The organism is Flavobacterium humi (assembly GCF_004745595.1).
Taxonomy (GTDB): domain Bacteria; phylum Bacteroidota; class Bacteroidia; order Flavobacteriales; family Flavobacteriaceae; genus Flavobacterium; species Flavobacterium humi.
Map to the genome: position 1 here is coordinate 622,695 of NZ_SRLH01000001.1, position 55,348 is coordinate 678,042.

53 protein-coding genes and 1 pseudogene are annotated in these 55,348 nt (G+C 38.6%); 29 read left to right on the forward strand and 25 right to left on the reverse strand.

The genetic code is table 11. The features are described 5' to 3' along the window. The 9 genes from E4635_RS02665 to E4635_RS02705 form a co-directional block, all read right to left on the reverse strand. Window positions 1-2,454 (reverse strand): DUF7619 domain-containing protein (locus E4635_RS02665; RefSeq protein ID WP_135525057.1); only part of this gene is annotated, 2,454 nt, incomplete at its 3' end. A 110-nt stretch (window positions 2,455-2,564) separates the two neighbouring features. Then, the gene (gene rpsA / locus E4635_RS02670) at window positions 2,565-4,337 is read right to left on the reverse strand and encodes a 30S ribosomal protein S1 (RefSeq protein WP_135525058.1); all 1,773 of its coding nucleotides are present in this window, start codon (window positions 4,335-4,337) and stop codon (window positions 2,565-2,567) included. A gap of 390 nt (window positions 4,338-4,727) precedes the next feature. Then, window positions 4,728-5,981: a nucleoside permease gene (locus tag E4635_RS02675; protein ID WP_135525059.1), complete on the reverse strand. Its 1,254-nt coding sequence runs from the start codon at window positions 5,979-5,981 to the stop codon at window positions 4,728-4,730. A 77-nt stretch (window positions 5,982-6,058) separates the two neighbouring features. Then, window positions 6,059-6,742 carry a (d)CMP kinase gene (cmk, locus tag E4635_RS02680; RefSeq protein ID WP_135525060.1) on the reverse strand — a complete coding sequence of 228 codons (684 nt, stop codon included), beginning with the start codon at window positions 6,740-6,742 and terminating at the stop codon, window positions 6,059-6,061. Between the two features lie 9 nt (window positions 6,743-6,751). Then, complete coding sequence (gene porQ, locus E4635_RS02685; RefSeq protein WP_135525061.1) at window positions 6,752-7,768, reverse strand: type IX secretion system protein PorQ; 1,017 nt, start codon at window positions 7,766-7,768, stop codon at window positions 6,752-6,754. Between the two features lie 90 nt (window positions 7,769-7,858). Further along, window positions 7,859-10,309 carry an endopeptidase La gene (gene lon, locus E4635_RS02690; RefSeq protein ID WP_135525062.1) on the reverse strand — a complete coding sequence of 817 codons (2,451 nt, stop codon included), beginning with the start codon at window positions 10,307-10,309 and terminating at the stop codon, window positions 7,859-7,861. Between the two features lie 202 nt (window positions 10,310-10,511). Beyond that, window positions 10,512-11,483 carry a DUF6252 family protein gene (locus tag E4635_RS02695; protein ID WP_135525063.1) on the reverse strand — a complete coding sequence of 324 codons (972 nt, stop codon included), beginning with the start codon at window positions 11,481-11,483 and terminating at the stop codon, window positions 10,512-10,514. Between the two features lie 47 nt (window positions 11,484-11,530). Beyond that, a complete protein-coding gene (locus E4635_RS02700) occupies window positions 11,531-12,835 on the reverse strand; it encodes an MFS transporter (protein ID WP_135525064.1) in 1,305 nt (434 codons plus the stop codon). A gap of 64 nt (window positions 12,836-12,899) precedes the next feature. Beyond that, window positions 12,900-13,715: a M48 family metallopeptidase gene (locus E4635_RS02705; protein ID WP_135525065.1), complete on the reverse strand. Its 816-nt coding sequence runs from the start codon at window positions 13,713-13,715 to the stop codon at window positions 12,900-12,902. A 151-nt stretch (window positions 13,716-13,866) separates the two neighbouring features. Here E4635_RS02705 and E4635_RS02710 point away from each other — a divergent pair, with 151 nt between their 5' ends. From E4635_RS02710 to E4635_RS02750, 9 genes are all read left to right on the forward strand, one after another. After that, complete coding sequence (locus E4635_RS02710; RefSeq protein WP_169630186.1) at window positions 13,867-14,721, forward strand: alpha/beta fold hydrolase; 855 nt, start codon at window positions 13,867-13,869, stop codon at window positions 14,719-14,721. Window positions 14,722-14,732: 11 nt separating this feature from the next. Next, the gene (gene msrB, locus E4635_RS02715) at window positions 14,733-15,119 is read left to right on the forward strand and encodes a peptide-methionine (R)-S-oxide reductase MsrB (protein ID WP_135525066.1); all 387 of its coding nucleotides are present in this window, start codon (window positions 14,733-14,735) and stop codon (window positions 15,117-15,119) included. A 65-nt stretch (window positions 15,120-15,184) separates the two neighbouring features. Continuing rightward, on the forward strand, window positions 15,185-16,957 hold the full coding sequence (locus E4635_RS02720) for an AMP-dependent synthetase/ligase (RefSeq protein WP_135525067.1): 1,773 nt from the start codon (window positions 15,185-15,187) through the stop codon (window positions 16,955-16,957). Between the two features lie 2 nt (window positions 16,958-16,959). Next, the gene (locus E4635_RS02725; protein WP_135525068.1) at window positions 16,960-18,006 is read left to right on the forward strand and encodes a proline iminopeptidase-family hydrolase; all 1,047 of its coding nucleotides are present in this window, start codon (window positions 16,960-16,962) and stop codon (window positions 18,004-18,006) included. Window positions 18,007-18,088: 82 nt separating this feature from the next. Beyond that, window positions 18,089-18,472 carry a hypothetical protein gene (locus E4635_RS02730; RefSeq protein WP_135525069.1) on the forward strand — a complete coding sequence of 128 codons (384 nt, stop codon included), beginning with the start codon at window positions 18,089-18,091 and terminating at the stop codon, window positions 18,470-18,472. Between the two features lie 134 nt (window positions 18,473-18,606). After that, complete coding sequence (locus tag E4635_RS02735; protein ID WP_135525070.1) at window positions 18,607-19,074, forward strand: MarR family winged helix-turn-helix transcriptional regulator; 468 nt, start codon at window positions 18,607-18,609, stop codon at window positions 19,072-19,074. After that, window positions 19,058-21,448, forward strand: a complete 2,391-nt coding sequence (locus E4635_RS02740; RefSeq protein WP_135525071.1) for a 3-hydroxyacyl-CoA dehydrogenase/enoyl-CoA hydratase family protein — start codon at window positions 19,058-19,060, stop codon at window positions 21,446-21,448. Before E4635_RS02735 ends, E4635_RS02740 begins: the two co-directional genes overlap by 17 nt. 83 nt (window positions 21,449-21,531) lie before the next feature. Further along, window positions 21,532-22,713 (forward strand): acetyl-CoA C-acyltransferase, encoded by a 1,182-nt coding sequence (locus tag E4635_RS02745; RefSeq protein ID WP_135525072.1) that lies wholly within the window; start codon window positions 21,532-21,534, stop codon window positions 22,711-22,713. A gap of 134 nt (window positions 22,714-22,847) precedes the next feature. Next, the gene (locus E4635_RS02750) at window positions 22,848-24,638 is read left to right on the forward strand and encodes an acyl-CoA dehydrogenase family protein (RefSeq protein ID WP_135525073.1); all 1,791 of its coding nucleotides are present in this window, start codon (window positions 22,848-22,850) and stop codon (window positions 24,636-24,638) included. Between the two features lie 68 nt (window positions 24,639-24,706). Here the strand turns inward: E4635_RS02750 and E4635_RS02755 are convergent, their stop codons facing one another. From E4635_RS02755 to E4635_RS02765, 3 genes are read right to left on the reverse strand one after another with little or no spacing between them, the layout of a single operon-like run. After that, window positions 24,707-25,624 carry a YihY/virulence factor BrkB family protein gene (locus E4635_RS02755; protein ID WP_135525074.1) on the reverse strand — a complete coding sequence of 306 codons (918 nt, stop codon included), beginning with the start codon at window positions 25,622-25,624 and terminating at the stop codon, window positions 24,707-24,709. A gap of 55 nt (window positions 25,625-25,679) precedes the next feature. Further along, window positions 25,680-26,528, reverse strand: coding sequence for an SDR family oxidoreductase (locus E4635_RS02760; RefSeq protein WP_135525075.1), 849 nt, complete (start codon window positions 26,526-26,528; stop codon window positions 25,680-25,682). Window positions 26,529-26,554: 26 nt separating this feature from the next. Next, on the reverse strand, window positions 26,555-27,772 hold the full coding sequence (locus E4635_RS02765; protein WP_246020659.1) for an NAD(P)/FAD-dependent oxidoreductase: 1,218 nt from the start codon (window positions 27,770-27,772) through the stop codon (window positions 26,555-26,557). 147 nt (window positions 27,773-27,919) lie between these two features. Between E4635_RS02765 and E4635_RS02770 the strand changes: the two genes are divergently transcribed. Together E4635_RS02770 and E4635_RS02775 are read left to right on the forward strand one after the other, a co-directional pair. Further along, window positions 27,920-28,441 (forward strand): superoxide dismutase family protein, encoded by a 522-nt coding sequence (locus tag E4635_RS02770; protein ID WP_135525076.1) that lies wholly within the window; start codon window positions 27,920-27,922, stop codon window positions 28,439-28,441. 160 nt (window positions 28,442-28,601) lie between these two features. Continuing rightward, the gene (locus tag E4635_RS02775) at window positions 28,602-29,186 is read left to right on the forward strand and encodes a YciE/YciF ferroxidase family protein (RefSeq protein WP_135525077.1); all 585 of its coding nucleotides are present in this window, start codon (window positions 28,602-28,604) and stop codon (window positions 29,184-29,186) included. A gap of 91 nt (window positions 29,187-29,277) precedes the next feature. Here the strand turns inward: E4635_RS02775 and E4635_RS02780 are convergent, their stop codons facing one another. The 3 genes from E4635_RS02780 to E4635_RS02790 form a co-directional block, all read right to left on the reverse strand. Continuing rightward, window positions 29,278-29,631 carry a hypothetical protein gene (locus E4635_RS02780; protein ID WP_135525078.1) on the reverse strand — a complete coding sequence of 118 codons (354 nt, stop codon included), beginning with the start codon at window positions 29,629-29,631 and terminating at the stop codon, window positions 29,278-29,280. Between the two features lie 270 nt (window positions 29,632-29,901). Then, on the reverse strand, window positions 29,902-30,087 hold the full coding sequence (locus tag E4635_RS02785) for a Thivi_2564 family membrane protein (RefSeq protein ID WP_135525079.1): 186 nt from the start codon (window positions 30,085-30,087) through the stop codon (window positions 29,902-29,904). A 39-nt stretch (window positions 30,088-30,126) separates the two neighbouring features. Then, window positions 30,127-30,324, reverse strand: a complete 198-nt coding sequence (locus tag E4635_RS02790) for a heavy metal-binding domain-containing protein (protein ID WP_135525080.1) — start codon at window positions 30,322-30,324, stop codon at window positions 30,127-30,129. 193 nt (window positions 30,325-30,517) lie between these two features. Here E4635_RS02790 and E4635_RS02795 point away from each other — a divergent pair, with 193 nt between their 5' ends. Beyond that, on the forward strand, window positions 30,518-32,194 hold the full coding sequence (locus tag E4635_RS02795) for a CocE/NonD family hydrolase (protein WP_135525081.1): 1,677 nt from the start codon (window positions 30,518-30,520) through the stop codon (window positions 32,192-32,194). Window positions 32,195-32,286: 92 nt separating this feature from the next. Here E4635_RS02795 and E4635_RS02800 read toward each other — a convergent pair whose 3' ends face one another. Then, window positions 32,287-32,559 carry a DUF4242 domain-containing protein gene (locus E4635_RS02800; protein WP_135525082.1) on the reverse strand — a complete coding sequence of 91 codons (273 nt, stop codon included), beginning with the start codon at window positions 32,557-32,559 and terminating at the stop codon, window positions 32,287-32,289. A gap of 237 nt (window positions 32,560-32,796) precedes the next feature. Here E4635_RS02800 and E4635_RS02805 point away from each other — a divergent pair, with 237 nt between their 5' ends. The 5 genes from E4635_RS02805 to chrA all read left to right on the forward strand — a co-directional run bounded on the left by E4635_RS02805 (window position 32,797) and on the right by chrA (window position 36,992). Further along, complete coding sequence (locus E4635_RS02805; protein WP_135525083.1) at window positions 32,797-33,915, forward strand: hypothetical protein; 1,119 nt, start codon at window positions 32,797-32,799, stop codon at window positions 33,913-33,915. A gap of 208 nt (window positions 33,916-34,123) precedes the next feature. Continuing rightward, window positions 34,124-34,519, forward strand: a complete 396-nt coding sequence (locus E4635_RS02810; protein WP_135525084.1) for a VOC family protein — start codon at window positions 34,124-34,126, stop codon at window positions 34,517-34,519. Window positions 34,520-34,601: 82 nt separating this feature from the next. After that, window positions 34,602-35,090 (forward strand): hypothetical protein, encoded by a 489-nt coding sequence (locus E4635_RS02815; protein ID WP_135525085.1) that lies wholly within the window; start codon window positions 34,602-34,604, stop codon window positions 35,088-35,090. Window positions 35,091-35,219: 129 nt separating this feature from the next. After that, window positions 35,220-35,678 (forward strand): hypothetical protein, encoded by a 459-nt coding sequence (locus tag E4635_RS02820; RefSeq protein WP_135525086.1) that lies wholly within the window; start codon window positions 35,220-35,222, stop codon window positions 35,676-35,678. Window positions 35,679-35,873: 195 nt separating this feature from the next. Next, window positions 35,874-36,992: a chromate efflux transporter gene (gene chrA / locus E4635_RS02825; RefSeq protein ID WP_135525087.1), complete on the forward strand. Its 1,119-nt coding sequence runs from the start codon at window positions 35,874-35,876 to the stop codon at window positions 36,990-36,992. A gap of 43 nt (window positions 36,993-37,035) precedes the next feature. Here chrA and E4635_RS02830 read toward each other — a convergent pair whose 3' ends face one another. Both E4635_RS02830 and E4635_RS02835 read right to left on the reverse strand, forming a co-directional pair. Next, entirely contained in the window at window positions 37,036-37,440 is a 405-nt protein-coding gene (locus E4635_RS02830) for a ribonuclease E inhibitor RraB (protein ID WP_135525088.1), read from the reverse strand. Window positions 37,441-37,586: 146 nt separating this feature from the next. After that, on the reverse strand, window positions 37,587-38,075 hold the full coding sequence (locus tag E4635_RS02835) for a hypothetical protein (protein ID WP_135525089.1): 489 nt from the start codon (window positions 38,073-38,075) through the stop codon (window positions 37,587-37,589). Window positions 38,076-38,244: 169 nt separating this feature from the next. Between E4635_RS02835 and E4635_RS02840 the strand changes: the two genes are divergently transcribed. The 8 genes from E4635_RS02840 to E4635_RS02880 all read left to right on the forward strand — a co-directional run bounded on the left by E4635_RS02840 (window position 38,245) and on the right by E4635_RS02880 (window position 44,375). Beyond that, a complete protein-coding gene (locus tag E4635_RS02840) occupies window positions 38,245-38,673 on the forward strand; it encodes an ester cyclase (RefSeq protein WP_135525090.1) in 429 nt (142 codons plus the stop codon). A gap of 336 nt (window positions 38,674-39,009) precedes the next feature. Then, complete coding sequence (locus tag E4635_RS02850) at window positions 39,010-39,573, forward strand: hypothetical protein (RefSeq protein ID WP_135525092.1); 564 nt, start codon at window positions 39,010-39,012, stop codon at window positions 39,571-39,573. After that, complete coding sequence (locus E4635_RS02855; RefSeq protein ID WP_135525093.1) at window positions 39,570-39,854, forward strand: hypothetical protein; 285 nt, start codon at window positions 39,570-39,572, stop codon at window positions 39,852-39,854. Before E4635_RS02850 ends, E4635_RS02855 begins: the two co-directional genes overlap by 4 nt. Before the next feature lie 260 nt (window positions 39,855-40,114). Beyond that, window positions 40,115-40,690: a hypothetical protein gene (locus E4635_RS02860; RefSeq protein WP_135525094.1), complete on the forward strand. Its 576-nt coding sequence runs from the start codon at window positions 40,115-40,117 to the stop codon at window positions 40,688-40,690. A 229-nt stretch (window positions 40,691-40,919) separates the two neighbouring features. Further along, window positions 40,920-42,353 (forward strand): serine hydrolase domain-containing protein, encoded by a 1,434-nt coding sequence (locus E4635_RS02865; RefSeq protein ID WP_135525095.1) that lies wholly within the window; start codon window positions 40,920-40,922, stop codon window positions 42,351-42,353. A 134-nt stretch (window positions 42,354-42,487) separates the two neighbouring features. Then, complete coding sequence (locus tag E4635_RS02870) at window positions 42,488-42,946, forward strand: hypothetical protein (RefSeq protein ID WP_135525096.1); 459 nt, start codon at window positions 42,488-42,490, stop codon at window positions 42,944-42,946. Window positions 42,947-42,949: 3 nt separating this feature from the next. Then, complete coding sequence (locus E4635_RS02875) at window positions 42,950-43,519, forward strand: hypothetical protein (protein WP_135525097.1); 570 nt, start codon at window positions 42,950-42,952, stop codon at window positions 43,517-43,519. Between the two features lie 109 nt (window positions 43,520-43,628). After that, window positions 43,629-44,375 carry a DUF4184 family protein gene (locus E4635_RS02880; protein ID WP_135525098.1) on the forward strand — a complete coding sequence of 249 codons (747 nt, stop codon included), beginning with the start codon at window positions 43,629-43,631 and terminating at the stop codon, window positions 44,373-44,375. A 91-nt stretch (window positions 44,376-44,466) separates the two neighbouring features. Here E4635_RS02880 and E4635_RS02885 read toward each other — a convergent pair whose 3' ends face one another. From E4635_RS02885 to E4635_RS02905, 5 genes are all read right to left on the reverse strand, one after another. After that, on the reverse strand, window positions 44,467-44,913 hold the full coding sequence (locus E4635_RS02885) for a hypothetical protein (RefSeq protein ID WP_135525099.1): 447 nt from the start codon (window positions 44,911-44,913) through the stop codon (window positions 44,467-44,469). Between the two features lie 87 nt (window positions 44,914-45,000). Further along, window positions 45,001-45,495, reverse strand: a complete 495-nt coding sequence (locus tag E4635_RS02890) for a hypothetical protein (RefSeq protein WP_135525100.1) — start codon at window positions 45,493-45,495, stop codon at window positions 45,001-45,003. A 235-nt stretch (window positions 45,496-45,730) separates the two neighbouring features. Further along, entirely contained in the window at window positions 45,731-46,300 is a 570-nt protein-coding gene (locus E4635_RS02895; RefSeq protein WP_211518722.1) for a HEAT repeat domain-containing protein, read from the reverse strand. Window positions 46,301-46,373: 73 nt separating this feature from the next. Continuing rightward, window positions 46,374-46,829, reverse strand: a complete 456-nt coding sequence (locus E4635_RS02900; RefSeq protein ID WP_135525102.1) for a hypothetical protein — start codon at window positions 46,827-46,829, stop codon at window positions 46,374-46,376. 193 nt (window positions 46,830-47,022) lie between these two features. Further along, window positions 47,023-47,427, reverse strand: coding sequence for a hypothetical protein (locus tag E4635_RS02905; protein WP_135525103.1), 405 nt, complete (start codon window positions 47,425-47,427; stop codon window positions 47,023-47,025). Between the two features lie 498 nt (window positions 47,428-47,925). Here E4635_RS02905 and E4635_RS02910 point away from each other — a divergent pair, with 498 nt between their 5' ends. The 4 genes from E4635_RS02910 to nhaA all read left to right on the forward strand — a co-directional run bounded on the left by E4635_RS02910 (window position 47,926) and on the right by nhaA (window position 52,865). After that, complete coding sequence (locus E4635_RS02910; protein WP_135525104.1) at window positions 47,926-48,183, forward strand: hypothetical protein; 258 nt, start codon at window positions 47,926-47,928, stop codon at window positions 48,181-48,183. 282 nt (window positions 48,184-48,465) lie between these two features. Beyond that, a complete protein-coding gene (locus tag E4635_RS02915; RefSeq protein ID WP_135525105.1) occupies window positions 48,466-50,286 on the forward strand; it encodes a chloride channel protein in 1,821 nt (606 codons plus the stop codon). 62 nt (window positions 50,287-50,348) lie between these two features. After that, window positions 50,349-51,644: a TIGR00341 family protein gene (locus tag E4635_RS02920; RefSeq protein ID WP_135525106.1), complete on the forward strand. Its 1,296-nt coding sequence runs from the start codon at window positions 50,349-50,351 to the stop codon at window positions 51,642-51,644. A 45-nt stretch (window positions 51,645-51,689) separates the two neighbouring features. Further along, window positions 51,690-52,865: a Na+/H+ antiporter NhaA gene (nhaA, locus tag E4635_RS02925; protein ID WP_135525107.1), complete on the forward strand. Its 1,176-nt coding sequence runs from the start codon at window positions 51,690-51,692 to the stop codon at window positions 52,863-52,865. A 184-nt stretch (window positions 52,866-53,049) separates the two neighbouring features. On the opposite strand, the gene E4635_RS02930 is transcribed toward nhaA, so the two are convergent. Both E4635_RS02930 and E4635_RS15680 read right to left on the reverse strand, forming a co-directional pair. Continuing rightward, on the reverse strand, window positions 53,050-53,490 hold the full coding sequence (locus E4635_RS02930) for a hypothetical protein (RefSeq protein WP_135525108.1): 441 nt from the start codon (window positions 53,488-53,490) through the stop codon (window positions 53,050-53,052). Between the two features lie 3 nt (window positions 53,491-53,493). Then, a pseudogene (locus E4635_RS15680) lies at window positions 53,494-55,348 on the reverse strand (type IV secretion protein Rhs); the annotation flags it as partial.

The window sequence follows — 55,348 nt, forward strand, 5'->3', positions numbered from 1 at the left end:
GATAGAACTGATTTCGATGGTTTCTTTAGCAGAAATAGTCAATACATCATGCACCGGATTCGGATAAACATTAAAATAATTCGAAAATTCAAAATCCTGGACACCTAATGCTGCAATGGTTGTAGTAGCGGTGTTGGTCACAATCGGGAAGTTATAATCGAAATAAATGCTGGCCGTATTGCTGAAAGTATTGCCTGAAACCAATGTTGGTTTGGTTTTTACCTTAAAAGCTACATAACCGTCATTATTGGCATCGTCAAAAGGTAAATTGATATTTTCGAAAATGAATTCGACTTTATTGCCTTCGGTAATTCTTGTTGTAAACGAATGACTTGCTTTCATCGGAACTAATGAACTGATATCAAATTTGGCCGTATCGATCATGTCTTTAACCACGATATTCTGGGCAGGGAAAGTTCCCGTGTTTTCAAAACGGATCATATAATGCACATATTCTCCAACTTTGCCTGGTGCAATAGTTGCGCCTTCCAAACATGTTTTATCGTTAGGATCGAAGGAATTGACTACTGTCTGGTTTAGCTCAAAGGTATTGTCATTAGGCAATTCGTCAGTAGCCACTGAAGTAATCGAAGCTGTATAATGTAAGATATCGCCACCATTAACTGCCGGTGTTTCCATAGGGGAATTGACATTTAGTGTAAAAGCGATTTCCCTTGTTTCAAAAGGTACTAAATTGGTAAAAGCCCAAGATAAGCTATTTGTTGAAGCAGTAGCAACAGGATTCGAAGTAACCAAATCTAAAGCAGCATCATTAAACGTTACATTTACCGTTCCAGATTGAGTTGTATTTCCTTTGTTTTTGTAAACCAATTTGTATGTTGCATCAAAACCAGGCCTTGCAGGAACAAGTGGTAAAATTGAAACTTCTAAATCAGGGTGAATACCATTAACGGTTATACAAAAATTTTGGATAAAAGGGCTTGCCTGCGTTGGAAAAGTAACATTTACCGTTGATGGGGAAGCATTAAAATAAGAAGCGTTTTCAAAAACGGGTGTAATTGTATGTGTTCCGGCTAGAACGGGAATTGAATAATTTCCAACTGCATTAGAAATTAGACTTCCTGAATTCGTACCATCAGTAATATTGAATTTTAAATTAGGCAATGAAGTATCTGCAACATCGCAGCCATTATTGTTGGCATCAAATTTTTGATTTCCTTGAATCGTGTAAAATTGGCCACCAGGTACAAATGAACAATAAGAATTTACATGACAATTAGTGTATCCATATTGTGTGATTGCATTTTGAATACTTGTTAATTGAGATTCATCAGCACATATATAAGTAAGATTAGGACAATTATTAAAATTAAAAGTGTCTTCATTTTTTGCATTTTTTATGAAGATATTTTTCAATTGACTATTATTATCACAATATAAAAAGCTTAAAAGAGGATTCTGTGATAGATCTATGCTGACTAATTGATTGTTGTCAAACGATAAAACCATCAATTTAGGATTTTGCGCCACATTTAAACTAGTAAGCTGATTGTTGTCAAAATTTAAGGATACTAAATTACTATTTTGCGCAACATTTAAACTAGTAAGTTGATTATTAGCACACAACAATTCTTCTAAAGTAAAATTCTGAGTAACATTTAAACTAGTAAATTGATTATTCTCACACCAAAATTGTACCAGAGCATGATTTTGTGTTAGATCTAAACTAGCCAATTGATTATTTGCGCAATACAAATAAACTAATGAAGGATTTTGTGTTACATTTAAATTAGTAAGTTGATTACCAGTACAATTCAATTTAAGTAAAGCTGAATTTTGTATTACATCTAAACTAACAAGTTGATTATTAGTGCATTCCAAAGTTTCTAAAGCAAGGTTCTGAGTAACATTTAAACTAGTAAGCGGGTTAAACGAACAGTCTAAATATTTTAAAGTTGGATTTTGATTCGGATTAACGCTAGTAAAATTATTACTTCTACAATCTAAATATTGAAGATTAACTAGAGAACTTAAAGATAATGATGTTAAATGATTTTCACCACAGGATAAATACTTTAGATTAATAAGTGGACTTACAGGTAAGGATGTTAAATCATTTTCACTACAGTTCAAACTTTGCAGATTTGTAAAATACTCTATTCCTGACAAGTTTGAAATATTAACAGTCATACCAAAAAATTCATAGGGTAAACCAGCAAAATTATCCAAAGATAAAGAATAAACATTTTGTGCTTCAGCTACTTGTATCTGACCGTCATTATTCTGATCGATCAGGATTGGGCTTCCAGATATATTTCTTGCAACTGGAATATTCACTTGGTATGGCATTCCAGTAACTGGATTAACCGCAAATTGATACTGATTGGGACGAAGTAAAACTTGCTTAAAATTATCATCCGGAAAGTTAATAATCTGTGCCTCAGCACCAGTAAAAAAGCCAATAGCCAATAGCAAAAAGTAAAGTTTTTTCATTTATGTAATTTTTTGTGCAAATATAGTGTGAAACACACCATTTAAATTGATTATTCTGAATAAAAAAGCCCCGCAAAATGCAGGGCTCTTATATTTAAAAAAGACTGGGATTATTTCCCTCCTTTTTCCATTTTAGCTTTCAATTCAGCCAAGATATCATTGTTGTCTCCTAATGTAGAAGCAGCAGGGATATTGTTGTTTGATGAATTGTTGTCATTTGAAGCTTTCACGTTTTTCTCTTCTTCCTCACGGAAAATAGCAGTGTGAGAAGCTACGACTCTTTTGAATTCTTTGTTGAATTCAATTACTTTGAAATCAGCTGCATCGCCTTTTTTCAATTTCTTACCATCTTCTTTTTCAAGGTGACGGGTAGGAATGAAAGCAATAACATCATCTCCGAAATCTACAGTAGCACCTTTGTCAACAATTTCAGCGATTACCCCGTTGTGGATAGTTCCAACAGCGAAAGCATCTTCATGTTTGTCCCATGGGTTAGCCGTAGTTTGTTTGTGGCCTAAAGATAATTTACGTCCTTCAACATCAAGTTCTAAAACAACAACATCTAATTTCTCACCAACATTGATGAATTCAGATGGATGCTTGATTTTTTTAGTCCAAGATAGGTCAGAGATGTATACTAATCCGTCGATTCCTTCTTCTAATTCTACGAAAATTCCAAAGTTTGTAAAGTTTCTAACAGTACCTGTATGTTTAGAACCTACCGGGTATTTAGAAGTAATGTCAGTCCAAGGATCTTGTGTCATTTGCTTGATACCTAAAGACATTTTTCTTTCTTCTCTGTCAAGAGTCAAGATAACCGCCTCAACAGTATCACCCACTTTTACGAAATCCTGAGCAGAACGCAAGTGCGTAGACCAAGACATTTCAGAAACGTGGATCAAACCTTCAACACCTTCAGCAACTTCGATAAATGCACCGTAATCCGCAAGGACAACTACTTTACCTTTTACTTTATCACCTACAGTCAATTTAGAATCTAAAGCATCCCATGGGTGAGCGTTCAATTGTTTTAAACCTAATTGGATTCTTGTTTTCTCATCATCGAAATCAAGGATTACAACGTTTAATTTCTGGTCTAATTCAAGAACTTCGCTTGGGTGGTTGATTCTTGACCAAGAAAGGTCAGTAATGTGGATCAATCCATCAACACCACCTAAGTCAATAAACACACCGTAAGAAGTAATGTTTTTAACAACACCTTCTAATACTTGTCCTTTTTCTAATTGACCAATGATTTCTTTTTTCTGAACTTCAATATCCGCTTCGATAAGCGCTTTGTGAGAAACAACAACGTTTTTGAATTCGTGGTTGATTTTCACCACTTTGAATTCCATCATTTTGTTTACATATTGATCGTAATCACGGATTGGTTTCACATCGATTTGAGAACCTGGCAAGAAAGCCTCGATTCCGAATACATCAACGATCATACCTCCTTTAGTTCTGCATTTTACAAAACCATTAACGATTTCTCCAGTTTCATTAGCAGCGATAACTCTATCCCATGCTTTGATAGTACGGGCTTTACGGTGAGATAAAACCAATTGACCTGTTTTGTCCTCACGAACGTCAATTAATACCTCTACTTTGTCACCTACTTTTAAACCTGGGTTGTAACGGAATTCGTTCAAAGAAATAACACCTTCAGATTTAGCGTTGATGTCAACGATAGCATCTCTTTCAGTGATTCTTACTACTACTCCTTCTACAACTTCTTCCTGATCTGTTGAAATAAAAGTTTTTGCAACTAATTCTTCAAATTCTCTTAAGTTGCTTTCATCAACAGCATCAATACCTTCAGCATAGTTATGCCAGTTAAACGTTGATAAAAACTCTTCTTGTGATTTTAATGTTTCAGACATGTCTGATAAAAATTTGTATTCTGTATTCTCTCGTGTTTCATAAAGCGGTAGAAAACTACAGAAGTGTTTTACATAAATAATTGATACCTAAAGGAAACGCTAACCGCCAAAAGGTGTGCAAAAGTAATTCTTTTTTTCGGAATTACAAAAGGTTTTTAAATATTATGATTTACATAATTTGCAGGAAATCAAGCAGTTTGTATTTTCAGGAGCTTATTCCCGTCATCGCCCATATCTTTTTCCGGCAAATCCGGCTTTTGCTGCCGCAACAAGGTCCCGCATCAGGAAAAAGGATATTTGGCTCTACCGGGGCTAGGCTTCACTGTTTCAAAACAAAAACCCGATGGGCAATAGCCACCGGGTTCCTTTATAATTAGGTAAGATTAATTTTTAATGCGTTACGCTTTCCACGTCTTTAGGATTGTGCTTGTGCTTGAACAATACAGCAAAAGCAATCGCGATTATCAAGGCATATCCTGCAAATGCAAGCCAGATATGGTGCCAGTCCCTTGCCCCGTCGTGAGTAAAAAACCTGTCAATTACAATACCGCTAATGATTCCCCCGAAGAAAGCGCCAAAACCGTTAGACATCATCATAAACAACCCTTGCGCCGAAGAACGGATTTTAGAATCGGTAGTGGTTTCTATAAACAATGACCCTGAGATATTGAAGAAATCAAAAGCCATCCCGTAAACAATGCAAGAAAGTATGATCATCCATAAACCGCCGGCCGGATCACCAAAAGAAAACAAGCCAAAACGCAATACCCAGGCCAGCATACTGATGAGCATTACCTGTTTGATCCCGAAACGTTTCAGGAAGAACGGGATTGCCAAAATAAACAAGGTTTCCGATATTTGGGAAATCGACATGATTATCGTGGAATATTTCACCACAAATGAATCCTTATATTGCGGGATATTCGAAAATTCAGACAAATACGTATCTCCATACATGTTCGTCAGCTGCAAAGCACCTCCCAGGAACATAGAGAAAACAAAGAACAAAGCCATTTTGTAAGTCCCGAACAATTTAAAAGCATCGAAGCCCAGTTTTTTGGCCAGTGAAGCATTCTCGTCAATTAATTTCTGGGGTGGGCATTTAGGCAACGTAAAGGAATAAATCCCTAAAATAACGGCCGCAAAAGCCGAAATATAAAACATATTGGCCGAAGCCTTGTTGTCGGTCAAATTCGTGATCCACATGGCTACAATAAAACCTATTGTCCCCCAAACACGAATAGGAGGAAATACTTTCACAACATCAAAATCATTGTTTTTCAGAATATTATAAGCAACGGAATTGGATAAGGAAATGGTAGGCATATAACACATCATAGCGGCAAAAATCACCCAGTAGAAATGCGTCGGGTTATCTACCTGCGGCAAGTAAGCGATGCATAAACCGCCAATAATATGCAGTATCCCGTAAAGCCTTTCAGCATTTAAAAAACGGTCAGCGATAATACCTGTAATGGCCGGCATTAAAATAGATGAAATTCCAAGTGTAGAAAAAATGGCTCCAAATTCGGCACCACTCCATTGTTTTGTTGCAAACCAATAATTTCCAACAGTAATTAACCAGGCTCCCCACACAAAAAATTGAAGGAAACTCATTAGTGTTAATCTAAATTTAATATTCATAAAATTGTTTTTGGTTTTGTTTGATTAAAAAAAGCCGGTAAATCTAGTAATAAAAATAATTGTACGACTCATTTTAATTAAATATTATTAACCAAATCCAAAACGATATTGAATTGCTCTTCCCTTGTCAGATGGGAATTATCGATCTCGATCGCATCATCAGCTATTACAAGTGGGGAATCGTCCCTGTGGGTATCTATATAATCGCGTTCTACCACGTTTTGAAGGACATCTTCAAAAGAAACGGCATCACCTTTCCCAATCAGTTCGTCATAACGGCGCTGGGCACGGGTTTCCGCACTGGCCGTCATAAATATTTTAAGTTCGGCATCAGGAAAAACAACCGTCCCGATATCACGGCCATCCATAACAATACCTTTGTTTTTTCCCATTTCCTGCTGCTGTTCAACCAGTTTGGCACGTACCTGGGAAACTTCTGCTACTTTACTCACAAAACCGGAAACTTCAATGGTACGGATCTCTTTTTCGACATTCCTTCCGTTGAGGAACATTTCGGCAAAACCCAAATCAGCATTGAATTCGAAATGCAGTTTTACCTGAGGGATATCACGGATTAGGCTTTCTTTGTCAAAAGTTTCCGCCGAAATATAACCCTGTTCCATGGCGTACAAAGCTACGGCACGGTACATGGCTCCTGTATCCACATAAATATAACCCAGGTGTTTGGCTAATTGTTTGGCTAAAGTGCTTTTCCCCGTAGAGGAAAATCCGTCAATGGCGATGGTAATTTTTGTATTCAAAACTAAAATTTAAAGATTAATCATCAAACCGAATAAACTGGTATTTGATGCTAATGTATATCTCGAATAAGAATAATCGAACCTAAATTTAGTGAATCGGATTCCAAATCCAGCAGAAATACCCGAAAAAGTCCTCTGTTCCACTATTTTAAGTTCGGCGGCGCGGCGGAAATTATAGCTCACGCGCAAACTGAAGGCTTTTTTAGGAAAAACCTCGGCCCCGAAAATAACATGTCGGAAAGCATTTCCAAGAAAACCCACTTTCTCTTCAATCACTTCTCCGTCAATAGTTTGCTCTCCTCTGGCCGGATTGGAAAAACCAACTTTCCATTTCTGGAGGTTTTCCAGCGTAAGGTGCCATCGGATGGGCACGTTTTCCAATTCCTGGGAAATCCCAGCGATTACTTCAACCGGCAGTTTTTCGTTCTGACCGGCGTATGTGGTGACCTGTGTCCCTAAATTCCGGACAACCAGGCCATAATTGATATCGTTTTTATCGTCTACGTAAATCGCACCCAAATCTGCTGCAACACCAAAGGAATTATAGGATTCAAGTGTTGAAGAAATAAATTTCGCATTGGCACCGATATACAATTTCGTCCAGGGCACATTATACGCATACCCTAGCGATAATGCGATTTCACTTCCTGTAAATTCTCCTGTCGATTGGCCCATTTCATCCCGTCCGTCAAAATTACCATAGTTTATGTAAGTAACTCCCGCGTGAAACGTCTGCAGATGCCTGTCATAAGTATAGGCATAGGCTCCGGTCCCATAGGTCACGTCACCGAAATAATTTCCGTAATTCAGGGCCAGCCTGCCATTCATTTCCTCGTTGATTGTTGCAGGATTGAACAAGGGCTGATTCACATCATAATCATGAATAGTAATGGTTTTACCACCCAGGGCAGCCTGCCGTGGCGAGGAAATCAAGTTTAAAAACTGGTATACGCTTTGTCCACCCACCTGGCTATAGGTTGAATAAGTCATAATCAGCAACACCAGGATAAAGAGTTTTTTTTGCATTGAAATTTGTACGGATTGAAACAATATAACGCGGAAGCGAAGATATTATTTTTTCCAAAAAAAACGGCTAAAAAATTTAGCCGTTTTAAATTATAATGTTTTAGGGTGCTTTACCTTGTCTTTGGTAATGGCAATAGCCAATACTTCGCTCATTTCGTTTACAAAATGGAACGTAAGCCCTTCTACATATTCCGCTTTGATTTCATTGATATCTTTCCGGTTTTCTTCCGATAAAATGATTTCTTTGATTTTTGCCCTTTTGGCAGCCAATATCTTTTCTTTTATCCCGCCAACCGGAAGGACTCTTCCCCTAAGGGTGATTTCTCCGGTCATGGCCAGGTTTTTCTTCACTCTTTTTTGGGTTAGTAAAGAAACCAGGGAAGTCAGCATGGCAATTCCTGCACTTGGCCCGTCTTTTGGCGTAGCGCCTTCAGGGATATGCACGTGGATATTGTTTTTGGTGAAAATTTCCGGCTTCACTCCTAACCTTTCCGCATTGGCTTTCACATATTCCATGGCAATGGTCACGGATTCTTTCATGACCGTACCCATATTCCCTGTAAAAGTCAGGCCGCCTTTCCCAGCAGAAATAATCGATTCGATAAACAAAATATCGCCTCCAACGCTTGTCCAGGCCAAACCTGTAACGACACCGGCTATATCGTTGTTTTCGTATTTATCCCGTTCCATTCTTGGAGCGCCAAGTACTTTTTCTATATCTTCATCGGTTACCTTAACATTGTATTCTTCTTCCAGGGCGATGCTTTTTGCCACATTACGGACCATTTGAGCGATTTTTTTCTCCAAGCCACGTACTCCGGATTCACGAGTATAACCTTCTACTATTTTCTCGATTTGTTTTTTTCCTAAAGAAATCTGTTTGGTGGTCAATCCGTGTTCCTTGATTTGTTTCGGTACCAAATGCTGTTTCGCGATTTCAACCTTTTCCTCAATCGTATAACCTGTCATATTGATGACTTCCATACGGTCACGCAAAGCCGGCTGGACATTGGCGATATTATTGGAAGTAGCGATAAACATGACTTTAGACAAATCGAATCCCATTTCCAGGAAATTATCATAAAACTCCTTGTTTTGCTCCGGATCCAGAACTTCCAGCAAAGCAGAAGAAGGGTCGCCCTGGTTGCTGCTCGACAATTTATCGATTTCATCCAAGATAAAAACCGGATTGGAAGTTCCTGCTTTTTTCAAGCTCTGGATAATCCTTCCCGGCATGGCGCCGATATAGGTTTTCCTGTGCCCGCGGATTTCTGCCTCATCACGTAAGCCACCCAGCGACATACGCACATATTCACGACCTAAAGCTTCTGCAACCGAACGCCCGATAGACGTTTTACCAACACCCGGAGGTCCTGTAAAACACAGGATTGGGGATTTCATATCATTTCGCAGTTTTAAAACCGCCAAATGTTCTATCATTCTTTTCTTGACATCTTCAAGACCGAAATGATCCCTGTCCAATATTTTCTGGGCTCTTTTCAAATCGAAATTATCCTTTGAAAACTTGTTCCATGGCAATTCCAAAAACAATTCCAGGTAATTCCTCTGGATCCCGAAATCCGGGGAATTCGGATTTGTGCGCTGCAGTTTGGAAATTTCTTTGTCAAAATGCTTTTTGGTCTTGGCATCCCAATTGATTTCCAAGGCTTTTTTACGCATTTCCTCGATTTCTTCTTCATGCGAGGCACCGCCCAGTTCTTCCTGGATGGTTTTCATTTGCTGCTGCAGGAAATATTCCCGCTGCTGCTGGTCCAGGTCGAAACGCACTTTAGACTGGATATCGTTTTTAAGTTCCAATTTCTGGAGTTCGATATTCATGTGCTTTAAAGTAGACAATGCTCTGTCTTTCAGATTATTTACTTCCAGCAATTCCTGTTTTTCTACCACAGAAAGATTCATATTGGAAGAAACAAAATTGACTAAAAACGAATTGCTTTCTATATTTTTTATGGCAAAAGTAGCCTCGGTTGGAATATTCGGGCTTTCTTTTATAATTTGAATCGCCAAATCCCGGACCGAATCAATGATGGCTGAAAATTCCTTGTCTTTTGCGACAGGCCTTTCTTCGGAAACTTCTTTGATAGTCGCCCTTAGATAGGGTTCGGCTGTGGTCACCTGATCGATTTCGAAACGTTTTTTCCCCTGAAGGATTACCGTTACGTTACCGTCCGGCATTTTTAAGACACGAAGGATCCTGGCCACCGTACCGACTTTGTTGATTTCATTTTCGGACGGATCTTCATCTTCTTCATTCTTTTGCGAAACAACGCCGATGATCTTATCCGAAGCATTCGCGTCATTGATTAATTTTATCGATTTATCCCTGCCCGCCGTAATAGGAATGACCACACCGGGGAAAAGCACGGTGTTTCGAAGGGGAAGAATTGGCAAATCTGCCGGAAGTTCCTCATTATTCATTTCTTCTTCATCTTCCGGTGTAAGAAGTGGGATTAAATCCGCTTCCGAATCAAATTCCTGTAGTGACAAATTGTCAATGGTGATTATTTTTTGTTGAGACATATTGTATTTAAGTCATTTTGTCATTAAACATAGACAGCCCGTACTACAAAGTTATTACATTACAAACTATCATCTTGCTGAAAATCAATAAATAAGAAAATAATTTATCGATTGCCTACTATAATAAGTCAAGTATTATGCCATAAAAAAATCCCGTGCACTAAAAAGCCTACGGGATTCCTGTTATGTCAATTTTAATCTGTTACAGATAAGTAACATCAAATGTTCCCGCTGTAATTTGATGCGTCACGATAGGTGGCATCATGGTACTGGCCGTAAAACTAAAAGTCCCTTTTATCCTTTTGGTTGTAGTGTCATGCGAAATTATGGTCATGGTACCTGCACCTCCGAATATACCCGTAGCAGTGCCATCCAGGATATATTGCCCTCTAACTGTTGAGTCAAGTTCTGTAAATGTATAGGTTGAACCAGCGGTTGCAGTATCAGGAATTGCCAAGCCGATATTCTCTATGTTTCCTCTCCTACCGGTTATGGCTATCAATCCGCTTGTTCTGACTCCGGTTATATTGGTTGGAACAAAATCAACACCATCCAGTTTAGCTGTAAAAGTATTTCCGGTTGGTGCTACTACATCTGCAGCATAGGATAAATTTGTAAATACTCCATTTGTAAACACCTTGGTTTCAATAGTTGTGCTTGAACCAGATGCAAATCGTACACCTGTAAACTTAAATGTCCCTGATATTTTTTTATTGGTAGTGTCAATGCTTGAAATAACGATTTGGGCAGTATCGGTATAATTTGCAAAACCGGCAAAATCACCTGTATCGTCATCGGCTGCCAAATACGGTATATTTCCGGAACCCGCACTGTAAATCAATCCAAAAGGCATAGAAGAACTGTTAGTCATATCTAAAGTGTATGTGCCTACCGTAGCCCCGGGAATCGTAATCTGGAAAAATTCTCCCGATGATTTTATTCCTGTAATAGCAACATAATCACTGTTTACAATCGCTTGGATAGTATTTGCGGTAAATGTCTGTCCGTCAAAATCAGCTTTGAAAACCGCTGGTGAAGAAGGATTAGATGGATTAGACGGGTTATTGGCACCTGGAATAGTCCCTTCATAAGGTTCTATTTCTGTTGTACAGGAAGAAAAAAATGCGGTCGCAAATAACAAAATAAATGCGAAAGAGGTTTTTAGTTTATTCATCTTGGTAGGGGTTAATTTTTTTATTTTTTTGACAAATATATAATTATTTATGATTTGGTAACATTTTGTTTCGGCACCCTTAACAATAACAAAAGCCCTATGACAAAGAAAATCCCTAAAAACACAATGGAATTCCGCATGGAACCTGTTACCTGGTCAATGATTCCGTATATGGACATTCCTATTACGATCCCGACTTTTTCGGTAACATCGTAAAAACTGAAGTATGAAGCCGTGTCTGTGGTTTCCGGTAATAATTTGGAATAAGTTGAACGCGCCAAAGACTGAATCCCTCCCATTACCAAACCTACAAATCCTGCGGTCGCGTAAAATTCATTCGGTGTTTCCACAAAATAAGCAAAAACACATAACACCGCCCAAAAACCATTCAAAAAGATCAAGGTATTGATATTCCCGAATTTCCCCGAAGCCCTGGAAGTTAGGATTGCTCCTATAACTGCAACGATCTGAATCACTAAAATACTAATAATCAAACCGGTGGTTTTCTGACTTTCTGTTTCCCAGCTGATTTCCTCGGCTCCAAAATAAGTAGCTACCAGCATAACGGTCTGAACGGCCATAATAAATACAAAATAACTTCCCAGATATCTTTTTAAAGGGATATTGCTTTTGACATCCTTCCAAACCAATTTCAATTCTTTAAAACCGTCAAAAATAACTGCTTTTGTAACTTTATGACCGGTTGAAGCCCCGTTTGGCAAATAATAATAGGTAATGTGGCTAAAGCCGATCCACCAAATGCCGACCATCAGGAAAGAATACCGCATCATTTCCATTTTCTGATCGTCCGGGGACAGCATTACCATCGCTAGGTTGATAATCAGTAAAATAGTGCTGCCGATATACCCCATCGAAAACCCACGGGCACTTACTTTGTCCTGTTGCTCGGGAAAGGCAATATCGGGAAGGTAGGAATTGTAAAAGACCAAACTCGCCCAAAAACCTATCAATCCAAACAAATAAACCGTATAGCTGATAAAGAAATTTTCAACATTAAACCAATATAGCCCGATACAGGACAAACCGCCCATATAGCAAAAGAAACGCAGGAATGATTTTTTGTTGCCGATATAATCTGCAATTCCCGACAAGATAGGCGAAATAAAGGCTACAATCAGGAAGGCCAATGCCGTAACGAATGTTATCATGGCTGTGTCTTTGCAATGGTACCCGAAGACATCCACATAATTATTCCCCCTGATTTTGAATAATGCATTATAAAAAATTGGAAAGATCGCCGAGGCAATCACCAGGCTGTAAACAGAGTTCGCCCAATCATAAAATGCCCAGGCATTCAACAGTTTTTTGTCTCCTTTTTGAAGTGTTTTCATCTTTTATAAATTTTTAAGCATAAAAAAAGCCGCTCAATTGAGCAGCTTCGAAAGTACTATATTTTTATTTAAATACAACACCAAATTTTGCAGCCTCCGTTTTCGCTTTCGGCAATAATGCCTTTAGGTTGGCAATACGGGTTTGGTTGGAAGGGTGCGTGCTTAAAATTTCCGGTGGCGCATCGCCTCCTTGTGCGGCCATTCTTTCCCAAAGGAACACGGCATTTTCCGGATTATAACCCGCAATGGCCATCAAAGTAAGCCCAATCATATCAGCTTCGCTCTCATGGTCCCTGCTAAACGGGAGCATTACTCCTACCTGGCTTCCTACACCATATGCCTGCATGATCAACTGTTGTGTTTCCGGGCTTTTGTTGCCTGTCGCGGCGGCCACTCCAACACCTCCAAGCTGTTGCAGCAAGCCGGCACTCATCCTTTGCTGCCCGTGGTTGGCCAAAGCGTGTGAAACCTCATGTCCTAAAACGGCTGCCAAACCGGCATCGTCCTTGCAAATGGGCAAAATCCCCGTATACACCACTATTTTCCCACCGGGCATACACCAGGCATTTACTTCTTTGCTGTCTACTAGTTTATACTCCCATTGGTAATTTGTCAGATAAGAAGCATTTCCATTGGCAGTCAGCCATCTTTCGGCGGCTACCTTTATTTTATTAGCTACCGTTTCGACCCTTTTGGCATCTTTTGTGCCGGTAATCACTTTGTTTTCAGCCAAAAACTGCCCGTATTGCTGGAATGCCGATGGGAATATTTCGCTGTCCGGGACCAAAGCCATCGTTTTTTTGCCTGTAAAAGGATTCGTGGCGCAGGAATACACCAATGCCAAAACCCCAAATGCAGAAATTATTATACCTTTTTTCATCTTTTCTTATTTTGTATGTGTAGTAAAATTAATCCATTTTTTTCAATTCCTCCTAAAATAAAACGTAAAGTATTTATGATTATTTTATGATCCTGATTTAATTCAAAACCTTAAAAAAACCTTAAATTGCGGTGCATTAATTTTCTCTATTTTGAAAACAAAACATCAGGAAGGAATCCAGGTTCCAAAAGCCATTATTTATGTTGTAAAATTTGTTCAATTTATTTCGGAAGATTTAGTTACCAAACTGGCTTCCCGCATTTTTACAAGCCCCATCAAGCATAAAATCCCGAAAAGGGAATTCGAGATGGAACGAAAAACAAAACAGGAAACCGTTTTCATCCCCGAAATAAAAAAAGAAATCATTGTTTATCATTATGGCAACGGCCCTAAGAAAGTATTGTTGGTGCATGGTTGGTCCGGCCGGGGGACCCAATTGGTAAAATTCGCCGAGGAACTGATCGGTTTGGGCTATTCGACCATAAGTTTTGATGCTCCGGCCCACGGGAAATCTGCCGGGAAAACAACATTAATGCCGGAATTTATCGCTTCCATATTAGAGTTGGAGCGGCTATACGGCCCATTCGATTATGCCATTGGCCATTCCCTGGGGGGCATATCCTTATTAAATGCGGTTAGGCAAGGTTTGAAAATAAAAAAGCTGGTTGTCATAGGAAGCGCTGATAAAATCAGTGATATTTTTGATGAATTCGTAAAGAAACTGGAGTTAAAACCTATCATATCAAAGAAGATGATTGCCGGTTTTGAAAAAAAATTCGGTGTATCGATGGATGACTATTCTGCACATTTAGCGGCTCAAGAGGTACACATCCCAACATTGGTCATCCATGACGAAAACGATTATGAAGTCCCTGTATGGTGCGGGAAAAACATCCATAAACACCTGCCGGACGGAACGATTTTCATTACCAAAAAATTGGGCCACCGAAAGATTCTCGGAGACAAAAACGTGATCAGCAAAACAATGGATTTCATTCAAAATTAAAACCAATTACCATGAAATATCCGGTAGAAAAAACAGAAGAACAATGGAAACAGGAATTGGGCGAGGAAAAATACAAAATCCTTCGTCAAAAAGGGACTGAATTCCCACATTCCGGGGAATACAACCTGCATTTCGAAAAAGGGACTTATGTTTGTGCGGCTTGCAAGGAACCTTTATTTGAAAGCAGTTCAAAATTCAACGCCCATTGCGGCTGGCCTTCTTTTGACGAATCCATTCCCGGGAAAGTCGAATATATCAAAGACCATTCGCACGGGATGCTCCGTACCGAAATCCTGTGTGCCAATTGCGGCGGGCATCTGGGGCACGTTTTTGATGACGGCCCGACCCCAACCGGAATCCGGTATTGCGTAAATTCTCTTTCCATCGACTTTAAATAAATATATTCTGTTGTTCATTTTGTTTAATTTGTTTAATTTGCATTCAATTAACACCCATTTACAGAATGACCAATATTACAAGATTATTTGATTTCCCTTATTATCAGCTAAGTAAGCAGAATTTACCAGATGCTTTGGTAACAAAATATAATGACCAGTGGATCAAGACTTCAACCCAGGAATATATCAATAAAGCCAATACGATATCGAGGGCTTTGCTTCGGATGGGAATCCAGAAAGATGATAAAATCGCTATCATTTCCTCCAATAACAGGACCGAATGGAACATAGTGGATATCGGCGTGCTGCAAACCGGGGCGCAAACGGTGCCAATTTATCCTACTATTTCCGAAGAAGATTACCAGTACATCCTGAATCATGCCGAAGCTAAATTCTGTTTTGTTTCGGATGCTGAAGTTTTAGGGAAATTAAATATGATCAAACAAAATGTACCGTCACTAACGGAGGTTTTTTCATTCAATGAAATCGAAGGCTGCAGAAACTGGAAGGAATTGCTTGTTTTGGGTGAAGATGAAACCAACCAGGATGAAGTGGAAAGCAGGAAAAACGCCGTCCAATCGGATGACCTGGCTACTATCATATATACTTCGGGTACTACCGGAAGGCCTAAAGGCGTTATGTTATCCCACAGAAACATCGTATCGAATGTCATGGACAGCGCCAAGAGGATTCCTTTTGAAGAAGGCAACAGCAGGGCTTTGAGTTTCCTGCCGGTATGCCATATTTTTGAACGGATGATCCTGTATTTATACCAATATTATAGCATTTCGATTTATTTTGGCGAATCGATAGAAAAAATCAGTGACAACCTTAAAGAAGTAAAACCCAATGTTATTACAGCTGTTCCGAGGCTGCTGGAAAAAGTGTACGACAAAATCTACGCAAAAGGCACGGAATTAACCGGTTTGAAAAAGAAACTGTTCTTTTGGGCCATCGATTTAGGCTTACGCTACGAACCGTACGGAGCCAACGGTTTTTGGTATGAATTCCAACTCAAAATTGCCCGGAAACTTATTTTCAGTAAATGGAAAGAAGGATTGGGCGGAAACCTTGACCTTATGGTTTCAGGAAGCGCGGCTTTGCAGACAAGGCTGGCCCGGGTTTTTGCCGCGGCAGGCATCACAATCATTGAAGGTTACGGATTAAGCGAAACATCTCCTGTAATTGCGGTAAATGACACCCGCAACCACGGATTCAGGATTGGTACCGTAGGTAAAATCATTGACAACCTGGATGTTAAAATCGCTGAAGACGGTGAAATCCTTTGCAAAGGGCCAAATGTCATGATGGGCTATTACAAAGACAAGGAAAAAACGGATGAAGCCATTATAAATGGTTATTTCCATACCGGGGACATCGGGGAAATCGATCAAGAAGGCTTCCTTAAGATCACAGACCGTAAAAAAGAAATGTTCAAAACTTCCGGAGGAAAATACATTGCGCCGCAAATCCTTGAAAACACCATGAAACAATCCCGTTTCATCGAACAAATCATGGTAATTGGCGACGGACAGAAAATGCCGGGAGCCATCATTCAGCCTAATTTTGAATTTGTCAAAGAATGGGCTTCACTACATGGTATCACTTTAGCGGCTTCAAACGAGGAAATCATCGAAAACCCAAAAGTGATCGAACGAATCCAGCAGGAAGTGGAAACATTGAATGAGAAATTCGGGAATTGGGAAAAAATAAAACGTTTTGAACTTACTCCGGATATCTGGTCCATCGATGGCGGCCAGCTTACTCCTACCCTAAAACTGAAACGTAAAGTGATTTTGGAGAAATACAAAGGCTTATACGATAAAATTTACAACTAACCATGAAATACAACCTGCTTTCATATTTGCTTCTTGTGCTGGTTTTTACCGGCTGCAAAAACAATGAAGGCACGGTTAAGGACAATTACCTGGATTTTTCCAAAAGGGACGACCAGTTTACCGGCGGTATCAAAATGATTCCCATAACGACGTCTGCCGGTAAATTCAAGGTCTGGACAAAAACGGTTGGCCAAAATCCTACCATAAAAGTATTGCTGTTGCATGGCGGGCCCGGACTGACCCACGAGTTATACGAAAGCTTTGACGGCTATTTCCCCAACGAAAGCATCGAATACATTTATTACGACCAATTGGGGTCTTATTACAGCGACCAGCCAGACGACAACCGTTTGTGGACTAATGAGCGTTTTGTGGAAGAAGTGGAACAGGTCCGAATCGCTTTAGGCCTGGACAATACCAATTTTTACTTAATGGGGCAATCCTGGGGCGGGATCCTTGCTATGGAATATGCCCTGAAATACCAAAAAAACCTCAAAGGCCTTATCATTTCCAATATGATGGCCAGCGCTTCAGACTATAACCAATATGCCGAAAATGTTTTAGGGCCCCAATTGCCGAAAACCGTTTACGACCAGATCAAGGCATTTGAAAAAAACAAAGACTACACCAATCCGAAATATACCGAATTGCTGTTCAAGTACTACTACACCGAACATATCCTGAGAAAACCGCTTGAAGAATGGCCGGAATCCATCAACCGTTGCTTTAAGCACATCAATCCTAAAGTATATGTGTATATGCAGGGACCGAGCGAATTCGGGATTACCGGCGATGCAACGCTTAAGGATTGGAATGTCAAACCAAGATTGAAAACCATCTCGGTTCCCACCCTTACCATTGGTGCAAAATATGACACTATGGATCCCAGGCATATGGAATGGATTTCAAAAGAAGTCCAAAACGGGCGGTTCTTGTTCTGTCCTAACGGAAGCCATCTTTCCCAATACGATGACCAGAAAACGTATTTTTCCGGAGTAATCCGATTTTTAAAAGACGTTGACAGCGGCCGTTTCAAAAGAAACAATTAAACCTCCTTTTGTTATATTAAACTCATATTTTTAACTTTTTTTTTATTAAATTCACAGCGCAAACCAATAAAACAAACGCAAAATGAATTTAAAAAACTTTTTTATTGCAGGAATTGTAGGTGGTATTGTTGATTTCCTTTTAGGATGGATACTCTACGGCATGATCTTTACGGATATTTATCCGCAAAATGAGCACACAAAACTCCATTTTATCTTTTTAGGATGCATGACTTTCGGTTTTTTCATTTCCTACCTATATATAAGGTGGGCCGGGATTACTACTCCGAAGATAGGACTTGCGACCGGGCTTATCATAGGTTTTTTCAATAGCCTGGCCATGAACTTCTTTATGTATTCGAGCATGGAGTTTAATATGCAGAACATGCTTTCGGATATATTTGCTTCTATTATTATAGGAGGAGGTGTCGGCGGCGCTGTAGCATTTGTTAACGGAAAATTGAAATAATCCTTCTTATATCATAACCTAAACTCCTTATTTCTAAGGAGTTTTTTTATTTATAACCAATTAATCAAAAAATAAATAAATTTATTATGCATGCATAGTATATTTTTATTATCTTTGATTTTCAAACTCAATCTATGAAAGATAAAACAATAGATTATGTACTTAGGGCAACTTGGCAAGCTGTGTCAAGAATGTACAACGAAGAAGCCTCAAAATACGGTGCCACAATGGCTACGGGTTTCGCTTTGCTTAGCATCGACAGGGAAAACGGAACACCTTCAACTGCCTTGGGGCCGCGGATGGGAATGGAAGCCACCAGCCTGACCAGAACGTTGAAGTCTATGGAAGAAAAAGGCCTCATATACCGTAAACCCAACCCCGACGATGGCCGTGGAGTGCTTATTTACCTAACTGATTTCGGTAAGGAAAAAAGAGAACTTTCCAAAAATACGGTTTTGAAATTCAACGAAACCGTAAAACAAAATGTTACTCCCGAAAAATTATTGCATTTTATGGAAGTGGCGGAAATCATCAACGAATTAATTCAAGACAAAAACATATTCAACCAACCCGAAAAAATAGAAAATGAAAAGATCTATTAGAAAAGTTGCAGTCATCGGATCCGGAATCATGGGTTCGGGGATTGCCTGTCATTTTGCCAATATTGGCGTAGAAGTCCTGCTCCTTGATATTGTTCCCCGTGAACTTACCGAAGCGGAATCTAAAAAAGGCCTGACTTTAGAAAGCAAAATCGTGCGTAACAGATTGGTTAACGACCACCTGGCAAATGCTTTAAAATCTAAGCCTTCCCCTATTTACGATGTGAAATTCGCCCAACGCATCACAACAGGAAACACAACCGACGACCTGGCAAAAATCAAGGATGCAGACTGGATCATTGAAGTAGTGGTTGAACGATTGGATATCAAAAAATCTGTTTTTGAAGAAATTGAAAAATATAGAAAACCGGGCACATTAATTACCTCAAACACGTCCGGTATCCCAATTCATTTTATGAGCGAAGGACGAAGCGAAGATTTCCAGAAACATTTCTGCGGAACGCATTTCTTCAATCCGGCGCGTTACCTGAAACTTTTCGAAATCATCCCTGGGCCTCAAACGTCAACGGAAGTTTTGGATTTCCTAAATGAATATGGTGAAAAATTCTTAGGGAAAACTTCAGTCGTGGCCAAAGATACTCCGGCTTTTATCGGCAACAGGATCGGGATCTTCGGGATCCAGAGTTTGTTCCACCTGGTAAAAGAAATGGGGCTTACTATCGAAGAAGTCGATAAGCTGACCGGTCCTGTTATCGGCCGACCAAAATCAGCAACTTTCAGGACTGTAGACGTTGTTGGTTTGGATACTTTGGTCCATGTTGCCAACGGAATTTACGAAAACTGTCCTAATGACGAGGCGCACGAACTGTTCAAATTACCGGATTTCATCACAAAAATGATGGAAAACAAATGGTTGGGAAGCAAAACCGGCCAAGGTTTCTATAAAAAAGTAGATAAAGACATCCTTTCGCTAGATTTGGATACTTTAGAATACAGGGCTGCCAAAAAAGCGTCCTTTGCCACTTTGGAATTGACAAAAACAATCGATAAACCTATTGACCGCTTCAAGGTATTGGTAAAAGGGAAAGACAAAGCCGGTGAATTTTACCGAAAAAGCTTCTCTTCCATGTTTGCCTATGTTTCAAACAGGGTTCCTGAAATTTCAGATGATTTCTATAAGATCGATGATGCCATGAAAGCCGGTTTTGGTTGGGAAAATGGCCCGTTCGAAATCTGGGATGCCATCGGTGTGGAAAAAGGAATCGAATTGATGAAAACCGAAGGCTATGCCCCGGCTGCCTGGGTTACAGACATGATTGCTTCGGGCAACACCTCATTCTACACTGTAAAAGAAGGGGCAACCCATTACTATAACATCGCTTCAAAATCACAGTTGAAAGTTCCGGGACAAGATGCTTTTATCATCCTGAACAATATCCGCGAAAGCAAAAAAGTCTGGGGCAATGCCGATGCAACAATCCAGCATTTGGGAGACGGAATCCTAAACCTGGAATTCCATTCCAAAATGAATACTATTGGCGGCGGTGTCATCCAGGGCATCAATAAAGCCATTGATTTAGCTGAAAAAGAATATGCAGGATTGGTTATCGGAAACCAGGGAACCAATTTCTCTGTAGGTGCCAATATCGGTATGATTTTCATGATGGCTGTAGAACAGGAATATGACGAACTGAATATGGCCATCAAAATGTTCCAGGATACGATGATGCGCGCGCGCTACTCTTCTATCCCGGTAATTGCCGCACCTCACGGCATGACATTAGGAGGCGGTTGCGAATTATCCATGCATGCTGATAAAATAGTCGCTGCTGCGGAAACGTACATCGGATTGGTAGAATTTGGTGTAGGTGTAATTCCAGGCGGTGGCGGTTCAAAGGAAATGGCGGTGAGAGCATCGGATACTTTCCGTAAAAACGACGTAGAACTGAACGTACTTCAGGAATATTTCCTAACCGTAGGTATGGCCAAAGTGGCTACTTCTGCTTACGAGGCTTTCGACCTGGGCATTTTACAAAAAGGGAAAGATGTCGTAGTTGTCAATAAAGACCGCCAGATTGCCGAAGCTAAAAAACATGCCTTGTTAATGGCCGAAGCCGGTTACACGCAACCTGTTAAACGTAAAGACATTAAAGTTTTAGGAAAACAGGCGTTGGGAATGTTTTTGGTAGGAACAGATCAAATGAAAGCTGGTCAGTATATTTCGGAACACGACAGGAAAATCGCAAACAAATTAGCCTATGTAATGGCTGGAGGCGATTTGTCCGAACCGACATTAGTAACGGAACAATATTTACTGGACCTAGAAAGAGAGGCTTTCCTTTCTCTTTGTACCGAAAGAAAAACATTGGAAAGAATCCAGTTTATGTTAACTAAAGGGAAACCATTACGTAATTAGAAAAAAGAATATAGAGAATAGAGCAAAGACAAAAAATCTATTTTCCATTCTCTATTTTCCATTCTCTTAAAAAAGAAAAAAATATGAAAACAGCATATATAGTAAAAGCATACAGGACAGCCGTTGGCAAAGCACCTAAAGGTTTGTTCCGATTCAAAAGGCCAGACGAACTAGCAGCCGAAACCATCGAGTATATGATGAACGAACTTCCTGGTTTTGATAAAACGCGCATTGACGATGTCATGGTCGGGAATGCTATGCCGGAAGCCGAACAAGGACTTAATGTAGGCCGTCTGATCTCATTGATGGGATTAAAGATCGAAGATGTTCCGGGCGTAACCGTGAACCGGTATTGTGCTTCCGGATTGGAAACCATCGGGATGGCTACAGCCAAAATCCAGTCAGGAATGGCAGATTGCATCATTGCCGGCGGTGCCGAAAGCATGAGTTTTATCCCTATGGGAGGTTACAAACCAACCCCGGATTACAAAGCTGCTGCTGCCGGACACGAAGATTACTACTGGGGAATGGGCCTAACGGCTGAAGCAGTAGCCAAACAATTTAATATTTCCCGTGCCGACCAAGATGAATTTGCTTTCCATTCGCACCAAAAAGCTTTAAAAGCACAAGCCGAAGGGAAATTTGACAAACAAATCGTCCCGATTACCGTGGAGCAGACTTTTATCAATGAAAATGGTAAAAAAGAAACCAAATCATACGTTGTTACCAAAGATGAAGGCCCAAGAGCCGATACCAATGTAGCTGCATTAGGCAATTTAAAGCCTGTTTTCGCCGCTGACGGAAGCGTAACAGCCGGAAATTCATCTCAAATGAGTGACGGTGCTGCTTTTGTTTTGATTATGAGCGAAGAAATGGTCAAAGAATTGAACCTCGAACCTATTGCACGTTTGGTCAATTTTGCTTCTGCCGGAGTAGAACCGAGAATCATGGGGATCGGTCCTGTAAAAGCCATTCCGAAAGCCATCAAGCAAGCAGGTTTACAACTGAAGGACATCGAACTTTTCGAATTGAATGAGGCATTTGCATCCCAATCATTGGCTGTAATCCGCGAACTGGGCCTAAACCCCGATATCGTAAACGTAAACGGAGGAGCTATTGCTTTAGGGCATCCGCTGGGCTGCACAGGAGCAAAACTATCTGTCCAGTTATTCGACGAAATGAAACGCCGCGGCAACAAATACGGAATGGTCACTATGTGTGTCGGTACCGGGCAGGGAACTGCGGGGATTTACGAGCTTTTGTAAAAAACATTTTTCCGATTTTGTCATTCCGACGAAGGAGGAATCTTATATCGTTAAAAAAATTATAGGGATTCCTCCTTCGTCGGAATGACAAGATTGAGGAGTTCGATTGTTAAAAAATAAAAAATTAAGAAATAATGGGAGACATAACAAGAGGAGGTCAATTCCTTGTAAAAGAAACAAAATGTGAAGATGTTTTCACACCTGAAGATTTTTCAGAAGAGCAAATTATGATGCGTGACTCTGTAAAGGAGTTTGTAGATAAAGAAATTTGGCCAAATAAAGATCGTTTTGAGAAGAAGGATTACAAATTCACTGAGGAGTGCATGCGCAAAACCGGTGAATTGGGCCTTCTTGGCGTAGCCGTTCCTGAAGCTTACGGCGGATTGGGCATGGGATTTGTTTCCACAATGCTGGTTTGCGATTACATTTCGGGTGCTACCGGATCTTTTTCCACAGCTTTCGGAGCCCACACAGGAATCGGGACTATGCCAATCACTTTATACGGAACAGAAGAACAAAAGAAAAAATATGTACCGAAATTAGCTTCAGGCGAATGGTTCGGGGCTTACTGCTTAACAGAACCGGGCGCAGGATCTGATGCCAATTCAGGGAAAACCAAAGCCGTCCTTTCAGAAGACGGAACTCATTACAAGATCACAGGCCAGAAAATGTGGATTTCGAACGCAGGATTCTGCTCGTTGTTTATCGTTTTTGCGAGGATTGGCGATGACAAGAACATTACCGGTTTCATTGTAGAGAACGATCCTAACAACGGAATTACAATGAATGAAGAAGAGCATAAATTAGGGATCAGGGCTTCCTCTACCCGTCAGGTTTTCTTTGCCGATACGAAAGTCCCGGTTGAAAACATGCTTTCTGAAAGAGGAAATGGTTTCAAAATCGCCATGAATGCCTTAAATGTAGGCCGTATCAAATTAGCCGCTGCTTGTTTGGATGCACAGCGCAGGGTAACTTCCGGTGCCGTAAAATATGCTAACGAAAGAATCCAATTCAATACTTCCATCTCTAATTTTGGTGCCATCCGTTCCAAATTAGCGGAAATGGCAACTTCCTGCTACGCCGGTGAAAGTGCTTCATACCGTGCTGCAAAAGGGATTGAGGACAGGATTATCGCCCGTGAGGCAGAAGGTGCTTCGCATCAGGAAGCCGAATTAAAAGGAGTTGAGGAATTTGCCATTGAATGTTCTATCCTTAAAGTGGCCGTTTCTGAAGATGTCCAAAACTGTGCCGATGAAGGTATCCAGATTTTTGGAGGTATGGGATTCTCTGAAGACACTCCAATGGAAAGCGCCTGGCGTGATGCCCGTATTGCCCGTATTTACGAAGGTACAAATGAAATCAACCGTATGCTTTCGGTAGGAATGTTAATCAAAAAAGCCATGAAAGGCCATGTGGATCTATTAGGGCCTGCTATGAAAGTGGCAGAAGAATTAATGGGAATCCCTGATTTTGAAATTCCTGATTATTCTGAATTATTCGCAGAAGAAAAAGAACTGATCGGCAAATTGAAAAAATCATTCCTAATGGTTTCGGGAGCGGCAGTTCAAAAATTCGGACCGGACCTGGATGCACACCAGCAATTGCTAATGGCTGCTTCTGATATGCTTATCGAGATTTATATGGCGGAAAGTACCATTTTACGTACCGAAAAACTAGCCAAATCCAAAGGAGCCGAAAATGTGAAAGAACAAATTGCAATGGCGCAATTGTACCTGTACAATGCTGTTGACATCATCACCAAAAAAGGAAAAGAAGGTATCGTTTCTTTTGCTGAAGGCGATGAACAGCGTATGATGCTAATGGGATTACGCCGTTTTACAAAATACACCAACATGCCTAATGTGGTAGCACTGCGCGAAACGATTACTTCCAAATTGGTCGAAGAAAACGCGTACTGCTTCTAAAAAACTAAAAAGATTAGTTAAGTTAATTGTTGAAAAAGCCGTCTCGTTAGAAATAACAAGACGGTTTTTTATTTTTTCTTTACTTCAAAAATCTCTTTCTTGATTTCTACGGTATAATCGTTCGGGATTATTTTCCGGCCGTATAATCGTGCATACACTTTGGTGAACTCGGCACCGAAATACAAAATAATGGCCGAATAATATACCCAGATCAGTATGATAATCACCGAACCGGCCGCGCCATAAACGGTTGCAATGGTAGAATTCCCCAAATAAAACCCGATAGCAAATTTACCGATCATAAAAAGGACAGATGTAAAGCCGGAACCGACCAAAGCATCTTTCCAGGCGATTTTCCCGTCGGGAAGGGTTTTGAAAATAATGGAAAACAAGATGGTCGTCGTCACAAACAACAATACTAAATTCAATATGTAAATCAAATACACCGTGACGTCCGGGAAATAAATAACCAGGCGGGCGTTGAGTACGTCCATTACAGTATTGACCATAAGGCTGACCATCAGCAAAAAGCCGGCTACCGCAATCATTGAGAAGGAAAGCAGCCTGTTTTTGATGAATTTCATAATGCCGTTGCTCGGTTTGGCGTTCAGTCCCCAAATAAAATTGATGGAACTCTGGATTTCGGCAAAAACCCCGGAAGCCCCTATCAATAACATAATCCCTCCAAAAATAGCAGCAAATACATTACTGTTTGACAATTCTATGTTTTTAATGGTTTCCTGGATTTGGAGTGCGGCTTCATTCCCTACCATTTGGTTGATCTGGACGAAAAACCTTCCGGCAACCGCTTCTTTTCCAAAGAAAAAACTGCTGATATACATGATGATAATCAAGAGCGGCGGCAATGAAAAAATAGTATAATAAGAAAGCGATGCGCTTAATTTAATCGCATTGTCCTTGTCAAATTCGGTATATGTGGTTTTCACAAAATCCCAACTTGTTTTGATGAGTCCTTCCTTTTTCATTTTTGCTCAATTTTAATCGAATACTTTGTGTTTTGTAAAACGAAAGCCAGAAAATTCAGCCTCCTACAATTTCACCTCCGTTGATATGCAATACCTGGCCTGTAATATAACTGCTGTCTTTACTGGCGAGGAATACATACGCCGGTCCAATTTCAGAGGGCTGCCCTGCCCTGCCCATAGGTGTGTCGGATCCAAAATCCTTAAGTTTCTTAAATGTTGAAACAATAAGCGGTGTCCATATTGGGCCGGGAGCAACGGCATTGACCCGGATTCCCTTTTTGGCAAGCATCGTGGCCAAAGACCTTGTAAAAGTAACAATTGCACCTTTCGTACTCGAATAATCCAAAAGATGATCGCTTCCCCTGTAGGCTGTCACGGAGGAAGTATTGATAATCGTATCGCCTTTTTTTAAATGCGGCAGCGCTTCCTTGACCATGAAAAAAAACGGATAGATATTCGTTTCAAAGGTTTCCTCCAATTGTTTTTTGGAAATATGCTCAATGGTATTTTCAGGCATCTGGAAGGCGGCATTATTCACAATGATATTCAAACTTCCGAATTTTGCAACGGCTTTCTCAATGCTTTTTTTACAGAAGGCTTCCTTTTTTAAATCCCCTTTAATGAGGTAACAATCCTTTCCCAAAGCTGTTATCATTTTTTGGGTTTCCAACGCGTCTTTGTCTTCATTCAGGTAAACAATGGCCACATTCGCCCCTTCAGAAGCAAAATGAACGGCTATGCTCCTCCCGATCCCGCTATCGCCTCCGGTAATGAGCGCCGTTTTCCCTTTCAGTTTTTCGCTTCCCTTATAATCAGGACGTATGATTTCCGGCTGCGGGTGCATCTTGAATTCCATACCGGGAGGTTTCTGATGTTGTTCCGGGAATTTTTTTGTCTTTGCCATGTTGGTTCATTTAAATTTCAACGGTATCATTTGTTTATCCTTTCGAAAGAAAAAAGGGCGGCATCTTCATTTTCATTTCCCAAAATCATATCTGTAATGATTTCGGCCGCTATCAGGGAAAAAGTAATGCCGTTGCCCCCAAAACCCAATGCAAAATAACTATTGGGCAATTTGCTGTACTCGCCTATGTAAGGCAAGCCGTCTTTTGTTGCTCCAAAAGTCCCTGTCCAGCTGAATTCCTGTTTAAAACTTATATCCGGGAAAAGTTTGCGGAAATCACCGGACAACTGGCGGGCCTTTTTCCCAATCAGTTTATCCCTTCTTCCGGGATTGTAAAAATCTTCGTCCCTGCCGCCTATCAGGATCCTTCCGTCGGGGGTTGTCCGCATGTACAAGTAGGGATCTGCGGTATTCCAAAGCATTACATTATCCTTCCAAAAGGTTTTTGTTTCATATTGCTCACTAATCACAGCATAGGTAGATTTCAGGTCTACTATTTTTTCTGCAATAAAATCAACAGATTCATAACCGGTGGCATACACCAGCTTTTTTGCCTTGAGTATATACCCTTGTTCTGTTTCGAGTACGACGCCTTCCGCGGTATGGCTGATCCTGATCACCGGAGTGCGGTCGTACACGCCCAATGCTCCTTTTTTGTCTTTTTTATACTGTAACAGTTTATGTGTAAGGCCATAGGCGTTTGTCTGTGCTCCATGATTGGAAAGTATGGCTCCTGCCGATGAAAAACCAAACGTCTTGAGGATATCCTTCTCCTCCAGGTAACGGACATCGAATCCTGCTTTCTTCCTGGCGGCATATTCTTCCTTCAAAAAAAGAATATCTTTCTTGTACGCTGCATAATAAAGGCTTTTTTTAAATTCAAAATCCTTGAATCCGATCTTTTTTACAATCCTGCCCAACTCTTCTATAGCGTAGTTGCAGAGCTGAAAAGCCCTTTCCGCTCCTTTTTCGCCTATCATCTTTTTCAATTCCGATAAAGGCGTGTCAATTTCATATTGCAAAAGAGAAGTGCTCGAGCAGGTACTTCCCAACCCTATCGTCCTGGAATCAACCATGATGCATTTGATCCCAGCATTCAACAAATAATACCTGACCAATGCCCCTGAAATCCCTGCACCGATAATCACTACATCAGTGGTTGTGTTTTTAGCCAGTTTGGGGAACGTAAAAGGCATCCCATCCTTAATCAGCCAAAAAGGATACCCGGATTGCAAGTTCATCATGATTGGTTTTTAAGTGCATTTTCAAAATTACCCAAAATTAATTTTACAATTTGGAAGGAAATTTACATAATTCCCACCCCTCGGATTTTCAGCGAATATCTTGTTCCGCATCATTCAAAATTTACTTACCTTTGAAAGAAAAAGCATATGAAAAAACTAATTTTTCTTTCCTGTTCCGTGTTTTTGGCCGTAGTGGCTTGTAAAACTTCCGCCGGAAACAAAAACCAACTGAACATTGCCTTCACTTCCAAAAGCGACAGCCATGTAACCGGGAATGCTACTTTCGTTGAGAAAAACGGTGCCGTAACTTTTACCGCAACAATGAGCGGGCTTACTCCGGGCGTACATGCCATCCATATCCATGAAAAATCAGACTGTTCTGCTGCCGATGCAAGCTCTGCCGGAGGGCACTGGAACCCTACTTTCAAGAAGCACGGAAAATGGGGCATTGGCGAATACCATAAAGGCGACATCGGTAATTTTACTGCTGATGCCAATGGAAACGGGACAATAACACTAACCACAAACGAGTGGTGCATTGGTTGTGGCGACGAAACCAAGGATATCTTAGGAAAAGGCCTGATTGTCCACAAAGGCACAGATGATTTTACATCGCAACCCGCCGGGAATGCCGGAGCCAGAGTGGCTTGTTCTGCGATTATCAAATAACAGGTACCATTATTATAACAAAACGCACTTGAAAGAGTGCGTTTTTTATGGGATATCATGTCCGGAAAAGTATAAATATTATAAGATCCTGCGGGAATCCTGTAAACGGTTTGCGTGTTGTGTTTTTTAATTTTAAAAGAACCTAAAAAAAGCAGCAGTTATGAAAACAACCGCACAAAAAGCCCCTGTAAAGACAGCCGTTAAAAGCACCCCTAAAACAAATCCGGAGAAAAAAACCAGGCAGCTCAAACCACCCATAGACGGGTTAAGAGTATTGTTTGTGGCCGGCCTGAAAGATATCTACTGGGCAGAAAAAGCCCTTGCCAAGGCACTCCCTAAATTGGCGGAAAAAGCCACTTCACGAAACCTCACAACTGTTATCACCGAGCACCTGGCGGTTACCGAATCGCAAATAATACGATTGGAACAGGTTTTTGATGTTATCCGTATAAAAGCGGCGGCAAAAAAATGCAAAGCTATGGAAGGTCTTATCGCTGAAGCCCAGGATAGTATCGGGAACACTGAAGCGGGCCCGGTGCGCGATGCCGGAATTATTGCAGCCTCACAAAAAATAGAGCATTACGAGATCGCTACTTATGGTACGCTGGCCTCTTTTGCCAAAACACTCGGAGAAGAATTTGCGGCCAAATTGCTCCATGAAACGCTAAAAGAAGAAAAAGCGGCAGATCTGGCCCTTACGGAAACCGCTTATGATGCCATTAATTTCCATGCGGCAGTAGACTGATTTTCAATAAGTAGGGAAGTTTTTCAATTCGTTTGGAGCATTTCAAAAATAAAAAAACCGCCTGTAACAGCGGTTTTCAATGAAAAGGAACTTATAAACCTGCGTCGGTAGTAAACGGGTTTAACAGGTCCTGGTCAAAAAGATTGCGTCTGGGGTGAAGATCGTCTTCTTCATTTTCATCCTGATCATCCTCATCTTCATCTTCATCATCAATATCGTCAGGATCGATTTCATCTTCGTCATCATCATAATCATATGCCAAAGGATACTCAAGGTTTCTATCTTGTTCCGGATGACGGTTAGGGCTATCGTTAAGGAATTCTTCATTTTGAAATTCGTATTGCTTGCCGCCGATTGTTACAATTATCTCAAAATCATCTGTTTCGGGTTTTTGCTGAAAGTTAGGGTTACCATAACCATAATTCCGATGGGTTACATTTTTCATAATTTTATAATTAGGGGTTTCTGAATTCTTACCGTCTGCGTTTCCTTAATTAAGCTAAAGAAGGGAATCCGCATGTCATTTTTTATCGTTTCCGCTTACTGTCATCAGTAGTTTTATCTGTGTTTTTCTGTTACAACTTAAATGAAGGCAAGGCAACCAGCCTTCATTATCTTCTCGGTTTAACAAAAATAAAGAGGCCGGTTGCCTTGGTTTATACATAATTTTTTGTTTTTCATATATAATTCCCACATTTGAAAAACAAATTGACCTTTACACCTTGATATTCATCAGGTTGTCAAAAAGCCCAAATGCCTTGAGCAGCCAGATGACCACCACGACAAGGACCACGATGTTGAATATCCTTTTGATGTTCTTATCCATTGGGATAAAGGTATTTACCAGCCATAGGAGAACGCCTATCACCAGTAATACAAGTAAAATTGAAAAGATTGACATAATAGTATGATTTTAGGATTAGTTACTGATGCAAACTGCCTATAGTAAAGGTGCAGATAATGTTAAAGGCATGCCGCATTGCGGGCATTTGTCATTGAACTTGCCTCTTATTTCAGGATGCATGGGACAGGTGTACCATTTTTCCGGCTCGTTCGCTTCGAGGATTTTCCCGAGGGCCGGATACTTGTTTTTGAAATCTTCAGAGCGGATAATAGCTCGAAAAACCGGAGTTTCCATATTGTACAGTTTAAAAGGTTATGGGTTTGCTATTTGTAACCTAAAAGTACTCTTTGCTGTTTGAGGTTTTCTTATAGCATTTGGGCTAAATCTTATATAATCCACTGATATCAAAATTATTGGATGTTGCAGAAGATATAGTATATTTGAACAGAAGAATACCGTTCCATACACAGATAACCCTTACCAAACCATGAAATACTTGTGCATTCTTTTGATACTGATAGCGTCTTTTTCGGCCAAAGCCCAACAGCAAACCCCAAACGACAGTATTTACAGTATCCAGGATAGTGTACAAATCCCCACGCGGAGCGGTGTACCCATTTCAGCGATAATAGTCCGAAAAAAAACAAATAAAGCCCCGTTGCCGGCCATCCTGTTTTATACTACGTATTACCAGGATGCAAGTGATGCGATATTCGGGAAAAAATCGGCCGATAGGGATTATGTAGGTGTTGTCGCCTATGCCCGCGGGATTAAAACCGATTTGAAAAACTATGCTCCTTTTGAGAACGAAGGAACAGATGTGTATGATATCATTGACTGGATAAGTAAGCAAAAATGGTGCGACGGCAGTGTCGGGATGTATAGTGGCAGTTATACCGGTTATGCGCAATGGGCAACAGCCAAAAACATCCATCCGGCGCTAAAAACCATTGTGCCGCAGGTAGCGGTAATGCCGGGATATGACTTCCCTATGGAGAACAACGTTCCGGTATCCCATATCCTAAGCTGGAGCAATGACAATATCTACAAAAACAAACCCTTGCCAAGGAACCTACCTTTTGATTATTTTAATACGGGTGCGGCATTTGCCAAAATGGATAGTGTATCGGGAATAAAGAATCCTATTTTCCAAAACTGGCTGTCCCATCCCGGTTACGACAACTATTGGCAGTCAATGGTCCCTACTCCCGAAGAATATGCCAAGATCGATATCCCGGTCCTGACCACGACAGGCTATTATGACGGGTCGCAAATTGGTGCCTTGCAGTATTTCAAACTCCATAACCGGTACCGCAAAAACGCCAACCATTATATCGTAATCGGGCCATACGACCATTGGGGCGCACAACGAAGGCCTGCCAAAAACCTGATGGGCTATGACATTGACAGCGTGGCCAATATCAGCATGATGAACCTGGCTTACGATTGGCTTGATTTTATTTTAAAAGGCAAACCCAAACCCGCTTTGCTGCAGGACAAAGTAAATTACCAGGTGATGGGCACCAATGAATGGAAGCACTGTTCCTCGCTTGCCAACACCAGTAATGCCACCTTAACATTCTACCTGGACAAAACAGTCCTTGCACCGGTTAAACCAAAGGAAAAATCTTTTGAGAAACAGACTGTAAATTTTAAGGACCGGGAAAGCCAAAACAACTATTTTACGCCTTCGATTATCTTTGATACGCTTGATAGCAGCAACGGATTGGTTTTTTCTACAGAACCGTTTCAGGAAGAATTCTCCATTAACGGTTCCTTTATGGGCAATCTTTGGGCTACGGCCAATAAGAAAGACATGGATGTTTCCCTGGCTTTATATGAACTTATGCCCAACGGGAAGTATTTCTTCCTGACCCGTTATATTGGCAGGGCCAGTTATTCCAGGGACAATTCCAAAAGGCAATTGCTGCGGCCGGGAAAGAAAGAAAACATTGCCTTTACCAACACCCGGTTTGTAAGCAAGAAAATCAGCAAGGGAAGCAGGCTTGTGGTTTTGCTGAACATCAACAAGCATCCTTTTGAGATTATCAATTATGGTTCAGGCAAACCCGTATCAGATGAAACAATTGAAGATGCAGGAGAACCGTTGGAAGTAAAATGGCACAACGAGAGTGTTATTGAAATCCCGGTGTGGAAAAATTAAGGCCGCCGGCTGTCCTTTGGAACCATCCAATACAAAGCCATCGCTACCGTTTGTTATGTAGCGTTTGAATCCGTTTCGGCCTGCTGTGGAATTTATTCAGCCGTAGTCGGATCTATAATGCTGGAAACCTGCGCTATGGAATTGGCCGGAAAACCACCCTGCTTGGCATGTTCCCGTATCATTTCCTGATTTGGGGCCTGGTAAATACAATACACCTTATTTTCAGTAACATAGCTTTGAACCCAGTTGATCTCCGGGCCCATATTGCGCAACACACCACAGGAAGTCTGTGATATTGATTTTAACTGCTCCGGTGTCAGCTGACCTGCTCCCGGAATTTCTCTTTCGATTACGTACCTAGGCATGATTAAAAAAATTAAATGATATTCTTATTTCAAAACACATATTAAAGTTACTGAAAATCAGAATGTTATTTAAACAAATCCTACAAGTATTTATAACCGGGCAAAACTTGTGGAAAACATCCGATAAGGTATCATTATTTTGACTTTGGTTTTGCTAACTTCGTCACTTCCCCACTGTACAGCATTAGGCGCAATTGAAAAACAGCAAGGGAAACATCGATAACCAAACCAAACCCTATGAATTCAAGCGGAACGCAAGACAACCTACACTGGTTTTCCAAATTATCTTTATGCTTTTTAGCGATCGTCGGAGCGGCCAATACGGCTCTTTTTATAATTGCACCGCTGCTGCCCTTCGCGCTTGCCCCGCTGATAATTCCTGCCGGATTATCGACTTTGGCAATAGCCATACTATTTTCAGTAGGATTTTCCATATACTGGCACAATAAGGAGAAAAAAGGAAAGGCCAATGCTGTGCTTTATATTTCCTGGCTGACCACGTTGCTCCGGTACTGGATTGCATTCCTTCTTTTTGATTTCGGATACCAGAAACTCTTCGAAGTCAATTTCAATTATTCCTACCATATAAACGACACTTTGGTAAGCCAGTTAAACGGACAGGAACTTACCTGGGTATACTATGGGTATTCTTACAACCTGGCGGTGATCCTGGCTTTATTCCAGATTATCGGGAGTTTTCTTTTGCTGTTCAGGCGGAGTGTCCTGGCTGGTGTCGCGGTGCTTCTGCCGGTGATTGCGAATATCGTTTTGATTAATATGTTTTACCATATCGGGCCCATTACCTTGTTTACCTCAGTCCAGATTGCCTTGGGGCTCACGTATCTGCTGTGGCAGCATAAAACGGCTATCATCAGCTTCTTTAAGGAATGCAAGGACATGTTGCCTACGATTGGCAGTAACATGGCCCGCCCTGTTGCCCGTTTGGCATGCATCCTGCTTCCTTGCCTGTTTGTGTATTATTACAACCACAATGTCCATCTTTCCAAAAAATACTTTGGGAAATGGAAGGTCGAAGCCATGACCCGTAACGGGAAACCGGTTGCTGAAAACGAATGGCAAAAGGATTCCCTGGCCTGGAAAACAATCTATATTGAAGAACGCGGGAAGATGTATTACTGCCCCAATCCTTATATGTATGTAGACAGCACTTCTATATTTATGAAATATGACTATGACGATGCCCGGAATACCTTAAAGGTCATTTCGTATGAGAAAAACCCGCAACGGCCGGACACTATTCCCGTAACGGTTACCCGATTCCAGGAGAAGTCCATGCAGTGGGATATGGTTTTCGATAAGAATGCAGTTCATATGGCATTGCGGAAGGTGGAGTGAGAGCTGGCGTGTGTACTATATGTAAAAATCATCTGTACTTTTGATTTTATTCTCTTTGTGGGCACGGATTATAAATCCGCGCTATCTGGTTTATCTTTCTATTTTACTAATTGTATAACATTAAACACCCCAATCCCAAACTTTACAATTGTTTCAAAACAATTAATTCATTACCTTAGATATCCTCAACCCACTAAAACCAAAACATATGGAAACTAAAATGATATGGGCCAACCTGGTTTCGCATGACTTGCAAAGAACGGTTCGATTTTATACTGATTTGGGATTCAAACCCAATGGGAAGGGCAATGATGAACTGGTGAGTTTCTTGTTTGGCGAAACTAATTTTGTGATCCATTTCTTTACACCCAAAAGGTTTGAAAACGCTATAAAAAGCAAATCATCCGATACCAAAGCCGGCAATGAAATCATTTTTTCCTTATCTGCAAGCAGCAGGGAAGCCGTAGATGGCTGGTTTGAGAAAGTGAAGCAAGCGGGCGGGGAAATTTTTGCCCAGCCTGAAAACTTTGACCTTGGCTACACGTTTGGGTTTGCGGATCCCGATGGGCATAAATTCAATTTTTTATACTGGCCCGGTATGTAATTTGCATGCTCCTGCTCCCTTAAAAAGTGTTATCTTTATCTCAATTACGGCAAGCTGCAAATGCTGCAGGTAATTTCAAGACATGCTAAACAAAGAAACCGTCATACTGAACCAGGCCAAACTGTTATTTATGGTTTTTGGGGTATTAACCGTACTTATTTCCATGGCCGGTTATTTTACACAAGGCGTAATAGTCCTACTCTACCCTATTGCTTTTACCATAACATTGACTGTGTTTTGTACGGTGGTGCTGTTTTGTTTTGATTTCATAAAAAACCAACGGGAAAAACGGTTTTTCAGCAAGGATCCCTTTTCTGAAATTGAAAAACGGACCATCGAAAAAATACAGGTTTTCAATTCGAAATACGATTTCCCTAAAAATGTCAGGATCATCCAACTGGATGGAAAAAAATACGAAGTCATGTATTTTGACAGTTTCTTCAGGATCCCTGTTTCCGATGTTTTGGTCATCCGGAATTTGTCTGAAAAAAAATCGGAGCCCTTTATCTTAAACTATAAGACCGCCAAATACAGCAACGCGGAGTTACTTGACCTGATACGTGCCATTTGAAGACAACGGGCCAAAATAACCCCGGCATGCTTTATCCCTGGCTGCTTTTTATTTTTTTCTTTTACTCTTTTCGATATATTTGCGCGTATCAGTTAACAAGCAACCCAAAACCAATACAAACCAAATTATATGGGACTATTAAGCAAACTATTCGGCAACAAAAAACAACCTGGCCTTGACATGCCCGCGGGAAAAGAACTGCTCCTGGAGTTTGACCTCATGCATAACATCCAATTGGAAACCTGCCGGAAATATGAGGATACGAATCGGTACAAATTTATTGAAAACGGGATCTACGAAGACCTGGAAGATACGGATGCAGCAAAATACAGGATGGTAATGTCCTACGAATTGGAAACCACAGAAGACAAACAATATCCCCTTGAAGATATCCTGGAAGAATACCTCATCCATGTTTCGGATTTCCTGGAAGATGAGAATGATGTAAATTCCGTGAAATTCAAATTTGAATTCGGCGGTGAATTCGAGGACCTGAAGAATGCACAGCATATTATCGGGAAAAAGGTTTTCAACCGTGAATTCAGGGGCGCCAATGGCGAAATATTAGTTGGCCTTGTTATTGAATGAACCAATGCCATCGGCTTTTATCCCAACATATTTTATTTTGTGGCATTTTTTTTTTCATTTATTTTTTTGCCACAAAAGTTGTGGCAAAATTTTTAAAAACATTTTTTTTGCCACAACTTTTGTGGCAAAACTTTTGAAAACATTTTTTTTGCCACAGATTGAAGGAAGGCTATGACCAAACTAACAAAGACAGAAATGGACAATGACCTAAGAGGTGTTGCGAAATTATTCCTGCGCCTGGGTGTTACTGCCTTTGGCGGGCCTGCAGCGCATATCGCCATGATGCGCCAGGAGGTGGTTGAGAAAAGAAAATGGATGACCGAACAGCATTTCCTTGACCTTGTTGGAGCAACCAATCTAATCCCCGGGCCCAACAGCACCGAAATGGCCATTCACATTGGGCGTGAAAGAGCCGGTTGGAAAGGCTTGATTGTGGCCGGGCTTTGTTTCATACTTCCTGCTGTTTGTATTACAGCGGTATTTGCCTGGCTATACAAACAATATGGGCAACTTCCGGAAGTACAGCCTTTTGTTTATGGCATCAAGCCCGCAATCATTGCTGTTGTGTTGGCTGCGGTATACCCGCTTGCCAAAAAATCACTCAAAACATTTGAATTAGGGATAATCGGTACAGTCGTATTGGCACTTTCATTGCTACACTTCAATGAAATATACCTTATGTTTGGCGCAGGGATTTTTGCTTTGGCCCTGGCATCCATCAAAAAAAGGGATACCGCAAAGGGTTTCTTTCCTTTTACTCTTTTACAGCTTTCCAAAACAGCCCTCCTGCCTGCAACCAACGTGAACTTGTTCTGGATTTTCCTTAAAATAGGAGCCATACTTTACGGAAGCGGTTATGTATTGTTTGCTTTTCTTGATACCGAGCTGGTGTCAACCGGATTATTGAGCCGGCAACAATTGATTGATGCCATTGCAGTAGGACAATTTACACCGGGCCCTGTTTTTTCTTCGGTTACTTTTATAGGGTATCAAATCAATGGCTGGCCAGGAGCAATCGTTTCAACCGTTGGGATTTTCCTTCCTTCATTTGTTTTTGTGGCTTTGCTTAACCCTCTTGTAAAACGAATGAGGGACTCCACGTTATTTTCTGTCTTTCTTGACGCTGTCAATGTGGCTTCAATAGCCATTATAATTGCCGTATGTTACACCATGGGCAAAGACAGCATGAATGACTGGCGGACAATCCTTATTGCCATTGGAAGCATCCTGCTGGCATTTGGTTACAAAAACATCAATACTGCCTGGGTGGTTTTAGGTGGCTCGATTGCAGGTTATGTATTGGCATTAGTGTAAGGTTTCCACAACATACGCTAATATGCCAAATCCCTAAACTATGTCAATTGGCATCCAAGACAATTTCCCACCTGTCGAAATTACAATCGTGCTTATATCCTAATTCACACATTTCCACACTCCATTTCCGTAAAGCTTCGTGCATCATTTTTATTTCAGTTGTCCTGCCCGAAACCATAAAAAGATCTTTATTGTTGGGGGCAATGCAATTGTGGACCTTATAATTTAATTTTTCAATTTCCGTAACGAGCGCTTCCGATTTTTTCAGGATGTTGGTGTAAAAACAGTACTCAATAGTCAATTTATCTTCTTCCTCAATATCGGAATCCCGCAACCGCACCAATGTTTCTATGGCAGTATGCGATTGTTTTTCAAGATTATCCATAAAATCATTTTCAGAAACGAATGGTTTCGCCTGCCTGGATTTCAGAAAGTGTAAAATTTTCATTGTATCGGTTTTATATCGTGCAATTGCTTTATTCCTGAGGTAAACAGGGCTCCACCCTAAACGGAACCCTATCCAAAAATACTATTCATTTCCAGATCAGGGCCAATTTGATTATTATCTTTCTGTAAAATTAAAGGAGCCTGGAATTATTTTTTCTTTTTATTTTTCTTCTTGGCTTTCATTTTTGCCTCTTTCTCTTTTAGCTTCTTTTTGGCTTTCTCTTTTTTTGCCTTTTCCCTTTTCTTTTTCTTAGCTTTCTTCTTTTTCTCTTTCTCCTTCTCTTGTGCTTTTTTCTTTTTTTTCTTTTCTTTCTCTTTGGCCTTGTCTTTCATTTTTCTCTTTTTATCGGAATCTTTTTTGTTTGCATCAGCAGCATTCGTTGGGATAACTTCCCCTACTACTGCTGCTTCCTTTATTGGGCCCTCATTACTGGTTTTTTCCTCATTATTTAAAACGGCAGCCTTTTCGTCTTTTGCCTTGTTTTCAATTTTGGATGCAGCAGGAGCTGTAACTGCTTTTTTTACTGCGGGCTTCCTTACGGGAGTTTTACGGGGAGCCGCCACTTTTCTTGGTGTTGGTGGCACAGCTTTGGTTTCTTCCTTACCGGTGGTTTCGGGTTGTTTTTTTTCTTCCATAGTCCATTTTGCTTTTTTTATTATTTTAGCGTTATTTTACTGTTAAACAAATGTAAATCATTAAAATAATACCACAATGTTAAGTTTTTTGTTAAAGTAAAAGCTTAACATTGGCATTGCCGATTATAATCTCCCTTACACCAACCACCACCTGCAAAACCTATTTGTTATGAAAGATGCAAACAAACCCGGAACCTCCGCAAGGAACAAGGCCAACTACCTAAAGGCCAAAGAAGCCTTCAACAACAAGGAGGTCGATAAGTGTATTCTTTATTACGCCCCGAACCATGAAGTCAAATCCAGGCAAAGCGAAAAAGGCCGGGAAGGGATCCGGAAATTCCTTGAAGGCATGCACCAAACCTGGCCGGACATCCAGATTACAGTTGAACAGGCTGTTGCCGAAGACAATTGGGTCATGGGCCGAAGCATTGCCACTGCCACACACTCGCAAACGGTTTTGGGGGTACCGCCTACGCATAAAAAAATCACGGCCTCCTTTTGGGACCTGCATCTTTTTGATGAAAACGGCCTGATTACCGAAACCTGGAACTTAATGGACAATTTGGCGATCATGCAGCAGATTGGGTTGTTGAAGTGAAGATGCCATACCTATGCCTTTCAGGCTTGTTTTTGTTTAGCTTTGCTATCCTATAAACAAGTTAACCGATAATTAAAATCATATGCCCACCCTAAAAATATGTGATGAATGCAGTAGTGAATTTTATAAAGAAAGTTCGCAAATGGAAAGCCTTTGTCCCGAATGTTCAAACATTATATATGGTTATGAAAATTGTGAGCATGAGTTCCTAAACAATCGTTGTGTAAAATGTTACTGGAATGGCAATTCAACTGATTATTTAGATACATTAAAATCAGAAAACTAAAAGCAATCGTACAAAAACAGGTAACCTATACCCTTTCACAAAACAAAAAAATGAAACACCTCCCCCTCCTATTGCTGCTATTCTGCCTCGGTTCCTGCTGTAATAAAATGGAATTAACGGAAGAAGAAAAAAATTGGTGCCCTTATGAAGAAGGCCAGACTTTGATTTTCAAGAGTAATCTTGGAAACCTGGATACCCTACAGGTAGATTCCCGAGTAGAAAATTATACCAATCCAGGTTGCAATTGCGTTGAAGTTTCTTTCGAGCAGCTCCATTATATTGAACTTGTCTTAAGCCTGAAAAGCAACACCAAAACATTATTGCACAGTACCGTTTCAATAATGAAAAACGATGAAGGAGATGCAACTTACCCCAAACTAAGTTTTTTTGGATTGACCAACACTTTACAGGACAAACCAACCCTCTCAAAAAAACTCAGGATTCAGGCTACAAATCAATTGTATGAGCACGTCTATAAATTTGAAGACTCGATTAATGCCAAAAATATTGATGACGGCTATTTATCGTGTTTTTATTATGACAGGAAAAATGGTTTGGTAAAGTATGTTGCCAAAGATGGGGAAATATTTGAGCTGATTAAGAAAAATGGTTGAAAAGAGTAATTAAACAATGGGAAAACAAGCTTATCTCAGAATACTACGTCAATAAAAAGAAAAAAAAGAAAATAACTGTTGATGCTAAAACATTAAATGAGTTCATTTTATTCGAACGAATGGTTTTGCAAAGAAACAGAAGAGGCCGTTTTTCAATTTGTACAAGTTCAATGAATTATTCTTTTCAGCTTAATGGTAAAAAAGAAATTGAAATTCATGATGGAAGTTGTGATTGGGATGGATATTACGTAATGGTAAAAAACATTTTTAATGTAAATTGATCCTATCTTCAAGCAATAGTTTTTTCCACTTGCCTCACTTTGTGATCAAAAAAATCATTTCAAAAAAATTACCACACTTTCTGTTTCAAAATATTTTTTTAAAAAAATTTGCAACAACTTTTGTTGCAAAAAAAATATTTTGAAAAATTTGAAACAGTTTTTTCATAGATAGCATCAACCCATCCTTTTAAACGCGTTTCAATCTTTTTGTTTAGTTTTACCTCTAAAACATCTTGTCTGTTATTTTTAATTATCCTGCCATGAAGTTACTCACAAACAAATCTATTATTTTTCTCTTACTTACATTGGTTTGCTGTGTTTCAAAACCATTGGAAATTGTCTATGAATCAAAAACTAAGGGAAAGGCAACGGAACTAAATGAAACCAAAATTTATAACCTTAAAATCCAAACGAAAAATGCCGATTTCAATTATTCTAAACTAGATAATATAGATGAGCATTTCGGTTTATTTACCGAACCAAAAAGAATAACAGCCGCTTTTGAGCCTATACATGGCAAATACAATTACTACCAATTTATCGCTACATTTAAAGGATATAGCTATAATGGCGGCGGCCCAACATCAATAAAAGATTTTAACGACATTTTAATCATCAAAACAAACGGCAGTAATCAAATAATCGACGCTTATCAATATACTCTGGAATGGTCTGAACCTGATTTTCAGTATGATGTTTTTAAACTGTCTGCCAAAAATGTTCTTTTGTCGGATCGTTTAAAAATTGAAGACCTGAAACTGGTAAGAACATATACCAGGAATGAGAACGATACGTACCCAAACGAAACCGGCATTATTAAGTTGAATAATCAATAGGCATGTTTAAAGCAAGTAAGATTGAGGAGCCTATTTTATACTATAACTCAAAGTCTCCCGACTTTGAGTTGCCGAGCTTTGTACGCTGCGCAAAAAATCTTTCCCTGAAGCAAAACCCATTGCTCGTATTTCTTAAAATTTATAAGAAAAATCAATCATTTATTCTTTTTTAATACATTTACATTGGCAATTTTGTAAAAACAAGATAGAAATAAAACATTTTAAGCAAATGAAACAGGCAACAAAACTTATACTGATTTTTATTTTTTTCACTAACTATCTGCCAGCACAGACAAATTCAAATCCGGAGAGAAAAATCGATTCATTATTCTCTAAGTACAATTCAAAAACACCTGGTGTTGCAGTTGCCATTGTTAAGGACGGGGAAATTATTTTTAAAAAGGGATATGGCATGGCTAACCTTGAATACGATGTTCCCATAAGCCCGAAAACTATTTTTAATGTAGGATCTGTATCCAAACAATTTACAACTTTTTCAATTTACCTTTTAGAGAAACAGGGCAAAATCTCATTGGATGATGACATAAGAAAATACATTCCTGAATTGCCGGTTTATGAAAAAACAATAACGATTAAACATTTATGTTCCCATACAAGCGGGTTAAAAGATCAGTGGTCATTATTAACATTAGCAGGTTGGAGAATGGATGATATCATTACCTCCGAACAAGTACTGAAATTAATCTCCAAACAAAAAGAATTGAACTTTACACCCGGAAGCCAATTTAAATATAGCAATACCGGATTTTCATTGTTAGCCGAGATTATAAAAAGAGTGTCAGGGAAAAGTTTTGGTGCATTCGCAAAAGAAAACATCTTCAATCCTCTTGGTATGGAAAATACATTGCTATATGATGATAACGAAAAAATAGTGAAGAACAGGGCCTACTCTTATGGAGAGGAAAACGGATTGCACGTCAAAAGAAACCTTAACAGCTCTTCGGTCGGGCCAACAAACGTGTACACAACAGTAGAAGATTTAAGTAAGTGGACTACTAATTTTGAAAAACCAATATTGGAAAATGTCGATTTTATTGCTCATTTTAATCAACCCTCCACATTAGATAACGGAGATCCTGCAATTTTAGCGGTAAGTGACGGAGAAACTATTTACCATGCCAAAGGTCAATTCATCAGGAATTACAAAGGCCTTACCGTATATAACCATACAGGAAGTGATGCTGGTTTCAAATCTTATTTGGGCCGTTTTCAAGACAACAAATTATCAATAATACTTTTGAGTAATGATGAGGATTTTGTAGCCTACAAAGCAGGAATGGATATTGCAGAATTTTATTTGTCTGATACGTTTAAAAAGAGGGAAAAAGCAACTAAAATAGAGCCTAAAGTTGAAGAAAAAGCAAAATATGTTTCTAAAACAAATCTAAAAGACTTTGAAGGTATTTTTCAAAACAATGATTTATCATCACGTTTTACCGTAAAAATAATCAATGGAAAGTTGACAATGACACATGATCGGTTAAGTGATGTTGTGCTGACTGAATTGGAAAAAGATAAATTTAGGGGCGTAATTACTTTTTCTGCGGATGTGAATTTTGAAAGAAACAAAAAAAACGAAGTAACAGCATTAAGCATAACCAATTTTGGGGCAACAAATGTCAAATTCGTGAAGTTACAATAACTGTCGGTAAGGGCAGTTTGAAATTATATTTTTCATAATAGAAAGAGGTGAACAATGACGCCAATTCCTTTAGGCGCGTTCCAATGTTTTTGTTTAGTTTTGTTTTACATCAACACATTATAAAAAAAAGATAAATGCACCTACATACAACCATCCTTTTCTTTTTCTCTTTGGCTTTATGGCCCCATCTCGCCAACGCGCAGGATACGATCAGGCTTGAAAAAAAACCAAAAGCCATACTTCATAGTTGGTATCCTGAACACAAAAAATTCCCTACACTCAAGGTTGGGAAAGGTGAAATCCTTTTTACCACAATCCCTGAATTCAAAAATTCCTCTTTACGGAATAATGACATTGACTTACACACCGATAATAGCCAGGTTCAAATAGAAGAAACCGATAAAACAAATCAGTATATCGTTACCATACATCCTACAGATGCCAAATATGTTGCATTTGAAGTATGGCTTGACCTAAAAGGCAAATCAATACTGATCCTGCAAAACGGCACCTGGAAAAATGCAACTGAACTATATAAAGCCAAGGGGAACAGGATATTGATTGATACGGTAAAACTGCAGCTTGGCCACTAAAAAATGGAATTATACAAAACAATCATTGCAATAGTGGATGCAAACCTTATGTACTGTTTGATCCCCATAATCCTAACCTTACTCCTTGTCGAACTTTTATTTAAAAAGCGGTACGAAACAGGGAAAGCCATGCATTTGGTTTGCCGGTTCATTATCCTGTATACCATAATCACATTTGCGGTCTATTTAATTGGAATGGCCCTGAATCCTAAGGAATATGCTTTTATACAAAGAGCGCAAGGCCCTTATGCAATGGCGTATTGGATGATGTTCCTATCTTCTTTGCTATTCCCTTTTACCTTATGTATTAAAAAATTCGCCTCAAAATTCTGGTATGTCATGCTCGTAGCATTTTTTATGAAATCCGGGTTTTATTTCGAACGCTATGTGATACTTGTAACCCGTTTCCATAGGGATTATTTGTCCGAAAATGAGGATTTCGGGTTTTCCAATTCATTCTTATCCGGGATCGGGCTGGTTTTCCTGCAAGGAATACTAATCGCATTGCTTGTTTTAGGGGTATTTGAAATCATGAAAAGGAAAAAACTTCAGGCAGCAAATAACAATGGCTAAAAAAACAAGACCAGCTACGCAAAGTCTCCCGGCTGTGTGCAGCGGGAACAGATTAATCATTAAATATTATTTTCATACTTTTAAACTTTGCCATTAAAGTATAATCAAAATGCCATTTACATTTTCACATCCTGCAATAGTTTTACCATTAACATACTTACCTAGGCGATGGTTTTCATTAACTGGACTTGTAATAGGTAGTTTGACTCCTGATTTTGAATATTTTATAAGGATGAAAGTCCAGAGCAATTACAGTCATACTTTGAGCGGGTTGTTTTGGTTTGATATTCCATTGGGACTTCTACTCGCTTTTATCTTTCATAATTTTGTCCGTGAAAGTTTAATTGATAATCTACCGACAATTTTAAAATCGAGACTTTCTTCGTTTAGTAAATTCAATTGGAATAAGCATTTTAAAAAAAATTGGGCGGTAATAATAATTTCAGCTTTAATTGGTGCAATCTCGCATTTGTTTTGGGACAGTTTTACTCATGTACACGGTTATTTTGTTGAGATAATTCCAATGCTAACAAATAAAATTGATATTCTCGGAATGCAAATACCGGTTTTTAAAATACTTCAACATTCAAGTACTTTACTCGGTGGAATTATAATTTCTGTTGCATTGTTAAAATTGCCTATAAACAAGAATATAACCGGAGGATTTAGTTTTAAATATTGGAGTATCGTAGTTGGCTTGACTTTAGCAATAATATTTATACGATTTTCAACAGGGCTAGACTATAAAGCATATGGTCAACTTATTGTTACGGGGATTTCAGCAGTGCTGATTTCGTTAGTTTTTACGCCATGGTTAGTAAGGCAAATCAATGGTGAAAATAATAATTTAGTTTAAGAAGTATTGATTATATAAGTTATTAATTACTTCTTTAATTTTCTTCATTTCTAAACAATATCTTTAGATCTGATAGCGAGGATTATATTTATCATTCTACTATAACATCTCCTCTTATTAAATTTATTTCCCCATTTTCAATCCCTAAATCAAAACATTTTTCTTTTTTGAAGTTTTTTAAACTAGATATTCCTCTCTCATCTAAAGGAAAATCAGTTTTGAATTTGAATTTAGTTGAGTCAAGTTTAAATTCAATGATTCTTGCCCCATCGTTAATTACAAACCATTCATATTTCCCTTCTTTCCAGCAACCTACTATCTCGTCACCAAAAGAATCTATTTTATTTAAATCTAATTTAAGATAGTTATTATGAGGAACTTTGGAATGTTTTCCATCAATTATATACCTGACTTTTCCCTCTGTTATTATAGTAATACATTGTTTTCTATCAAGTGAATATATGTAATTTTGCTTTTTGCTACAACTTGTAAATATCGTTAAAACTGTCAGCATAAAAAGGATTATGCTTTTTCTCATCTTAATCATTTATTAAACATTTTGATTCCTGTATTACAACCGGACGTGCTTCACGAAACACAAACCAAATCTTGGAATCTGAATTTATCATGAAAAACCATTAATCATTAACTCATAATATGTATTGGTATCTAAATTTACTTTGATATACCAATAACAATACCCACCGTCGTCCGTTAAAACCATTTCATGCTTCCAATCAAATACTTTTGGTTTATTGTTTTTATCGTAATCCGTAAACAACTTGCACATTGAATTTATATAAATTATCTTTTCTCCTTTTTCATCTATGTAACATAAGTATTGTAGATAATTCTTTTTTAACTCTGAAAGCTCTTTTGTTTTTAAAAAATAAAATTGATTATCATTTATTGCTCTCGATAAAATCCCATCTGCTTTCTTTAAATCGGAGCCTTCGGGTTTCCACATTTCATAAGTTTTCCCTAGAATATATTTTGTGTATTTCGGATTGGTTATGATGGCTAACTTTTCATCACCCATTGGGTTATCGACTGCTTTCTTCTGCCCCGTGCAAGACAAAAGAAAAAGTCCGAATAGTATAGATCCAATTCTATTTCTCATGTTTTCAAAAATTATTTAAGCCCTATTCTTGGGGTGGCATCTATTTTTATCCTAAAACCGGTAGTGCGGATTTACACCCAGGGCTTTAACCGAACAGGCGGAGTAATCCATTACTTTATTTGTTAAAAAACAAAACTACAACTTTTTACGGTTGTAGTTTTTTATTTCTTTTATGGGCACGGATTGCACCCGAGGCTTTAGCTGGAACAGACGAAGTAAATCCGCGCTATTGGAATTAACCAATCTTTTTCAATGCTTTTTCAGCCTCTTTCTTAATAAGTGATTTTGGATGCTTGGTTAAAATCTCAATTTTACTCTTTGCCTTTTTTGATTTTAAACGGCCCAAAGCTTCTAAAGCATGAGGAGTTAGTTCCTCATCATCAAGTAATTTTATCAGGATATCTTCAGCCTTTTCAGATTTTACTTTTCCTAAAGCTAAAACAAACATTTGCCTGGACATTCCATTTTCATCATCTTGAACTATTTGTAAAATACTGTCTACATCATTTTCAGTAATGGTCACATATATTGTATTTCCAATGGCCCAACGGAGCATCATTTTATCTTTAGCTATCTTATGATATTCTTCAATCAAAATTGGACTTGCTTTCCCTATAGCTTCTTTAACTGCTAAAGCTCTAATAATACCTTCCTTAATTTTCACATCCTCTATTCCTTTTTGCAATAAATCCAATAAAACTGGTATTGCTAAAGGATAAGACTCTTTTGTATTGACTAAATCATAAATATCATTTATTGATATCCCTACTTTTTTCAATTCATCCTTTATCGTATTTGCATCCATTATCATGGTTATTTATTTAATCAAGATGGAAAGGTTATAACTTAAAATCTATTCTTTTTCCCTGTTTTTACCTTTACAATAATTCCTTCACCTTCAATTCTTTTAATTCCTCAATCAGCTTGTCGATATTTTTTTTCTCCCATCCATCAAAACCCCTTCCTATTCCGATTATTTTTCCTCCTTTACTGTCATAGAATCTAAATTCATTTGACTGGACTCCCCTTGCCCCAGTCTCTCTTTTAAATGAAAAGGATAATTCATTCAATGGAATCATTTTTAAGTGATTGACGAAATATTTTTTAAAATACAGACAAATGGAATGGGTATCTTTCTTTATCTCAATTTTTATTAAAAATTTACCAAAAAAAAATACAAATACTTCTACTATAAGAATTATAAAGAATGAGAATACATATACTTCAAAATTCATATTTTCATCAATAAAATAGATAAGGAAAATAAGAATTATTGAAACTGATACAAGTTTAGTTACTATACTAATGATATTTAATTTATAGATCGTTCCCATAAAGTTATATTTTCTTACCCACAAAAATTAAAAAACCAAATCTAACAACCATTTCATTTGTTAAAAAACAAAACTACAACTTTTTACGGCTGTAGTTTTTTGTTTTCTTTATGGGCACGGATTGCACCCGAGGCTTTAGCCGAACAGACGAAGTAAATCCGCGCTATCGGGTACATTCCCCAAATCCGCGCTATCAGTTTTTTTTCATAAAAGTTTTATACTCCATTTTTTTCTCAGAATATTGACCTTTCTCTTCAACGTCCAAATAGCCTTCTTTATTAAAATCCAACCACAGAAAAGCACTTTTATTAATTATAGTAGCATAATATCCGTTTTTATCAGAATACAATTTTATTTTATCATGACCTAAATATTCGTCATAATTTTTATTTCCTTTATTATCTTCATATCTTTCATTATTTATTATAATCATTACTTTATTAATCGGTTGCTTCGTTTCTTCATCAAAAACATAACCTTCCAATCTTATATTTGTAGCGTCTGTCACTGATAAATAATATACAAATAAGTATATCAAAATGGCCAAAATTGATACTAAAAAAGTATATAATCCTATTTTTTTACTAATTACAATCATCTATTTTTTTATTAATTGCAGCTTGTATATTTCCGCCAGCTACCGTTTGAATATTACCGTGATTATCATTATTTCCAGATAGTCTAATATTAGTAACTTGCGGTCCCTTCAGATGCATGAGGATAACCTCTGGAGGTGAATTAGTACTGCGTGGCTGTTACCGTACTGCCTTGGGTTACGTTTTTCTGCAATTTTTCGCCTGCTGCGTTGTAAAGGTATTCTTTTTCTTTTGTTTTAAGAGTTATTTACTTCGTCAGTTCGCTACGCTCGTGTCCTGCTCTCGCCTTTATCTCTCCACTGCGTTGCGAGGATATCGGCTCCATCAGGGCTAGGGCACTTGCTTTTCAAAATTAGCTTTTGCTTCCATGAGAACATAAAAAAATCCTAACCACTATAGTTAGGATTCTTCTATCTTATTTCTCAATTCGCTTTTATTATTTTTACAATTTAGCTTTATAAAAATGAGTATCATTTACATGTTGTATATCCGAAGACTTAATGCCTTTTAAAAGTATAGCAACTATAATTGACCGAACATATCGTTGTGATAATTATTTTGAAGATTTTCACACTGAAGGTCAACCAATAGTAAACCAAATAGAGGAATGGGCAAAAACAAATTCAATTACTTTGAATAATGGTTGGAAAGTTGAAGTTGCAAAATCAATTCAGAATAGGTATGATAAAATTTTTGAAACAATTGATGAGACATTAGAGAGTAAATGGGAGACGATGTTTAATAAATTGGCTAATTAATTTTATTTCCAGTAATCATAAAAATCAAAACAAAAGAACCTACTCCAACAACTGGAGTAGGTTTTTTATTTTAACACCATAAACAAAAAAAGGACGAGCCGTTAAGCTCATCCTTGATTTATGGTGTGGGTGATTGTGGTGGTGTGCCTCACGAAGCACAAACCGAATCAACGATTTCTTTTACTCGTAAACCCCAAATAAATATTATTCGAATTTTCTTATCCTTTCAATAAATAACAAGTTTATTTTGATTTATACGGTCTCAAGAGTTAAATTTGTAATATGCCAAATCGATTAATATCCAGACCCATAATTTTTTTCAGGAAAATTATTCGTCAAATTGAGACCCTTTTTTTTGTAGCCAAGGAAGTATTGACAGAAAGAAACTTTATTTATCTGTCATGTGTAGTAATTGCAATTTCATGTGCATTGGCAGTGATTATATTAAAAAGCTTTGCCCATAATGTTTTCTTATACGCCAATTACCTAAATACCTTTTTAAAATTGCCTTTTATCAACAGTGTATTGCCAATTATTGGTCTTTTGCTCACTGTTTTTGTAATCAAAAATTTCCTTAGTGGCTCTATCGAAAAAGGCAGTGCCAAAATTCTACACTCTATTGCCAAAAAAGGAGGAATAGTTCCTAAAAAGCAAATGTATGCGCAAATCTTAACCAGCTCCCTTACAGTTGGATTAGGAGGTTCAGCTGGACTGGAAAGTCCGATAGTGGTTACTGGTGCAGCTTTTGGTTCAAATTTTGCTCAGAAATATAAACTTTCGCAAAAAAACAGGATACTCCTTTTAGCCTGTGGAGTAGCAGCAGGTATTGCAGCAGCATTTAATGCCCCTATTGCTGGAGTATTGTTTGCTATAGAAGTTATTTTAACTGATGTAAGCATTTCCGCATTTATCCCCATTATGATTGCTGCTGCCACAGGAGCATTGGCTTCCAACATACTTTTAAGCGATGATATTTTATTACAATTCAATCAGAAATTAAGTTTTAATTTTCATAATACCCTTTATTATATTATACTTGGGGTTCTGGCGGGATTCGTATCTGTTTTTTATGCACGGAACTTTAGGAGAGTTGAACATTTTTTTGCAGCAAATAAGAAAAACACATATAAAAAGGCTCTGTTTGGCGGAACGATTTTAGCGATTCTGATTTTCTTTTTTCCAACACTTTTTGGAGAAGGATATGAGAGCATTAAGACCTTGTCTACTGATAGTCCAGAAGTTTTGTTGAATAATACATTTCTTGAAGGTTTTAAAAACAATGAGTGGATTTTATTATGTTTCGTTGGTGCAATTATCTTACTGAAGTCTTTTGCTACTGGAATAACGTTAGGAAGCGGAGGCAATGGAGGTAACTTTGCACCTTCACTTTTTGTAGGTTCCTATTTAGGTTTTTTTGTCTCCAAATTAATTTCTCTGTTAGGTATTTCAGACACATTACCCATTTCTAATCTAACTATTGTTGGAATGGCTGGTATCTTAAGCGGATTATTCCATGCACCATTAACTGCTATTTTCTTAATTGGAGAAATTACAGGTGGCTATAATTTAATGGTACCTCTGATGATTGTATCTTCCATCAGTTATGCTGTATCTAAAAGATTTGAAAAACATTCATTAGATGTCACAGATTTGGCCGTAAGCGGGGATGTATACACAAGTGATAAGGATAAAAATATCCTACAAAGCATTGACGCTCTTAAGTTAATTAAAATTGATATTCAATCTGTTCATATTGACCATTCATTAGACGAGATGATTTCAATTTATTATAACTCAAATCAACAATTGTTTCCAGTAATTGATGAAAATAATAAATTATTAGGATTGGTTGATTTTGAAAACATAAAATCAATTATTCTGACACCAAAAAGAATAAATTATTCAAAAGTCAAAGATATTTTGGAACAACCAAAAGAAGTTATTTTATTTGACGATGGTATTGAAATCATGCTGGAGAAATTTGAACATTCCAATCAAAGTCTAATTCCAGTATTGAAGTATGGCAAATTTATGGGATTCATTTCAAAATTGGATGTACTTGAGGCTTATAGGAAAAATCTAAAAGAAATGATTATAGAATAAGTTACTTTTCCTAATACCTAAGTGAATGTTATTTAATATTTTAGCTACAAAACAAAGTAAGGATGAACAGAATATTAAGTTTTATAAACCTAAATACTGGTGAACAGGATAAAGAGAAAGTTTTAGAGGATATAAAATCCAATACCTCATTCAGGGGTTCAAATCTTTGGATTCTGGCATGTGCCATTGTTATCGCTTCAGTTGGCCTTAATGTTAATTCTACGGCTGTTATCATTGGGGCAATGCTTATTTCTCCACTAATGGGGCCAATAATGGGAGCGGGTTTCGGATTGGGTATTTTTGATTTTGAATTACTCAAAAGGTCACTTAAGAATCTTGCCATAGCAACGGTTGTTAGCTTGCTGGTCTCCACCATTTATTTCTTTGTAAGTCCTTTTAAGGAAACTCAAACCGAATTGCTGGCCAGAACATCTCCCAATATTTATGACATACTGATTGCTTTCTTTGGTGGTTTAGTAGGTGTGATTGCCATTACCAGAACCGAAAAAGGAAACCCAATTCCAGGAGTAGCTATTGCAACAGCATTAATGCCGCCATTATGCACAGCTGGTTATGGACTGGCAATAGGGAATTTCCTGTTCTTTTTAGGTGCTATGTATTTATATACCATTAATTGCGTTTTTATATGCATTGCTACGTTTTTAATCGTTAAATATCTTGACTATCCAATAAAAAAACAAATAGATGCAAAAGGCGAAAAGAGAGTAAAATATAGTATATCTGCCTTGATTTTCATTTTACTTGTTCCAAGTATTTTCTTTGCATACCAATTGTTTGAGGAAAAGAAATACAAGCAAAAAACAGAGCTGTTTGTTGAGAATGAATTTATCGACAAAGGCTATACCATCTTATATCAGAAAACAAAATTCAATGCTATACCTAAAAAGATTGAACTGGTCTTTTTGAATAAAAAATTCAATGATACCGAAATTGTCACTCTGAACCAAAAATTAAAGGAGTACGACCTTGAAAACACGCAACTCTTAATACGACAGGATACGACAGACATCAAGAGGGAGATACTAAATGAAATAAATGCTAACAGAAATGCTACCAATGATAAAGAAATACTGATTTCGAAATTGAGAAACGAATTGGCGCTGTCCAAATATGACAACAAATCTATCTTATCAGAAATTAGAATCCTTTTCCCTGAGGTTAAAAACATAGCTATAAGCAACCATACGTTTAATGAAAATACAGACAGTACAAAAATAATTCCTGTATTGATTTATAATGCCCAAAAAGAATTGTCAACAGAGGAAAAAGATAAGTTGGAACGCTTTTTACAACAACGCTTTTCGAAGAAGAAAGTGGAAGTGTATTTGGAAAAATAGCTGTCGTTTTACTTGCAAAAAAAAGATATTGTATCTTTGTGAAATATGGCTAAATTAATTAATACAAAGATTTGGAAAGAGTTTTCCGAATCAGGAACGCTAGGCGGAATACTCTTATTCCTTTGCCTCATCCTATCACTGATAATTGCAAATACATCATTAGGAGAATCATTCAATGATTTTTTATCAACCGAAATTGGTTTTCACTCCGAAAAACTACACCTCAATTATTCCATTTCGTTGTGGATAAATGACGGATTGATGGCGGTTTTCTTTCTATTGGTTGGATTGGAAATTAAAAGAGAACTGGTGGAAGGCGAACTTTCCTCTCCTAAAAACGCCTTATTGCCCATCCTTTGTGCCATTGGTGGTGCCATCATTCCAGCGGTCATTTACTATGTTTTAAATTATGGCAAACCTACATCGGCAGGATGGGGTATTCCTATGGCCACCGATATCGCTTTTGCATTAGCGGTAATCACCATGTTGGGAAAAAGAGTGCCAGCATCGTTAAAGATTTTTTTAGCCGCATTGGCAATTGTAGACGACCTCTTAGCAATACTGGTGATTGTCATATTCTATTCTTCAAAACTTGATTTTACTTACCTAATGTATGCTGGAGTGGTATTTTTGTTATTATTGGTTTTTAACCGAATGAAAATAAAAAACATATACTTTTATATAATCCCAGGAATTTTTATTTGGTATTTCATTCATAATTCAGGTATTCACGCCACCATTGCAGGAGTACTTACCGCATTTGCTTTGCCCACTACAGCTGACGATGTAGAATCCCCACTTGAAAAATTGGAACATATCTTGGTAAAGCCCGTAAATTTTATAATCATACCCATCTTTGCATTAGCAAATACTAATATCCATATGGAATCTTCAATGGTGCAAGGGCTGTTTTCAAGCCTTGGATTGGGAATTTTATTGGGTCTACTTCTTGGGAAGCCTATAGGTATTCTACTGGTTTCTTGGTTGAGTGTGAAATTGAAGATATGTGAATTGCCTCAAGATGCGACTTGGACTCATATTCTGGGAGTAGGCCTTTTGGGAGGGATTGGCTTTACCATGTCGATATTCATCTCTTTGCTCTCTTTTTCCAACCCTGTGCTTATTTCAGAAGCTAAATTTTCAATTTTAATAGCTTCAGTGTTATCGGGAATCTTAGGCTATACTCTTCTAAAAATAAATTATAAAAAGGCTAAAAATTAATTCAAGTTAGGTTAAGTTAATTTATGTGAGGCTGTCATTTTTGAGAGCCTTACTTATTAATAGCCGTATTGAATATACAAACAAAAAAAGGACGAACTTCCCGATACTTCGGGAAAGCTCATCCTTGATTTATGGTGTGGATTTGATTGTGTGCCTCACGAAGCACAAACCGAATCTGCAAATCTTACATGTTTTTTTTCCATTCATTGGAATATTCTAATTCATATTTATCTCTTTTTGTCTCATCCCTACTGATATATACAAATTTGTATTTTTTTAAATCTTTTTGTTTTAATGTAATTTTTATTCCGTTAGGATTGGGAATTAATATCTCTACTTTTGTTTCGTTTGAAACAACCCAGAAAGTTGCAAATCCAGTTTCTTGTCTAGTTTTTACAGGTTCTTCAAATACTACTTTACCACCATTAATTATTTTAATAGTATCTTTTTCAAACCACCCTGTAAAAGCAACAATTGATTTGTCTTTACCCTTTGCGTCATACTTTTCAAATATTTGTTTAATTGGGTAACTATTAGAATATAATTCACCATCCTTATAAAATATTTTAAGATTTACACAACTAACAGTACTAATTACAAGAAGACTATATATTATACATTTCATTTTTTATGATTTTTTCTGTTGTTTCTCAATTTGGTTAATGGCTTCACTTCTTTGAGTCGGACTTATATTTGTTCCTTTAGGGTCTTTATTCATTAAGTTTTTAGGGTCTTTCTTTTGTTCTTCTCTAGACTTGTTATCCTTATCGCCTTTTTCATGTCTCAACCCCAGTACGTGACCATCTTCATGAGCTCCAGTTTGTGCAAACTCTTTACTCATCTCTGGTGTGTCAACATTTAATGTATTTCCATATCTATCGGTTTTATATACATTTACTTGAGTTCTATTTTTTTGAGTATTACCGATTTCTCCTGTAAGTCCATCCGCATAAGCATCTGAGTCCTCTTGCTTTGAAGCATCAGCTCCTGTATAAGTTCTATCACTTGTGTCATTACCCATACTATATTCCCAAGATATGGTTGCTTTATCATTGTATTCAACTGAAACATTTACTGTTCTACCTTGAGCGTCTGTGCCACCTAAGCTGGAACTTAATTGAGCCGCTCTTTCATTTGCTAAAGCAGCCATTTGTTTGTTACTAATAATTCCCGAAGAATTGTTGATTGTCCTTACACTAAGTGTTAGACTAACAGTTTTACCATCACTTGAAGTACTTGAACGCCATTCTAATCCTTCAAGTTCTCTTCCGTCCATAACTCTGTTTTCTGCAAAGTTATATGGTGACTGATAGCTATAATCTTCTGCAAGTTTATCCATTACGACAAACCTACCAATCGCATAATCATAATTTCTCCACTTGAAAGCGTCCCAGTTCAGTCCCAGCTCATCTTGACGCTCCTGACCTTGGTACTTATACTGATACGTCTTAGCACAGCTGTTACACGGCTCCAACACAACAACTCCCCCATTTTTAATATAGGTCTTCTGGCTCATGTTGTAGTTCTTGTGCTTCAATCCAAAAGGATAATAGTTATTTTCTTCCAATACCTTAAGAACGCCTGTAGCAGGATCTACCCCGTAGCTTAATCGTACATTGCCTAAATGATCGGTGTAGTTAAACACATAATTGTAAACATTGTTACCGTTTACCACCGTGTTGTTTACATACCCTTCATCATGAGAGAAAAACTGTAACACCCCATCTACGTATTGAAAGCCGTTAAAATACTGGGTGGCTGTTACCGTACTGCCTTGGGTTACATTTTTCTGCAATTTGACACCTGCTGCGTTGTAAAGGTATTCAATTTTTGTACTGCTGTTGTTGTTAAAAACGATTTTTATAGGCAAATTCATATGGTTGTACACAATTTGTGTAATACCCTTATTGGTATCGGCCGTCATATTCCCGTTGGCATCGTAAGTGTAATCATCGGCCGGGTCACTACTTCCTGTAGTGTCGTCCTTAAACCCGTTGGTGTTGTTGGTACTGTCAAACACCTTCATCAGCTGGTTTTTGTTATCGGCGTGGTAGGAGTACGCCAGGTTGTCAATTTCTAAAGAATAATCCGCATCGTCGTATTCGCCAGTTCGGGTCAAAGCGGTGATATTCCCGTTCTTGTCATACGAAAGGTTCTCGTTATACGAGTTGGTCGTTGGCGTTGCCGCTCCCGGTTTTTGATAGGTGGCGGTTGTTAGTCGGTTTAGGTTATCATAATTGTAACCGTATTTACGCTGCACGTTGTCGCTGCTGGTGCGCCAAAACGTTTCACTAATGTTCCCGTTATATAGGGGCGGCACGCTGTACACTCCATAGCTTTGGGTATCGTTGTCCTGGTAGTTCACCTTAAAGGCAAACAAATCTACAGGGTTAGCCCCTTGCGTCAGGTTCGCCACATCGTTTATGCCTTTAAGCCAGCCACGGATGTTGTAATTATAATCTACTTTCTGTAGGCCCAACGCT

What these genes read in the sequence shown, in the direction of transcription:
- rpsA (WP_135525058.1), bottom strand. Translation starts at nt 4,337, where the DNA reads ATGTCTGAAACATTAAAATCACAAGAAGAGTTTTTATCAACGTTTAAC.
- E4635_RS02675 (WP_135525059.1), bottom strand. Translation starts at nt 5,981, where the DNA reads ATGAATATTAAATTTAGATTAACACTAATGAGTTTCCTTCAATTTTTT.
- porQ (WP_135525061.1), bottom strand. Translation starts at nt 7,768, where the DNA reads ATGCAAAAAAAACTCTTTATCCTGGTGTTGCTGATTATGACTTATTCA.
- lon (WP_135525062.1), bottom strand. Translation starts at nt 10,309, where the DNA reads ATGTCTCAACAAAAAATAATCACCATTGACAATTTGTCACTACAGGAA.
- E4635_RS02695 (WP_135525063.1), bottom strand. Translation starts at nt 11,483, where the DNA reads ATGAATAAACTAAAAACCTCTTTCGCATTTATTTTGTTATTTGCGACC.
- E4635_RS02700 (WP_135525064.1), bottom strand. Translation starts at nt 12,835, where the DNA reads ATGAAAACACTTCAAAAAGGAGACAAAAAACTGTTGAATGCCTGGGCA.
- E4635_RS02705 (WP_135525065.1), bottom strand. Translation starts at nt 13,715, where the DNA reads ATGAAAAAAGGTATAATAATTTCTGCATTTGGGGTTTTGGCATTGGTG.
- msrB (WP_135525066.1), top strand. Translation starts at nt 14,733, where the DNA reads ATGAAATATCCGGTAGAAAAAACAGAAGAACAATGGAAACAGGAATTG.
- E4635_RS02720 (WP_135525067.1), top strand. Translation starts at nt 15,185, where the DNA reads ATGACCAATATTACAAGATTATTTGATTTCCCTTATTATCAGCTAAGT.
- E4635_RS02725 (WP_135525068.1), top strand. Translation starts at nt 16,960, where the DNA reads ATGAAATACAACCTGCTTTCATATTTGCTTCTTGTGCTGGTTTTTACC.
- E4635_RS02730 (WP_135525069.1), top strand. Translation starts at nt 18,089, where the DNA reads ATGAATTTAAAAAACTTTTTTATTGCAGGAATTGTAGGTGGTATTGTT.
- E4635_RS02735 (WP_135525070.1), top strand. Translation starts at nt 18,607, where the DNA reads ATGAAAGATAAAACAATAGATTATGTACTTAGGGCAACTTGGCAAGCT.
- E4635_RS02740 (WP_135525071.1), top strand. Translation starts at nt 19,058, where the DNA reads ATGAAAAGATCTATTAGAAAAGTTGCAGTCATCGGATCCGGAATCATG.
- E4635_RS02745 (WP_135525072.1), top strand. Translation starts at nt 21,532, where the DNA reads ATGAAAACAGCATATATAGTAAAAGCATACAGGACAGCCGTTGGCAAA.
- E4635_RS02750 (WP_135525073.1), top strand. Translation starts at nt 22,848, where the DNA reads ATGGGAGACATAACAAGAGGAGGTCAATTCCTTGTAAAAGAAACAAAA.
- E4635_RS02755 (WP_135525074.1), bottom strand. Translation starts at nt 25,624, where the DNA reads ATGAAAAAGGAAGGACTCATCAAAACAAGTTGGGATTTTGTGAAAACC.
- E4635_RS02760 (WP_135525075.1), bottom strand. Translation starts at nt 26,528, where the DNA reads ATGGCAAAGACAAAAAAATTCCCGGAACAACATCAGAAACCTCCCGGT.
- E4635_RS02765 (WP_246020659.1), bottom strand. Translation starts at nt 27,772, where the DNA reads ATGATGAACTTGCAATCCGGGTATCCTTTTTGGCTGATTAAGGATGGG.
- E4635_RS02770 (WP_135525076.1), top strand. Translation starts at nt 27,920, where the DNA reads ATGAAAAAACTAATTTTTCTTTCCTGTTCCGTGTTTTTGGCCGTAGTG.
- E4635_RS02775 (WP_135525077.1), top strand. Translation starts at nt 28,602, where the DNA reads ATGAAAACAACCGCACAAAAAGCCCCTGTAAAGACAGCCGTTAAAAGC.
- E4635_RS02780 (WP_135525078.1), bottom strand. Translation starts at nt 29,631, where the DNA reads ATGAAAAATGTAACCCATCGGAATTATGGTTATGGTAACCCTAACTTT.
- E4635_RS02785 (WP_135525079.1), bottom strand. Translation starts at nt 30,087, where the DNA reads ATGTCAATCTTTTCAATTTTACTTGTATTACTGGTGATAGGCGTTCTC.
- E4635_RS02790 (WP_135525080.1), bottom strand. Translation starts at nt 30,324, where the DNA reads ATGGAAACTCCGGTTTTTCGAGCTATTATCCGCTCTGAAGATTTCAAA.
- E4635_RS02795 (WP_135525081.1), top strand. Translation starts at nt 30,518, where the DNA reads ATGAAATACTTGTGCATTCTTTTGATACTGATAGCGTCTTTTTCGGCC.
- E4635_RS02800 (WP_135525082.1), bottom strand. Translation starts at nt 32,559, where the DNA reads ATGCCTAGGTACGTAATCGAAAGAGAAATTCCGGGAGCAGGTCAGCTG.
- E4635_RS02805 (WP_135525083.1), top strand. Translation starts at nt 32,797, where the DNA reads ATGAATTCAAGCGGAACGCAAGACAACCTACACTGGTTTTCCAAATTA.
- E4635_RS02810 (WP_135525084.1), top strand. Translation starts at nt 34,124, where the DNA reads ATGGAAACTAAAATGATATGGGCCAACCTGGTTTCGCATGACTTGCAA.
- E4635_RS02815 (WP_135525085.1), top strand. Translation starts at nt 34,602, where the DNA reads ATGCTAAACAAAGAAACCGTCATACTGAACCAGGCCAAACTGTTATTT.
- E4635_RS02820 (WP_135525086.1), top strand. Translation starts at nt 35,220, where the DNA reads ATGGGACTATTAAGCAAACTATTCGGCAACAAAAAACAACCTGGCCTT.
- chrA (WP_135525087.1), top strand. Translation starts at nt 35,874, where the DNA reads ATGGACAATGACCTAAGAGGTGTTGCGAAATTATTCCTGCGCCTGGGT.
- E4635_RS02830 (WP_135525088.1), bottom strand. Translation starts at nt 37,440, where the DNA reads ATGAAAATTTTACACTTTCTGAAATCCAGGCAGGCGAAACCATTCGTT.
- E4635_RS02835 (WP_135525089.1), bottom strand. Translation starts at nt 38,075, where the DNA reads ATGGAAGAAAAAAAACAACCCGAAACCACCGGTAAGGAAGAAACCAAA.
- E4635_RS02840 (WP_135525090.1), top strand. Translation starts at nt 38,245, where the DNA reads ATGAAAGATGCAAACAAACCCGGAACCTCCGCAAGGAACAAGGCCAAC.
- E4635_RS02850 (WP_135525092.1), top strand. Translation starts at nt 39,010, where the DNA reads ATGAAACACCTCCCCCTCCTATTGCTGCTATTCTGCCTCGGTTCCTGC.
- E4635_RS02860 (WP_135525094.1), top strand. Translation starts at nt 40,115, where the DNA reads ATGAAGTTACTCACAAACAAATCTATTATTTTTCTCTTACTTACATTG.
- E4635_RS02865 (WP_135525095.1), top strand. Translation starts at nt 40,920, where the DNA reads ATGAAACAGGCAACAAAACTTATACTGATTTTTATTTTTTTCACTAAC.
- E4635_RS02870 (WP_135525096.1), top strand. Translation starts at nt 42,488, where the DNA reads ATGCACCTACATACAACCATCCTTTTCTTTTTCTCTTTGGCTTTATGG.
- E4635_RS02875 (WP_135525097.1), top strand. Translation starts at nt 42,950, where the DNA reads ATGGAATTATACAAAACAATCATTGCAATAGTGGATGCAAACCTTATG.
- E4635_RS02880 (WP_135525098.1), top strand. Translation starts at nt 43,629, where the DNA reads ATGCCATTTACATTTTCACATCCTGCAATAGTTTTACCATTAACATAC.
- E4635_RS02885 (WP_135525099.1), bottom strand. Translation starts at nt 44,913, where the DNA reads ATGAGAAAAAGCATAATCCTTTTTATGCTGACAGTTTTAACGATATTT.
- E4635_RS02890 (WP_135525100.1), bottom strand. Translation starts at nt 45,495, where the DNA reads ATGAGAAATAGAATTGGATCTATACTATTCGGACTTTTTCTTTTGTCT.
- E4635_RS02895 (WP_211518722.1), bottom strand. Translation starts at nt 46,300, where the DNA reads ATGGATGCAAATACGATAAAGGATGAATTGAAAAAAGTAGGGATATCA.
- E4635_RS02900 (WP_135525102.1), bottom strand. Translation starts at nt 46,829, where the DNA reads ATGGGAACGATCTATAAATTAAATATCATTAGTATAGTAACTAAACTT.
- E4635_RS02905 (WP_135525103.1), bottom strand. Translation starts at nt 47,427, where the DNA reads ATGATTGTAATTAGTAAAAAAATAGGATTATATACTTTTTTAGTATCA.
- E4635_RS02910 (WP_135525104.1), top strand. Translation starts at nt 47,926, where the DNA reads ATGCCTTTTAAAAGTATAGCAACTATAATTGACCGAACATATCGTTGT.
- E4635_RS02915 (WP_135525105.1), top strand. Translation starts at nt 48,466, where the DNA reads ATGCCAAATCGATTAATATCCAGACCCATAATTTTTTTCAGGAAAATT.
- E4635_RS02920 (WP_135525106.1), top strand. Translation starts at nt 50,349, where the DNA reads ATGAACAGAATATTAAGTTTTATAAACCTAAATACTGGTGAACAGGAT.
- nhaA (WP_135525107.1), top strand. Translation starts at nt 51,690, where the DNA reads ATGGCTAAATTAATTAATACAAAGATTTGGAAAGAGTTTTCCGAATCA.
- E4635_RS02930 (WP_135525108.1), bottom strand. Translation starts at nt 53,490, where the DNA reads ATGAAATGTATAATATATAGTCTTCTTGTAATTAGTACTGTTAGTTGT.